This is a genomic window from Ureaplasma diversum, from assembly GCF_000941095.1.
Lineage (GTDB): Bacteria > Bacillota_I > Bacilli_A > Mycoplasmatales > Mycoplasmoidaceae > Ureaplasma > Ureaplasma diversum.
Window position 1 is genome coordinate 92,729 of the sequence record NZ_CP009770.1, and the last position, 57,671, is coordinate 150,399.

Below are 57,671 nucleotides of genomic sequence, written 5' to 3' on the forward strand. Positions count from 1 at the left end.
CTCTCTCTCTCTCTCTCTCTCTCTCTCTTATCTATAATTCCTTTTATTTAGTTTAATTTTAAATATTAAGATGATATCTAAAACCATTACTAATCCTTAAAAAGGTGTATAAATTAATTAAATAACTATCTAATGATTTAAATCTCATATAAGGAGCTTATTTAGTTATGGATAGATCAAAAAGAACTAAAAAGATCATATTTTGAACCCTTGGTTCTATATTAATAGCTATTGTTTTAGCTACATCAATTGTTGGCATTGCTTTTCTAGCTTCTTTGCATAGAACTACTATTTCAAGACAAGTTGTTTTAGCAGATAATCATAAAACAGAACTAAAACTAAATAAACAATATAAAAAGAATGCTGTTGATCGATATAAAGCTGATTCACTTCCTTATCAGTTTTATCTTAAACATAACCAAATAGATCAAGCTAATAAATTAGTTAATGATTTTGAAACAAAATGATTAAATCACTTTGATGATTTTGAAAGTACTTATTCTTCTAAATATATTGATTATATAACCAATTATTTAAATCAAGAATTAAGATTAGAATTTAGCTCTAATCAAGAATTCAATAAATTTTACAAACAATTATTAAAAGAAGAATTCATTAAGAAGTATCAATCTTATCAAGGATTTAGTGAACAAGAATTAGATAAGATTCTTAATCAAACAAGAGATGAGTTAATCAAACAAAAACTAAGAGTTTATGAATTAACGTTAATTCAACAAAATCCTAATAAAAAATAGGGGTTGTTAAAATGAAAAAGTGAACTAAAAAGAAAAAGATCATCTTAGGTGTTGGGCTTGGTTTATTAGGTGCTGGTTATATTTCATTAATGGCTGTTGTTGGTTATGAACTTAGTAATCTAAAAACTAAGCCTTCAAAACTACTTGTACATAATACTAATTTAATAAGTGAATATAGTAAACAATCACCTAAATATTCATCACTAGATAATGAAAAACAAAAAAACTATTTATTAGATAAGCTTTATAATAGTTGAAAAACAGCTCCTTAATATACTAACTTCTTAGATAATTATTTAAAAGAAGAAAAGAGTTTATTAATAAAAGATGTTTTTAGTAATAAAACACAAATTAAGAATTATGCTGAATCAATGCTTGAATATTGAACCAAAAAATTTAAAAAAGCCTATGGTTTAGAAGACTCATTAAATTCTTTAATATCAAGTTCAGTTGATCAATTTTTAACTCTATCTGATTATTCAAACTTATCTATTAATGAGTTTGATAAACAACTTAAAGATTATGCAACTAAAAACATAATAGAACCAACAAAAACAATAATCTTAAAAAAAGATCTTAATTTATCATTAAAACAAAAAGAGTTAATAAAAAGTGCTTTAACAATTGATGATTTAGTAATGATTAATGATTATATGAAAGGTTATTAATTAATCTTTGTAAAGTAAATAAGAACTAGAATTAAACTTTAAAAAGTGAGCGTTTATTCTAGTTTTTTATTATTTTAAAGGGTAAATAGTGTAGTATACAAACAACCCAAAATAAAATATTATCTAAGTAATAATTAAATATTTTTTAGATCTTTAATTAATATCCACCCTAAAGGGTGCTATTAAAAAGTATATAGATATGTTAAAATATTAAAATACAATATTTTTAATATTAAAGGACAAATATGCTTGAAGGATCCCATAGCTTGTGATTGGAAAGCTTTATTTATAATACACAAACAAATCAATCAAATACAGAAACAGTAGCTAATGATAGTCATTGATCAATAGGATTGATCATTGGATTAGCTTTTTTAACTCTCTTTTTAATTTTATTAGCTTCATTCTTTAGTTGTACTGAAACCGCTTTAACAAGTATTACAAAAGTAAAATGAAAGTCTGAAAGTGGAAACATAAAATCAAAGAAAATTGTTAACATAGTTTATAAAATGATTAACAATTATACAATGACCCTTGGTTCTAATTTAATTGGTAGTGCACTAGTTAACACAGCATCATCAACAGTTGCTGGATTACTATTCTCAGGAGTTGTTCGTTATGTTGGAGCTGGTTCACATGCTGAAGCAATTGGAACTGGTGTAGCTACTGGGGTTATGACTTTATTGATTCTAATATTTGGTGAATTCTTACCAAAGAACTTTGCTAAGAAGAATCCGATTAAATTACTAACCTGATTTGGTTATCCAATATACTTCTTTTATTTAGTTTTCTGACCATTTACTTGATTATTAAACAGAATCTTTAATAGAAAAGAAAAAACAACAAAGACAACAATTGAAGAACTTAAATCATTAGTTGATGTTATTAAATATGAAGGAACACTTGATTCACAAGAAGCTTTAATTATTAATAAAGCTATTTTGTTTGATGAGATTTTGATCAAACAAAAAATGGTAGGATGAGATAAAGTAGTAAAAGTTAATGAAAATGATCTAGTTAAAGATGTTATTCCTACTTTCTTAGAAACTGGATTTAGTCGGCTTGTTGTTATTAATGAAGATCAAGAAGTAGTAGGTATTGCTCATATTAAAGTAGTTATTAAAGCTTATTTAAATGATCAGAATACACCAATTGATTCAATTATGCACTCTCCTATGTTAATAACTAAGAATGATACTTTATATGATGGATTAAGAATGATGCAAATTCAGCAGATCCATTTAGCAATTGTAGTTGATAATTTAACAGAAAAGAATCCAGTAGGGATCATTACATTAGAAAATATTACTGAAGAGTTAACTGGAAATGTATTTGATGAAACAGATTTAAGTGATGCTAATGAGTGAGTCCAAGAAGTAAACGAATATACTTGAAAATTAGATGCAAAAGCAAATGCTAAGAAATTCTTAACTGAAAAAATTAATGCTTCTATTGAAGTAGCTGATGATTTATCTATGGGTAAATATGTATCAAAACTCAATAAAAACAGGAAGTTTATGAACCGGCAACTAATAGATACAGAGCATATGTATATTGAAGTTTTCAAGGATGTAAAATCAAACCGATTTATTTTCTTGATTGAAAAGAAAATTAAAGAAGATTCCGAACTTTAGGAACAAATAAAAGACTGCTATTATATGTAGCAGTTTTTTAATTTTAAGGGTTTTTACTTGATTATAATAATACTTACTTGTACATACAGAAAGCACTATTTAAAATGAATTTAAAACGAAAGAAAATTGCTCTGTTATTCTCAGGGATACTTACTGCAACAATTACTACATCCTTAGTTGTTGCTTGTACAGAAAACAATGAAAACAAAACTATAAATGAAACACAAAGTGTTTCATTACAAACTGCTAAATTAGAATCAATGGATTCTAAGAGTTTTAAACCAAACAATAAAAAAGAACACCATTTAGTGTTAATAGTAAAGAATGCAAACAAGAAATATATTCAAGTTGTATTAACATCAAAAATAGCTAATAATAAGTTTTTTTCTGTAACTTCTTCTAAAGCTTTAGTTGTTAATGATAAGGCTGATGTTGTTTTTAGAAACATTGATAAAACTAAAACTTTTAAATTAGAAAAAGTGATGGTTTTTGATGGATTAAATAGTGCTGAAAACAATGAAGTAAATATTCCTTCAACTCTTAAACAACAAGAACTAAAAGATCGTTCGGAATTAGAAAAACCAGCTGTTTTTGTTGAAATTAAAAAACAAGATAAAAAAGAAGAAAAAGTTGAAGATAAACTAAAAGAAAAAACTGATCAAATAAAGCCACAGGATCAAAAGGGTGATGAAGAGTTAAACAAACAAAAACAACCTAAAGAAGATGCTTCAAAACAAGAAAATAAGAAAGAAGAAATAACTCAACAAGATCCGCAAAATCAAGGTCCTAAAGTAGAAAAAACTGAACCAACTAAAAAAGATGCTGAAGAAAAAACACAAGCTCAAGCAATTGATAAAAAAGAAGAAGGCTCAAGTAGTGAAGAGAAGAAGATTGGTGAAATAAAACCTTCTGAACCTGAACCACAAGCTCAACCTGAAGAACAAAATACTCCAAAAAGCGAACCTTTAATAAAAGAACAAGAAGAACAAAAAAATGGACAAGGACAAGGACAAAAAGATGAATCGTCTAAAACACAAGAAGCGAATAATGGTGGGAATACTTCTGAACAGGAAAATGAAAAAACAAAAGAAAAAGACCCACTAGAAAATAAGGAATCAGATCCTGATCCAAATACACAAGAAATTACAAAACAAGAAGATCCTGAAACTAAAAAACCGACACTTTCATCAGATGTTCAATGAAGTAGTTTAAGAGTTGCTCATTGAAATGTACAACATCAAAGTGGTAAAGACCAAGATAAAAACGAAGCTTTAGCAAGAATAATTTTGAAACACAAATTTGATGTTGTTGGTTTAACAGAAATTATGCCAGTTAAAGATGGTATGACGTCAGAAGAAAAAGAACAAGCTGTTAAAAGAGTTGTAGATTTAATGAATGAGTTTAGCAACACAACAAACTATGAATACTTGATAAGCGACAATCTAGAGGGTAGAGAAAATAAAATAACTGAATCTACTTTCCATACAAGTACTGAAAGAATTGGCGTTATTTATAATAAAGAGAAAGTACATCCAATTCCATTTGCAAACGGAAATATTGGTCATATCTACTCAAATAAGCCTGGACATGGTATTTGAACACAAAAAGATGTTGACTATTCTCGACCACCATTTAGTGTTAAAATGCAATCTGTTGGAAAAGTTACAAACGATTTTACATTAATTTTTGCACATTTTGATAGTCCTGGTTATAGAAAAGGAAAGAAACAAGAAAAAAATTATTCAAAAAAAGCATTAAGAGATTTGGGTGTTGAAAGAATACTGAAAGATATAGAAAAACCTGGTAAATTTCTTGAAAACGACCAAGGCAGTCGTGAATTAGATGATGCAGAAAACATTGTTAAAGTTATAAAAGAAGTTAAGAAAATAGATGAAGATAAAGATGACGACTTTTTCTTCTTAGGTGACACAAATATTAAGCTTGGAAATGAACATTTTGCATTTAAATCACTAAGAAAAGAAGGTTTTGAAAACTTACTTAAGGATGATTATGAACACAAAACATCACTATCTACAATAACTAATAAGATGGCTAATCCATATGACAAAATTTTCAAGAATTCAAATTTAGAAACTAGAGATGCTAAATTATTTAATCTTTGAAAAGTGTTTGAAGAACAAATTTTAAATGATGAGTGATATCAAAAAGTTAAAAAAACAAAAGGTTCAAAATGACCTAAAACTGAACCTAAAGAAAAAGCTGCAAAAACTATCTCAGACCACTCACCAACTTGATTTGATTTAGTCTTAAACCCAGATGATAAAAAATAAACTAACAAGGAAATAACTATGAAATTAAGTAAGAAGAAAATGTTGTTATTGTTTGGAACGATCTTAGTAACTAGTTTAGGTGTAGCAGCTGCTGTTGCTTGTACTCCTAAAAATAATGAACCTAATAAATCACAAACCCAACTAGAACAACAACAGCAACAACAACAAAACCGGCAAGCACTAGAACAAGCTACTATTGTTAGTTTTTTATACAATTATCACTATGATGATTTATTTTTCAATTTAGATTTAACAGTAAATACTAAAAACCTTAATGGTAAATACATTGAAGTATATTTAAAATCAGAAGAAAGAGCTGATGATTTTGTTGTTAGTGTCTCAAGCAAAGCTAAAGTGGTTGATAATAAAGCTGTTGTTAGGTTTAATAAACTTAATAAATTAAATGAATATACTATTTATCAAATTTTGGTTTTTGGTAGTAAAGATAGTATAAATGCTTATAAAATAGAAGATTTAAAACATTTAGATACAAAAATAAACAAATCTAAAGGTAATATAGAAAATAAAGATAATTTAGGATCTAAAGATCAATTATCAAATGATCTTAATAAAAACAAAACTAATCCATTAACTTTAAATAATAGTTCATCTAATAAAGATAAATTAAAATCAGAGATTGCTTGAAGTAGTTTAAGAGTAGGGCATTGAAATGTACTTCATCAAGATGGTAAAGATGAAGATAAAAATGAAGCACTTGCTAAAGTAATCTTACATCATAAATATGATGTTATTGGTTTAACAGAGATTATGCCAATAACTAAAGATGCTAAACAAGAAGAAAAAGATCTAGCTGTTAAAAAGATTGTTGACTTAATGAATCAATTAAGTAAAACAAATGATTATAGTTATTTAATAAGTGAAAACTTAGCAGGTTCTGAAAATGATAAATTAGCTACACCAGAACATACAAGTACAGAACGAATTGGATTAATCTATAACAAAACAAAAGCAATGCCAGTTGCATTTGCTAATGGTAAAATCGGACATGTTTATTCAAACCCATTAGTTGATGGGAAATGAACAAAAGATAAAGTTGATTATTCTCGTCCTCCATTTAGTGTTAAATTACAAACTGTTGGTGAAATCAAAAACGACTTTACTTTAATCTTTGCTCACTTTGATAGTCCTGGGAAATATCCTAAACGAGAAGGACAAGAATATGAGAAAAAAGAACAAAATTACTCAAAAGAAAAGTTAAAAACAATGGGTGTTGAAAAAGTTCTTAAATATACTACAGGAAGACAAAAAGGAAAGTTTGTTCAAAATGAACAAGGTAGTCGAGAACTAGACGATGCTGAAAATATAACTAAAGTTATTGAAGAAGTTAGAAAAATTGATGATAATAAAGATGATGATTACTTCTTCTTAGGTGATACTAACATTAGATTAGGTAATGAACAATTTGCATTTAAATCTTTAAGAGAAGCAGGTTTTACAAACCTACTAAAAGATGATTGAGATTACAGAACTACTTTAGGAATTAATGTTAATAAAACATCAAACCCATATGATAAGATTTTTAAAAATTCTAATCTAGAAACAAAAAATGCTAATTTATTTGTATTATGAAATGTTTTCAAAGACAAAATCTTAGATGATGAGTGATATAAAAAAGTATCAACATCTAACCCTAAGGCTAAACAATGATTAGAAAATCCAACATCATTTGGTAAACCGATTAAAATTACTGATTCAAAAGAAGAAGTAGTACGACCAGTTATTTCTGACCACTCACCAACTTGATTTGATCTAGTTTTAAACCCACTAGATATTAAATAAAATTGATTAATTAAAATATAAACGATTGTTAAATGATCTAAGGTTTATAGTTATTAGTTAAATGTTATAATATAAGGATATATTAACTAATAAATAGTAGGACTTTAATGGCTTTAACAATCGTTTTAATTTTATTTGGAGTACTAGCAATGATTGTAGGATTGTTGCTATCTCGTACATCTCCAACTGGTGGTTTGTCTAGTTTAAATGGACAAGATTTAGAAATCTTTAAGAAAACAAAAGACCGAGGCTGAATCAAAGGGCTTCAGGTTTTTATGTTTTTATTAACAATTACTATCATTTTAATTATTATTTTTTATCGAGTAGGTTAGTATGGATAATCAGTCAATTCGAAAACTATTAATTGATTTAATGCAAAAAGAAGAACGACCTATTCCAATCAATATTCTTGTTCGTAAAGCAATTGAAAAAAATAAAAATGTTATCAAAACACAAGCTTATAAAGTAGTTGATCAATTAATTAAAGATAATACATTAAGACAACTACCTAATGAAAAACTAGTATTAGCTTATTTAGATTATGAATTTGAACATGAAATCAAAGAAGGAACTATTAAAGTTAATTCTAAAGGGGACGGGTTCATTTTAGAAACCGATACACAAACAGAATACTATGTTAATAAAAAATACCTTAATGGAGCACTTAAAAACGATTTAGTTAAATTTGTTAAACTTAAAAAAGATCCAAAAAATGATATCTATGATGCAGCTGTAGTTGAAGTAGTTGCACATGAGAAAGATTGTTATGTTGGTAAGTTTGTACAAACAGGAACTGGTTATTATGTTTCAATTGATGATCCGCTATTTTATTTAAATGTTATTTTAGATGATCCTAAAGGATTAGTTAATGGTCATAAAATCCTTATTAGAATTAATAGTAGTAATGATAAGGATGCGTATGGTTCAGTTGTATACATCGTAGGTCATGAAAATGATCCAGGTGCTGATATCTTATCAATTGTTTATGATAATGGTGTTGATCCTAAAATTGATCCAGAAGTTAATGAAGCAGCTAATCAAGCTGTTTTTGAAGTTGATGAACATCAATCTAAGATCCGTCGTTATTTAGTAGATCGAGAAATTATCTCTATTGACCCAGTTGGTTCAAAAGATATTGATGATGCTGTGTGTGTCCAAAAACTTCCTGATGGTAAATTCTTTTTAGGAGTAAGTATTGCAGATGTTAGTTATTATGTTCAACCAGACACTGTTTTAGATGCTGATGCATTTAAACGGGGAACATCTGTTTATTTAGTAGATCGAGTAATTCCAATGCTTCCACACAATCTATCAAACAACATTTGTTCATTAAATGCTAATGTAGAACGAATGTGTGTAACTTGTGATATGGTAATTAATACTAAAGGTGAGATCATCTGAAAAGATGTCTACCCTGCTATTATGAAATCTAAACGTCAGATGAGCTATAATGAAGTTAATGATTTTTATGAAAACAAAAATCATTTAGAAGATGTAAGTATTTCAATTCATAAAATGCTTAATGAAGCAAAAGAGTTACACCAATTATTAAGGGCTAAAAAACAAAGACAAGGTTTTGTTGATTTTGATATTAAAGAACCAAAGATCATTATTGATGAAAATGGTGTTCCTGTTGATGTTGTTATATATGAACGAAAAACAGCTCAATTAATGATTGAAGACTTTATGATTGCTGCTAATGAAGCAGTTGCAGAATATGTTCAAGACTATTTAGATCAAGATAAAAATCAACAAAACATTGATATGGAATTTATTTATCGAGTCCATGATAGCCCTAATATCGAAAACTTAGAAAAGTTTAGTATTGAAGCTAAAAAGTTAGCTTTTAATATTTCTAAAGATTTTAGTGATGTACAACCAAACACCATCTCTAATTGATTAAAACAAAACGAGAATCATCCTAACTTAGCATTAGTAAGTAAACTATTACTAAGAGCAATGGCTAAAGCTTCTTATGAAATTAAGAATTCAGGACACTTTGGATTAGCATCTGAATACTATACTCATTTTACTTCACCAATCCGTCGATACCCAGATTTAATTGTTCACCGTTTATTATGAATGTTCTTATTTGATCCTAAATCATACACTGATCAACAACGAACAAATTTAATTAACAATTTAAAAACAATTACATCTAACTCTAATAAAACTGAAATCATTGCAGTTAAAACTGAGCGTGATGTTAATGCAGCTAAATTTGCTGAGTTTATGTCAACAAAAATTGGTCAAGAGTTTAATGCAACAATTAGTACAGTTACAAGCTTTGGAGTATTTGTTGAACTAGAAAATACAATTGAAGGATTAGTAAGAATCAAAAACATTGGTAATGACTTCTTTGAATTTGTGCCTGAAAACTTCACTATGGTTGGTCAAAAAACCAATAAAGTAATCACTGTTGGTCAAAAGGTTAGAGTAAGAGTACTTGAAGCTAATAAGATTACAAGAAAGATTGATTTTGAAATCATTGCTTTTTAATAATTATGAACACGCAACTAATTAAAGAGTTTTATGAAACTTTAATTAATCAAGAAGATCAATTAATTAATGATAAAGCTTGTGGTATTTATGTGCTTTATATTAAAGATCATAATTACAACAACAATATTATCCCTATTTATATTGGTCAATCTAAAAATATTAAAGCTAGATATTTAAGCCATAAAAATGAACTTAAATATCTAATTAACCTTTATTTATCAGATCATAAACATCATGCTTTTTATGAACATTATGAATTAAATAAACAAGATGGTAAACATCTTTATTCAAAAATGTTTAGTTATTTAGTTAAAAATAACTTAAACATTGATCATTTAAAAATTAAAGTAATTGAATTATGTGATGAAGCTGATTTAGATCAGCTTGAATACTATTACATTAATCAATATCGATCTGATTTATTTGGTTTTAATCAACTCTTCTTTATTAGTCAATGTTATGTATTACATTTTAGTGAAGCTAAACTATTAGCTAAAACTAAAATTGAACTAAATAAATTATTAGATTATGGTTTAATGTTTTTAAACCAGTTTGATCAAAGTTGATTAGATTATGGTTATGCTGATTTTAATTTCTATCACTTTATTAAATTTGCTGATATCGAAATTAAAAAGTTTATTAATGCATTTAGTATTAGAAATGGACTATATTCTTATCAATTATTAGAAGAGTTTATTTATAAATTAGAAATCTTTAAAGAATATTATTTAGGATTAAATCGAAGCTTTAGTTTTGGGTTTGAAAAATAAGGGAGTTGATTAAAGTGATTGTTTCTAATAAGCATGCATATCGTAATTATTCAATTATTGAATCATTTGAGTGTGGAATAGAATTAAAAGGAACTGAAGTTAAATCAATTTCTCGTGCAAATTGTTCAATAAATGAAGCTTATGTGCAAATTAAGAATATGGAAGCTTTTATTATTAATATGCATGTTGCACCTTTTTTTGAAGGTAATCAGTTTAATCATGATCCATATCGAACAAGAAAATTATTATTACACAAAAACGAAATTATTAAGCTTCAACATCAAGCTCAAGCTTTAAGAATGACTATTGTTCCTATTAAAATTTATTGAAAAAACAATAAATTAAAACTAGTTATTGCTCTAGCTAAAGGAAAGAAGTTACACGATAAAAGAGAAGATTTAAAAATAAGAGATTTAAGCAGAGAAGCTAAAACATATTAATTTTAAAAAGGAAAAAAGAAGATGCGAGCGATTTGATCTGTTCTAACAACAAGATTAAGATTAATATTTTTAGTCATTATCTTATTGAATTTAGTTCAAATTACAATTACTTTAGTGCAACCATTAATTTTGGCTCAAATTAATCGGGGATCTGTTAATAATAGTGCAACGACCCATGATGCAATTGTTCAAGGTGTTGTATTAATTGTATTAGCAGTTGCATGGATTATTGTTTCATTACTTAATAACTGAGTTACTACTTATTTAGAAGTAATGACCGTTGGTTTATTAAGAGAGAGAATTTTTCATAAAACAATGAGTTTATCACATGCAGATAAGCAACGTTTTAGTCAATCAACATTATTAAACATTTGTGTTAATGATATTCAAAAAATAGCTAAGTGTATGGTTATTATTCTAAGACCAGGATTTATGGGAATTTCATATTTCATTGGTTCAATTATTGTTTTATTTGCTGTAGCACAGAACCACTGACAAATTCCTGTGCTTGTGATTTCAATTACAATAGCAACAGCTATTATTTATTCATTAATGGCAGCTATTAATGAAAAACGATGAAGAAAAGCAAAACCAGCTATCGATAGTCTTAATAATAAATTACTTGAAAACATTTATGGAATTAAAGTTATAAGATTATTTACACTTGAAAACCAATTCTTAGAAAGTTCTCACAAACAATGATCTGAAGTAATTAAACGATCTATGATTCCGATCCGGATCTCTGCTTTAGTTATTTCTTTTTTAATGTTAATGATTTTCTCTGTTTCTCCATTAATTATTATTGTTGGAGCAACAACAAAAACATTGGTGTCTGCAGAAATATTATCAATTATGCAAGCAGCTAATATGCTTGTATTAGGGATTAGTATTCTTGCTTTTAGTATTAATGAAATTATTCAAACTAAAGTTAGTTTTATGCGTGTTAATGAATTTTTCCACCACAAAGAATTAATTACATATCAAGGTAATAAAACAATAACTAATGGTTTGATTCAATTTGATAATGTAAGTTTTAGTTATGAAAATAATCCAAACCATTTAGTTCTAAAAAACATTAGTTTTACAATTCATCCAAATGAAATAGTAGGGATTGTAGGAACTACAGGTTCTGGTAAAAGTACTTTAATTAATTTATTAATGCACAGGTTTATCCCAAACAACGGGTCAATTAAAATCGATGATACTTTACTAAAAGATATTGATATCAAAAACTTAAGAGATTGATTTAGTGTTAATGAACAAACACCAGTTTTAATTAAAGGGACATTTTATGAAAATATCCTTTTTGGATTAAATAACATTAATGAACAAGAAATTAATGAAGCTGTTGAGCTTGCTCAAGCAACTAAATTCATTAATGATCCAGATAATGGAATTTATGGCATCGTTGAACAAAATGCTAAGAACTTATCTGGGGGACAAAAACAACGATTAGCTTTATCACGTTGTTTATTAAGAAAAAGTCCTGCTTTAGTATTAGATGATTGTACAAGTGCTCTTGATACAATAACTGAAGCTAAGGTGTTTGAAGGAATAAGAAAACAAACTTATTTCAAACAACAAATCATTGTTGGTCAACGAATTAGTAACATTTTAGATTGTGATAAGATCATTGTTATGGATAAAGGTGAGATTGTAAGCATTGGAACTAGTGAACAATTATTAAAAGATTGTGAAATTTTTAAAGCAATTTATAATGAACAGTTGGCGGTGGATCGATAATGATGGATTTACAAGATTTAAAAGTTCACAAAAATGCTTTAAAATGAAGTTTAATTCGTTTTTATTTTAAAGACTTCAAAAAGTATTTTTTAACAGTTTCATTTGTTATTATTGCTTTTCAATTATTACAAATTGCAAGCATCTTCTTATTACAATACACAATCCAAGCATTCTCTAATCAAACTAAACCACTAGAAACAATATTACATATTGCAGCAGGAATTATTGGTGTTTATTTTTTCCAATGTTTAATTAATGTTTTTACTAACTTATGTACTAATAAACTTGGTTATTTAATTGAAGCTAAGATGTCATTATTAGTAGTAAGTAAACTACGTTATTTAAGTATGAAATTCTTAGATCAAAATAGTGCTGGGGATATTTATGCACATATGAGTGATGATGCTTTAAGTATCCATTTAGGGGTTATGGGATTTTATGCCGAAGCTAATAAAATGGTTTTTGGATCAATTGGGTTTGGAATTGCTTTATTAGTTGTATCTCCATATCTAGCTTTAATTGGTTTAGCTGTTTATGGAACTTTAATGTGCTTAAACATTTTATTATATAAACGTTCAAGAACTTGAAACGAATACAAACGTGCTGATTTTGTTGTTATGAACAACTTTATTGAAGAAGCAATTTCAGCTCATGCTGCTATTGATAACTTTAGTCAACAAAAATACTTCACTGATAAATTTGATCGAATCAATAGTGGTGTTTATAAGAATGTAATGCGATCAACTGTTGTTGCTCAAATGATGTTCCCATGAAGTATTTTTGCAATGCGTTTATTAAATGCTGCATTAACTGTTTCATTCTTATTATTATCTATTGCTAAGATTCCTTTGCCAGGAATCACACCTAATATTGATCCAGTAACCGGGCAAGTTGCTTTTGGTATATTAGTTAGTTTATCTTTATTATCTAATACATTTGCTGAATTCTTTACTAATTTTAATAATACAATTCCTGGTTTTATAGCTGCACGAACTTCTTTATTAAAAATCAATGAGATCATGAAAGTAGATCATGAAGTTAATTGAAACAAAACACTTGATGTTTCTAAGTTTAAAGATGGAATTGATATCAAGTTTGATCAAGTATGTTTTAATTACTTACCAAACCAACCAACATTAATGAATATTTCATTTGAAGCTAAAGCACACCAAAAAGTAGCTATCATTGGACCAACAGGAGCTGGGAAAACTACAATCACCAACTTAATAACTAAGTTTTATGATTATCAAACTGGAGATATTACTTTTAATAACCAATCAATTAAAGAAATATCAAGAGAAAGTGTTCGATCACAAATCTCATCAGTTCTACAAGATTCATATTTATTTAATGAATCAGTATTAGATAATATTAAACGGGGCAAACCAGATGCTACTTATTTAGAAGTAGTACAAGCTGCTATGAAAGCACAAGCTCATGAATTAATTAAATCTTTACCAAATGGTTATCATACTATCATTGGAGACAAACAGAACTTATCACAAGGACAAAAACAATTAATTTGTATTGCTCGTGCAATTATTTCAGATGCAAAGATTATAATTTTAGATGAAGCAACAAGTTCAGTTGATACTTCAACAGAACTTAAGATTCAAAAAGCAATTGATCACTTAATGCATGAAAGAACAGCTATTGTAATTGCTCATAGATTATCAACAATCATTAATTCAGATTTAATCTTAATTATTCAAAGTGGTCAAATTGTTGCTTCAGGAACACATAATGAACTATTAAAGAATTCACAAATCTACCAAGATTTGTATTATGCAAATTATAAAAAACAAAACCTAAAGTTTTAAAGAAGGAAGTACTTATGGATCGTAAATTCAGTGACCAAGAATTGATTAGAAGAGCTAAACTAGAAAAACTTGTTGAACAACAACATGACCCTTTTGTCATTTCTCAAGTCAAACGGGACATAAGTTTAGCTGATTTTTATAATCAATTTAATCATTATACAAAACAAGAACTAATTGAACTAGACCAAAAAGAATTAGTCTTTGCTGGTCGTTTAGTTGGTGTTAGACAAACTTTTGGAGTAATTGCTGATTTTAGTACAAAGATGCAAATCTATGTAAATAAAAAAACAGTTGATCCATCTTTGTTTGAAGTTTTTAAATCATTTGATTTAGGAGATATCATTGAAATCAAAGGGATTGCAATGAAAACTAATAGTGATGAGTTAACTATTAATGTAACTGGTTTAAGATTAGTTGCTAAATGTTTAAAAGTGTTACCTGAAAAATATCATGGACTTGTTGATGAAGAACTTAAAGCTAGATATCGTCATGTTGATTTAATGGTTAATGAAGAAGCCAAACAGACTTTTATTTTAAGATCTAAAATTATTCGAGAAATAAGAAACTATTTAGATGATAATGGGTTTTTTGAAGTTGAAACACCAATGTTACAAGATACATTAGGCGGAGCTGCTGCTAGACCATTTATAACTCACCACAATGCACTAAATAAAGAATATTACTTAAGAATAGCAACTGAAATTGCTCTTAAGAAATGTATTGTTGGTGGATTTGAAAAAGTTTATGAAATTGGTCGAATCTTCAGAAACGAAGGAATGGATTCAACCCATAACCCAGAATTTACTTCAATTGAACTTTATGTAGCTTATGCTGATTATTTAGAAATCATGGATCTAACTGAAACATTAATCAAACATGTTGCTACTAAATTAAACTTAACCAATCCTACATTTAGAGGATTTAGTGTTGATTTAACTAAACCTTTTAAAAAAGCTCATATGGTTGATTTAATTAAAGAGTATACTGGTGTTGATTTCTTTAGTGTTAAATCAGATCAAGAAGCAGTAAGTATTGCTAAAAAACACAATATACAATTAGCTAATCACCAACAAACGTATGGACATGTTATTAATTTATTCTTTGAAAACTTTGTTGAAGAAAAATTAATTGAACCAACATTTGTTTATGGGCATCCAATTGAAGTTTCTCCTCTTTCTAAAAAGAATAAAGATGATAGTAGATTTACTGATCGGTTTGAACTGTTTATTTGTCAAAAAGAAATTGCAAATGCTTATAGTGAGCTAAATGATCCAATTGATCAACACCAACGATTTTTAAAACAACTTGAAGAAGCTAAGCTTGGGAATGATGAAGCTAATGAACTTGATATTGAGTTCATTGAAGCCCTTGAATATGGAATGCCACCAACAGGTGGACTTGGTATTGGTATTGATCGATTAATTATGTTATTAACAAGTAATGATAGTATACGAAATGTATTACTATTCCCTCACATGAAAGATCGTGCTAAATAATGAACAAGAATGAAAAAGAATTAAAATATACAGCAGTTATTTTAGCTGGTGGATTCTCTAAACGATTTGGTAGAGATAAGTTATTTGAAAAAATCAATGGTATTTCAGTTATCGATCATTCAGTTTATCATTTTAATAATGACCCATTATGTGAAAGAATCTTCTTATTAGTTAGAGCTACTAGTTTTGATCATTTCCGTAAACATTTTCGTTTTGATAATAAGATTGTTTGTGTGAAAGCAGAATCAACAAGAATTAAATCAGCTCAAGAAGCTGTTAAATTAGTAAAAAGTAAATATGTCTTTTTCCATGATGCTTCTCGACCATTCTTATCTAATGAATTATTAAACAATCTTAAAGATGAATTAGTATTCTTAGCAAATGGTGTAGTACCTGCAGTTAATGTTAACCAATCATTAATTAAAATTGTTAATAAAGTAAGACAATATGTTGATTCAGACAACTATTATTTCTCACAAACTCCAGAAGCTTATGTTACAGATAAAATCAAGGTTGCTTTTGAAAGCAATCCTAAAATAAAACTAAACACAGAGATTTATGAAATCTATGAACAAAAGTTTGATGATTTACAAATCATTAATGGAGATGTTTCAAACAAAACAATTATTTTTGAATCTGATTTATAGAATATGTTCTTTAAACCATTATTTAAAAACAAAAAACTTCTTTACTATTTAACTTCTAGTTTTTTATTATTAACTTTATCAACTAGTTTAGTTACTAGTTGTTTTTCTTCTGATGATGAAATTGATTGATTAGAAGTTAATAGCCAATGAGCTAAAAACCTTTATTTTAAAAATAGTAAACTTATTAACTATGAACTAGTTCAACAAATAGAACAACAACTTGATTTTAATCAACTTAAAAAAGTTCATAAACAACTAGCTAACTTCAGTAGTTTTAGTTCATATTATGAATATATGTATCAACTTTTTAAAAAGGATTTTAACTTTTTAAAAAGTAAATTATCTAATCAACTTAAAAATAAAACAACTCTTGTTTTAGAAAATCAAAAAGTAGTTTCAGATAATCATGAATACTATAACTACTTTCATATTCTTTTACCAACTTATAGTTCTTTTTTATATGATCAACAAAAAGATGGTTTAAGTTTTAATTTATCATTTCCTTATCCTAAATCTAAAAGATTAAGTCAAATTATTGATTATCATTCAACAATTGGACATATTAGTAACTATAGTAACTTTACACAAACTAATCAAATCATTGAACAATCTTTTAGTAATAGTGTTGATTATGTTTTTTATTTATATGATCCAGAATACAAACCTAAAGGTTTTGATTTAAATAGTTTACATGCTAAAGATGATTTTGTAGCTAATAAACTATTAAAAAACAAAAATCAAAAAGTGATTTTTGTTGATCGGCATTTATATCATTTAGCTTCTAATTCAATATTAGCTCAATTTGTATTAATAATGGAATTAGCTAAAGCTTTAGGAATTGATTTTAAAAAAGAAGAGTTGATGTTCTGGAATGCTCTTATTAAAGAACCAAAACGATCATCTGTAATCTTTAATAAGAAAATACTAACAGCTTCTAATGAAGGAATTGATGCTTTAGTTTTGTTTGGAATCTTACCAGATATCATTATTGATTATGATCAGATTGCTGATCTAAATCATAATGATAAAGGATTAGCTCCTTATTTAGATAAATTAATTAAAAAAGCACAATCAGTACAATTAAACAAATTAATTAATATTAGTAATGGATATGTTTTTCATCAAATTAATCCAGAATTAATGATTGTTGATAAATTTGAACAACACCAAGTTAGTCGAGTCATTAAAGGTCTTAATTTAGTAACCAAATTAATTACTTCTTCTAAAGGAACAGATCAAAAATATCATTTTTTTGCTAATTTATCATTTGTTAAATAAATTTATTTGTTAACATATTAACCATAATATTAAATTAAAAGATAGGTTAATAAAAATATGTTTAAAACTAAAAGAGCTAAACTAACAGTAGGTTTATTAACTGTTGTTGGTTTAATAACTACCCCACTTATTATATCTTCATGCTCTAAATCAAAATCTAATTTAGAACTTGAAGCAATTTATGAAAAGAAAGATCAAAATTTAAATGCATTAGTTTTACATTCTACTTATAATTTTGAACTAACTAATCCATTGGTTTATAATAATGAAACTAAAGCGTTTAATTTTGATAATAATACTGATTTAGTTGAACAAAAAGATCATATTGAATTAATTAACAGCAAAGCTGCTTTAGATCAATATTTAGAAAATAGAGTAGTACCTAATCTCAATCAAGCATCATTAAGTGATCTAATCAAAGATCATTTTAAAGACTTTGATTTTAGTCAACAAACTATTTTATTAGTTAAAAATATAAGAGATAGTTTAGATCTATCTAATTTAAAACTAGAGAGTGGATGAAATATATCATCATTTAGACAAAGTACAAATCGATTTAAGATTAATTTAGTATTTGATCAAAAAGATGAAACCCAATCAACTAATAAAGTAGTAAGCACTAAAACATTCTTTATAACTATTAATAAATTAAGCTCATTTAGATTTGCTCGTGTTGACTTAGTTGGATCAAAAACTACTAGCTCTACTAATTCTAAATAAGTTAATCATAGATTAATATTAACTAAATAAGGTTGATAAGAAATAGACCTTATTTTTTATTTATAAACAATCAATATTAGTAAAGATTAAAAAAATACAAGAAGAGCTAAAAACCTTTCTTGTATTTTAAATAACCTGATTGGCTATTATGCTATATTTAGCTAATAGTATTTGTTTCTATAGAGATTCGTTTTTCACGAGTCATAATGATACTTATTTTATAGTTACTTAAGTTTTCACTAGTTTCAATAGCATGTTGAATCTTGTGAGCTAGTAATTCAAGTTCACTATCATTAATTAATTCAGCATTAGCAATAACTCTTAATTGTCTTCCTGAACGAATAACAAATGCACTTTCAACACCATGAAATTGCATACAGATCTTTTCTAATTCTGATACTCTTCCAAAGTATTCATCATAATTAGCTATTCTTGCTCCAGGTCTAGCTGCTGAGATTGTATCTACTACTTTAACAAGTGCAGCATACACTGATGTAGCTATTACTTTACTATGGTGTGATTCTATTCCGTTGATAATATAATCACTTAATCGATATTGTTTAGCAAGCATGACTCCTGCTTCAACATGATCCATGTTTGATTCAAAATCAATAACTTTTCCAATATCATGAAAAAAAGCACACTTCTTAGCTTTAATTGGATCAACTCCAATTAAGTAAGCAAGGTTTTCAGCTAAATGGGCAACTTCTAAGCTATGAGATAAGATGTTTTGTCCATAAGATGTTCGATAGCGCATCTTACCAACATAAAGATAAAGTTCTTTAGGAATATCAAAGAAGTTAAGTTGATCTTCAATAACTTCTCGACCAATTTCATGAGCTTCTTGATCGAACTTCTCTTTTTCTTCTCTAAAAAGAAGTTCGATCCGGTTCATATCAATATTTCTTGATTCAATAAGTTTTTGCATTACACGCCGTGCAATTTCTCGACGCATTGGATTAGGAGATGAAATTGATAAAATAGTATCATTTCGTTCAACTATTAAATCAACCCCACCTGCTTTTTCAAATAAGGCTTTATTACGACCATCTCGACCAATAATCTTACCTTTTAGATTTTCATCACCAAAATTGATAGTAAATAATGATCGATTAATTACTAATGGTTCAGCACTTCTTTCCATTGCTTCAATTAATAAGTTTTGAGCATAAATCTCTAAACCATCACTAAACTCTTTTTTAAGTTTAACAAAGTTAATTGATAATTCTTTACGATATTTTTGTGTTAAGAAATCAAATAATTCATTTTTAGCATCAGATGCTGATAAATTATTAGCTCTTAATAAGAACTCTTCATTAACATTTGTTAAATGTTTAACTTCTTGTTCTTTTTTATCTAATTGAGTTTGAAGATCTTGAATTATTTCTTGTTGTTTTTCTTCAACTTCTTTTAATTCTTTATTTTCAATTATCAATAATTTATAAGCCTTTTTTTCTTTAGGTAAAAAGGCAATTTTCAGTTTTTTTACTTGAGCATAGATTACTATTGAAACTGGGACAATAATAACTGAGATTACAAATAGTATTAGTAATACAGCAAATGCAATAAAATAATTATTCATTTTGTTATATCACCTTTATATATTTTAGCAAACATCACTTTTATTTAAACATGCTATAAATTTAATTTATTAATAAGTTAATAAAAAAGCTAGGTTTTATTGATAATTTATCTAAACAGTTATTAATTCTTATTTGTTTTAAAAATAAATCAATATGTTTCATTGGTTTAGGTGTAAAATAGAAATGATTTTCACAAACACCCAATAGAAAATCAAACAAAAGATAAGCTATATATCTTTTAAAAATAAATTCTTTAAACTAATGTTAATTATTTTGATAATAAGTGAATTATCACTTAATAATTTTTAATCAAAATACTATTAAAAATGCGTTAGAATTGGGTTTATAAAATTATTTTTTAAGGGGTGATTAATTAAATGACAAAATATAATAAGTTTAAAAAAATCATTAAGCTCGGCTTAGTTGGTTCATTAGTTACTTCATTTTTAACATTTTCTGTTACAGCCAATGATATAAAAAATGTTAAACATCAAGAAGTAAATACTGAAAAGAAAATCGTTGAAATTAAAAATTCTATTAATCAAGATGATAAAGCTAAGAATGAATTAACAACTGTTATTGGAGCAAGAAGATATGAGTTAATGATTGATAATGATAAAGATATTGATTTAAATAATCTTCATGATCAAATTAAGAATCTTGTTTTCAAAAATAATGATTATTTATTGAAAAGCGATATTTTAAGTAATTTAAAAATAATCACTTTTGCTATTAGCAATCATGCCGATATCAATCTATTAAATGAAAAATTAGAATTACTTTTAAATAAGAATGAAGATATAAAAGATATTTATTTCTTCAATACGAAATACACTTATACTGACTTTGTTAATAAGAAGTTACCAGACGTAGAAACGGTATCAAATTCGTTTACACGAAAACGATATGATTATAATGACGCAACTACATATGATGCAGCCAATCAACATCATTACAAAATAGTGGGTCTTGATTATTTTAATCAAAAAACTCATTTTGAACACTTCTTCAACGAAAAGGTTATGATTGGTTTATTAGATGGAGATGGTGTAGTTAGACATAATAGTAAACCTTTTAGATGAAACAATGATAATGGTAATGGGGTACATTGAAGAGATGAACCGTTTTACACCGAAGTCTCAAGCGATCATTCAGATCAAATTGGTGAAATAATGGTTGGTCAAAAAGGCATCAACCAAACTGCTAAATTATGAAGTGTAATGGTTGATTTATATTGAAATGGTGTTACTGGAGAAGTGAATTTCTTATTATCAAGAGGCGTTAATATTATAGTTAATGTTTGAAATTTTAAAGATCATATTGATAAAGAATATGCGGGATATTCTAAATATTTTGATCAAGTAGTTGTCAATAATCCTGAAATAATTAATGTAATTGCTGGCGGAAATATTTCCAAACATAGTGATTATCAATCGCGATATTTAAATGGAATTGCGTTATCTAAGAACAGTATTATTGTTGGTGCAATCGATTCATATACAAAGAAAAAGGCATACTATAGTAAAATCGGAAGAGATGATCATTATTTAACAGTTGTTGCACCAAGCGGAGCATTTCATTTTAGTAATCCTGAATGACAAACTTGAGGTACTAGTAATTCAGCGGGCGTAATTGCTGGCTTATTATCAATTATTTATCAAAAGAACAAACCAATATTTAATCGTGGACATGATTCAATTATTGCTAAATCTGCACTTATTAGTGGTTCACTTATTCCGCCGTCTGAAGAAGATACATACACTCATCAGACAGGTTATGGAATTCCAAGACTTGATTTAGTAGACCAAGCAGTTAAAAATCTTCGATATTTTAAAAATATGAAAAATGATGATAAAAAAGTTGTATTAAGATTAAAGAAGGGAGATCGCGTTCGAGTTAATGCAACTTGAAATTATAAAAACTATTCTAACAATGATAAAGCAGATGTTGATTTAAGAGTTATAGGTAAAGAGAATTATAGTTCAACATCTTCTGACAGAAACACCGAAACAATTGATTTTGTTGTTAAGACATCAGGTAATTACATTATTAAACTTAATGTTTATAACAAATCTTCAAATATATCTCCAGTTGATGTTGCTATAACATATGTAATAGAGAAAGGTAATGTTTAATATGAAATTCTTTAAAAACAAAAATAGAAAATTGTTCGCTTTATTAGGTGCTGCTACTTTAAGTGGTTTCATCGGTTTAACAACGCTTGTTTCAGCAAACAAATATCAAGAAAACAAAGCAGATTCTAATAAAGCGATAAAGAAAAATGTATCTTATTCATTAAATTTTAATACTGAGATTAATTTAGAAAAAAATGTTTCATTAATTAAAACTTCACTATTAAAAAACGATTTAAACGAAACATCTATTAGTTTAAACACTTCAACAAAAAGTTTAACTCTTAAGTTTAATCAAATTTATGAACAAAAAGTTTTAGATTTAATTAATACACTAAGAAGTGAAATAAAAGAATCATTTTTCATTTTAAACAATATGCCTGAAAACATTAATGATAATCAAAAGCAATCAATATCAAGTAATAGCAGCTTCAAATCAGTTCTTGAAGATCCTGAAGACAATGAAAAACACTATGCAGCAGTAGGATTGAATAAAGAAACAAGAGATTTCTTAATAGAAAACTTTGGTGATGAAAAAGTGAAGGTTGGGATTATGGAAGTGGAAGGTTTTATTAGTGCAGATAACGAAAATATTTTCCCAAACAGAGAAGTTGGAGATATTAATTATCTAAAACGTAATGGACAAAATACAAACGTTAAATCTGATCATGCAAACTGGGTTGCAGAAGTTATAGGTGGAAATTTAGGAATTAACTCTAATGCTAAATTATATTCTATTTATTATGCTGAAAATACATCACCAAGTGATTACTTCAATTTATTAACTAATTCAAAAGTAAACATACTTAACAATAGTTGAGGTCCAAAATATGCGTATTTACAATCTAATTATTCACGATTACCTAAGGATATCGATGATTCCGTTTTTTCAAATCCAGAAATAATAAATATATTTGCTGCGGGTAATCAATATAACGGAAAAACTACCACTGGTGAAAATGGCAAGAAAATAGAGATTCCGCCATATAAATATTTAGCTGGTGGACCACTATCAATCAATAGTATTGTTGTAGGTGCATATGATTTAGAAACGAAAGAAAAAACATCATATAGCCAAATAGGCAATGATGTGAATTATATAACAGTTATAGCTCCAGGAAATAATTTTAGATATACCAATAAAAACGGTGGGGTAGCACAAGAACTAATTCACGGCACTAGTTTCGCAGCTCCGGTTGTTTCAGGTTTATTATCCTTTGTTTATCAATCAAATAAAGATATGTTTGATTTAGGAAGCGACTCAATTATAGCTAAGTCTGCACTTATTAGCGGTTCAGAAAGACTAAAATCATATCATAGTTTATATACTCCAGAAACAGGTTTTGGTGTTCCTAATTTTGATTTAGTGAATGAAGCTGTATCAAATTTATGATATTTCAAAAATTTCAAAAGAGGAAAGGAATTAGTCCAATTATATTTAAAAGAAGGACAAACACTACGAACCAATATTTCTTGATTGGTTAAAAATATAAATAATAAAGCAGACTTTACTTTAAAAGTAGAAGAACCAAGCACTCTAATAAACTATAGTGATACTAAGTGAAATATTGAAACAGTAGAAATGAAAGCAAATCAAGATGGTTGATATAACATTTTTATTGAAAGAAAAGATGATTCTGCTAGTGAAAACCCAGATGTTGCTTTAACTTATGTCATTAAATAGAAAAAAGAAATTAATCATTTCATCTCTTGGTTTTAGTTTTTTATCAGCCCCACTTTTAGTATTAACTTTATCAAGTTGTTATAAAGAGAAAAATGATAAGAAAAACAATTTATTATTTAGTATCAATTCAGATTCGCTATTCATTAATTCTAATTTAAAAGACACATCATATTTTTATGATCCCTTCTCATACATTTATGAAACTATAACTAATGATAATAAGGCAGTGGTAGTTTACAATAATTATGATAAGGTTCGTCACAGAACAGTGCGTGACAAAAATCACCCACTTGGATATATAAAAGTAGTTGGAACACCGCTAGCAAATCAACAAAAACCTTTATATTCATTAATCAATTCAGTTGAAGAACTCAACAAAACCATCAGCATATATAAAGATATTTTTAAAAAGAATCAAGACAGAATTTCATCATCGTTTTCAAACTTAGATTTCAATAAAAATTCAATTTTGATGATCATAGATCGTGATTGAGTAATAACCGATGATGAATCTTTTCATCCAGTCAATGGTTATCAAATTCTATCTGTAAATTTAAACGAAAAGAAGATGACAATAACTAAAAGCTGATCAAATCTTCCTATAAAAAGAAAGTTAAAAAACAATAAATGAAGAGGACCAATGAGTAATAACAAGATCTTCTTTGTTGTAATTGATAAACTAAACAGTTTAAACAATATAGAGATTGAACAAAAAATCGTCAAAAAAGCAATTGGTGAAGATCTTGAAAATTTCGGACCATTTAATGTTGATGCTTAAGAGTCTTTAACTTATGCCATTAAATAGAAAAAAGAAAAAAGAAATTAATCATTTCATCTCTTGGTTTTAGTTTTTTATCAGCCCCACTTTTAGTATTAACTTTATCAAGTTGTTATAGGTAAACAAATACTACAAAAAATAAGGTGCTAAAAATCATCAAAAAGGAATAGGGTAAGATATTAAGAATTTTAGATTTCTTATAAATATTTAAAACAAATAAAAAGCAAAGATCCCTCTTATTTGCCTATTTCTTATTTTTAAGTTCTTATGTTCATAATCTTAAATAAAAAGGAGGTTTACAATGTTTAAAAATAAGAAAAAACTAATTATTATTAGTTCAATATTTTTAGGTTCAATTACTACATTAACTATTGTTGGATGTAATAATACCAACAGAAGTGCTAATGAAAACAAACCAATTGATACATCTGAAAAACCATTTCTTAGAACCAATATTGAATTCATTAAAAACAACAATATCATAACTAGATGATATAAAAAAGAAAATAGTGATGTTTATTATGAAATGTTAACAAACCAAAAAACACCAGTTTTTGTTTATAACCAAAGACTTCGAATTGGTGTTAATAAGTACTATAGAAGACAACTAGAGATTGAAAAATCAACAATCACTAATCAACAATTAAATGAATATGCTACTTTAATCAATAGTTATTCTGATTATGTAAATAAATTTGTAAACTCTGATTTATATACAAAAACAGAAACTAGTTTAGCTGATCAACAACTAGCTAATTTAGAAGCTAGAATTAAAACAATTGATTTTAGTAAACAAACCTTATTAATGATTAAATTAAAAGTAGAACAATTTAATCCTGGTTTTAATTCTTATGAAAAAGAAGGTTTTAATATTGTTGATTTTGAATTCAAACCTAAATCAGCTAATAATAAAAAGAACATCTTTAATATTAAATATGAAAACACTGTAATTAAATATTTAAATACAGAAGAAAAAACGATCAACGGTAATCATTACAGAGCTAAAACCTTCTTTATTTTAATTGATAAATTAACATCTTTAAATGATACAGAAATCCATTTAAGTACAATATAAATAAGCTTAAAAATAGATTGGTTTTAATTTCCTTTTCTTATCCTATTTTAACATTATTTATTATGTTAAAATTTTAAAATATACTTACTTTAAGTAATGATGTTTTTAAAATAAAGGGTCTGAAGATGAGTCAACAAATTCTAGAGCAAATTAAAACCTTAATTCAACAATTAGACCAATGAAATTATGAATACTATGCTTTAAATAATCCATCTGTGCCTGATCATGTTTATGATCAAGCAATGTTAGAGTTAATTGAACTTGAAAAAGCATATCCCCAATATAAACAAGCTAACTCACCAACAGTGCGTGTTGGTGGTTTTGTTTCGTCAAAATTTGAAAAAGTTGTTCATAAATATCCAATGCTTTCATTAGCTAATGCTTTTGATTTAAATGATTTAAAAAAGTTTGATCAAGATAATAAAGCTTACAATCTTGATCTAAAAGGATATATTCTTGAACCTAAAATTGATGGTTTAAGTATTTCTTTAATTTATAAAAATAGTCGTTTATATAAAGCTATTACTCGGGGCGATGGTGTTCAAGGTGAAGATGTTACTTTAAATGTTAAAACGATTAAAGATATTCCATTATATATTGATGATAAATATAAGGATTATGAAATTGAAGTTCGTGGAGAAGTCTTCATGGCTTATGAAGACTTTAAAGAACTTAATGATAGTATTGATGAAACTAATAAGAAGTTTGCTAATCCACGGAATGCAGCTGCAGGTAGTTTAAGAACATTAGATAATAGTGTAGCAGCAAGCCGAAACCTTAAAGCCTTTTGTTATTATTTAGTAAATGCTAAAGAATTAAATATTAATACCCAACAAGAATCTTTAGAATTTTTAAAAGCTAATAAATTTAAAGTATCTGAGTTAATAAAACATTGTTGTAGCATTAAAGAAGTTTGAGAGCAAATAGAACAAACAACCCAAATCAGAGACTCTTTATCTTATATGATTGATGGAATGGTACTTAAAGTTAATAACTTATCAATTTATGATGAGATTGGTTTTACTTCTAAGTTTCCAAAATGAGCAATTGCTTACAAGTTCCCAGCTAATGTAGTATCTACACAATTATTAGATATTATTTGTGATGTTGGACGAACAGGTAGAATCTCGTATGTTGCTAAACTCAAACCAATTTTATTAGATGGAAGTATGGTTGAGTTTGCAACCCTTCATAATGCTGATTTTATTGCTTTAAAAGATATTAGAATTGGGGATTATGTTAACTTATATAAAGCAGGGGATGTGATCCCTTATGTTGATAGTGTTGATTTATCAAAAAGAAATGAAAATAGTAAAGTATATATTCCGATTACTAAATGTCCATCTTGTGGTAGTGAATTAGTTAAGTTTGATGATGAAGTAGATCAACGGTGTTTAAATGAACGTAATTGTAAAGGTATTGTTGTTAATAAAATAGTTTATTTTACTTCACGACCTTGCATGAACATCGAAGGTTTAAGTGAAGCTAATATTAATAAATTCTTTGAAACTAATATCATCAGTGATGCAGCTGATCTTTATACTTTAAATGAACAACGAGAAGTTGTGTTTGCTTATGATTTTAAAATAAGAAACAAGAGTTTTAATAATTTAATTAATGCTATTGAACAATCTAAACATAACTCAGTAGAACGATTAATAACCGCTCTTGGTATTAGGTTTGTTGGACCAAACCTAGCTCTTAAATTAACTAAACACTTTAAAAGCTTAGAAGCTTTAATGGAAGCTAGTTATGAGGAGTTAATAAGCATTGATGCTTGTGGAATTAAAGCAGCTAATTCGATTTTACAATTCTTTTCTAATAAATATAATCAAGAGTTGATTTCTAAATTAATTAGTGCTAATGTTAACACTAAATACATTGATCATTTTAATTATGATGATAAGATTGTTGTAGTTGAAGAATATAAAAATAAAACCTTTGTGATCACAGGAACATTTAGTATTAATCGAAACGAAATTAAAGCTATTTTAGAAAACTATTATGATGCTAAAGTAACTAATACAGTAAGTAAGAAAACAGATTATTTATTAGCTGGAGCTAATGGTGGATCTAAATTAGAAACAGCTAAAAGTTTAGGAGTTAAAATCATTGAAACTGAATTTTGAAACAGCTAAAAGAAAACTAAAACTAGCTTTTAGTAGAAATAAAAAATATGAACCAGTTGGGGTAATCATTAAACAATATACAACTAGTAGTTTAGTGTTAGGAATTAGTATATTAGTTTGCTATGGCTCTTCTTTTTTAAAGTTTAGTTTTTTAAGTTTAGATTTTTCATTAGCTTGTTTATCTGTTTTAGTTTTTAAAGTCCGTTATAAATATATACTATTAGCTACTATTCTTTTATGTATTTCAAACTTAATGCATAGTAGTAACTGGGTTGGATTATTAGTTGTTAGTTTAAACAACTTATTGTTTATGCATTTATTAATCTTGTTTTATCATCTTTATTATTTAAGAGTTAAAAAACAGATAATGATCCATTTAAGCATTATTTTCTTCATTAGTAGTGTAATTACTTTATTATTTAATGTAATAATGAATGGGATTTTATATACTCCGCTTTATTGGTATAGTTTTAATTTAATTAAAAATCCATCAATATTAGCTGCTAAAACATTTTATGAACAAAAGCCTAATCTTTATTTACTTTATATTCCTGATTACTGAGCTGGTATTTTTACTTTATATACCATCTTTAATTTAATTAAATATAGTGTTGTTGCTTTTGTAGCTACGATCTTAAGCTATATCTCATATAGAACTAATAAATCTTTTCATTACTAAAGGAGAAATTATGAAATTATTTGATTCTTATTCAAACCAATTAATTGATCTAAATGAAGAGTTGATATCAATTTATAATTGTGGACCAACAGTTTATAATCATATTCACATTGGTAATGCTCGTCCATTAATTACAATGGATGTTTTACATCGATTTTTAAAACATCAAAAAAAAGAGGTTAAGTACATTTTAAATATTACTGATATTGATGATAAAATCATCAACTATGCTTTAGCTAATAATCTAAAAGAATTAGAAGTAAGTGAATTTTATTTCCAAGCTTATTTAACAGTTAATCAACGATTAAATATCTTAGAAACAATTAAACCTAAAGTATCTGATCATATGGATCAAATCATTGATTATATTGATCGATTGATTAAGGTTGGTGCTGGTTATTTTATAGAAGATGATGTTTATTTTGATACAAGTAAAATTAAGAATTATGGACATTTATCAAAACGAGATTTAGATAAAGATATAGCAGGGTTAAGAATTCAACAAGTTGAAGCTAAAAAAAGTGATAATGATTTTGTTTTATGAAAGAAAACAAAACAAGGGATTACTTGAAACACACCATGAGGAGTTGGACGACCTGGTTGGCATTCAGAATGTTCATGTTTAATTAATCATTTTATTGGTGAACAAGTAACTATTCATGGGGGTGGAAATGATTTAAAATTCCCACACCATGAAAACGAAAATGCTCAAAATAATGCTTTATATAATAAAAATTTAGCTAAGGTTTGAATGCACTTTGGACTTGTTAATATTAATGATGAAAAGATGTCTAAATCTTTAAATAACTTTGTATTAGTTAAAGATATATTAAATCAATTTGATTATCAAACTTTACGTTGATTCTTCTATCAAACTAACTATCGTCAACCAATTAAATATTCAATTCCAATTATGGAACAAAATGAACAAGAGATTAAAAAAATAGCAACCGCTATTAAAAATGCTAAAAATGCTCTTGTCTTCGCTAACTTATTTGATCAAATCCAATTAGTTAGTTACACTCCTTTTAATGAAGCTTTAGCTGATGATTTAGACTTAGTAAAAGGGGTATTATACATTAATGAATTAATCAAAAAAATTAATACTTTAGCTAAACAAAAAGAAAAAGCTAATGAATTATTATTAGCTTTAAACCAATTACTTTATTGTTTAGATGTATATGGGATTGAATTCACTAATAACCATAGTGAAGAAAATATTAAATTATTAAAAGAATGAAAAGCTAAAGTTGATGCTAATGATTATAGTAGTGCAGATCAACTTCGATTAGAATTACAACAAAAAGGTGTACTATAGTGCAATATTTATTTGGTAAAAAAGCATTAGCTGATTTAATTAATAATCAACAAAAAATTGAAGTTGTTTACTTATCAGCTGATCAAATAAAAATCATTAATCAACTACAAGCTAATCAGATCAACTACAAGACTGTTTCTAAGTCTTGATTTGATCAATTTGTTCAAACTCTTAATCATCAATATATAGCTACTAAACCATTAATTCAAAAACAAGAAAAATTAACTTTAGATCAATGATTAAAACAAATTAAACACAAGGAAACTGGTTTAGTTTTAATATTAGATAGTATTGAAGATCCAAGAAACTTTGGAGCAATATTAAGAAGTGCAGATGCCTTTGGTGTTGATGCTGTTTTTTATAAGAAAAACAACCAAGCTAAGGTTAATGATTTAGTAATTAAAACTAGTATGGGGGCAATTAATTACCTAAATTTATTTGAAGTAGCTAATTTATCAATGATTATTCAAAAACTTAAAGATCATGGTTTTTGAATTTATGCAACAACACTAGAAAATAGTGTTAGTTATGAAACTGTTGATTATGCTAAGAAGAGTTGCTTTGTTGTTGGTAATGAAAACAAAGGAATTAGTCAATTAATTCAAAAGAATTCAGACATTAATATTAATATCCCAATGTATGGGAGTGTTCAATCATTAAATGTATCAGTTGCTAGTGGAATTATTTTAAGTAATTTTAGAAGAGTAATTAAGCCATAAGCAATTTATTAATTAATTTAATTAATGATTGTATTTTAATACTATTATTTATATAATATATATTAGTGTAATTTTTAGAATTTACAAGAAAAAGATATTTAAGATAAGGTGACACAAATGACTAAAGCTGAGTTAGTTAAAGAATTACGTAAACGTACACAAGCAGGAATGTCTGAATGTATTAAAGCGTTAGATAAATCTGATAATGATATTGAAAAAGCAATTGTTTGATTACGAGAAAATGGAGCAATTAAAGCTGCTAATAAACAAATGAATGCTGCAACTGATGGGGTAGTATTAACAAAACAAGTTGATAATAAAGCGGTTTTAATTGAAGTTAACTGCCAAACAGACTTTGTGGCTCGTAATGAACAATTCTTAGAATACTCAAACACAATTTTAGATCAAGCAATAGCTGATGTAACAACTGATGGATGTTTTGAAAAACTTGTGATTAATAATAAACCAATTGCTGAATCTGGTTTAGAATTAACTGCTTTTATTGGTGAAAAAATTGTTTTCCGTCGTGGTAAAGTATTAATTGCAAATGAAAACCAAACACTTGGTTCATATACTCACAACAACAAAAGAGTTGGAGCAATTGTTTTAGTAGATAGTAAGGTTGATCCAGAAGTAGTTAGAAAAGTAGCTATGCATGCAGCTGCAATGCGTCCTAAATACTTAAGTCGTGAACAAGTTGATCCTAACTGATTAAACTCTGAACGTGAAATTATTGCTAACCTTGTTGCTAAAGAATTTGAAGAACAAGGAAAAGATGTTAAGTTTGCTGATAAGACAATTGAAGGTCGTTTAAACAAGATTTTAAAAGAAAACTGTTTAGTAGATCAACCATTCTTTATGGATAGTTCAAAAACAATTGGACAATATTTAGCTGAAAACAAAACTCAACCAATTGCTTTCTTTTCTTTTGAAGTTGGAGAAGGAATTGAAAAAGCTCCTGAATTAAGCTTTGCTGAAGAAGTTGCTGCTCAAATGAAGAAATAAGAAAAATAGAAAGTGATAAAAACTTTCTATTTTTATCAATTAAGGAAGAAATTAAATGCAAAAACAACGAATTGTTATTAAAATTTCAGGTGCTTGTTTAAAAACAGGTAGTGATTCAGTAATTGATTTTAACCAGATCTTACAATTAGCTAATCAGATTAAAACAATTAGTCAAAAATATTTAGTCTCAATTATTCTTGGTGGGGGTAATATCTGACGAGGGTGTAATGCTAAAGAGTTAGATATTGATCGAAATTGAGCCGATAATATGGGAATGATGGCAACAATCATTAATGGTTTAGCATTCCAAAGTGCTCTTAGCTCTTTAAATGTAAATAGTGTTGTACTATCAGCTATTAAGTGCGATAAAGTTGCATTAGAAGCAACAACAGCTAACATTGAAAATGCAATTAATAATGATCAAGTAATGATCTTTGTTGCAGGAACTGGTTTTCCTTATTTTACAACTGATTCTTGTGCTGCTATTAAAGCTGCAGAAACAAAATCTAACATCATTTTAATGGGTAAAAATGGGGTTGATGGGATTTATAATAAAGATCCTAATTTACATAGTGATGCTAAGTTTTATGACAAGATTACTTTTAGTCAAGCACTTGCTGAAAATCTAAAAGTAATGGATAAAACAGCTCTTGCTTTATGTGAAGAAAACAACATTGATCTAATTGTATTTAACATAGATCAAAAGGATGCAATTGTTGATGTTTTAAATAAGAAAATTAAACATACAATTGTTACTAAATAAGCAAAACAAAGGAAGGTTTATTTATGGATTTCAAACCATATGAAAAAATGATTAATAGCGAAGTAGAACATGTTTATACTTGAATTCATAATGAATTTATTAAATTAAGAACAGGAAGAGCAAGTCCAGCTATTTTAGATGGTTTAGTAGTTGATTATTATGGTGAGAAAACACCAATTAACCAACTAGCTAATATCTCACTTCCTGAACCTAGAGTTTTATTAATTAAACCATATGATCGTTCAAGTATTAAAGATGTAGCTGCAGCTATTAATGAATCAAACTTAGGAATTAATCCACAAGTTGATGCTGATGTTATTCGTTTAACTTTCCAAGCACCAACTGAAGATATTCGTAAGGGTTTAGTTAAAAAAGCAAAAGCAATTGCTGAAGATGCAAAAATTAAAGTTCGTCGAATTCGTCAAGATGCTCAAGACAAATTCAAAAAAGAAGTTGGTCTTGTTGAAGATGATAAAAAATACTTTCAAACTGAACTTGATAATTTAACAAAAGAAATTAACAAACACATTGAAAGTTTATTAGCTAATAAAGAAAAAGATATTTTAACTATTTAATTACTGTGCAAATTCACAAATTAGATCAAAACCAAAAAAAGAATCTAAAACAAAGACTAAGATCTGTTTTATACATTGTTGGGTTTTTAGTAATTATTTTTGTACTAGCACTTTTTGCTGAAAAAAACTATAAATGATCCCCATCACAAGTTTTAGAGATTCCGATTTTTCAAACCATTTGTGCTTTTTTAATACTAGCATTTTTAATTCCAATAATCTGTATAGCTAGCTTTGAATTTTCTAAAGCTTTCTTTAAAAAATCCAAACGCTATATTTTCATTATTACAACGATCTTTTTAGTTACAACAATTTTACCAACCTTATCTTATTTAGTTTTTGTTTATGATCTGACTAAAACAGATTATGAATACAAACAAGTTTTATTGTTGTTTTATCTAACACTTGGAATTAGTTATGCTTTTGGTTTTTTAATCATTTTAATCTTAATGTTTATATTAAAAATCCAGCAAGTTAGAAAATACATCTTAGCTTTAATTATTTATACATTAGTAAGCTTTTTCTTTATTGGTTTTATGTACACGATTTATGTTCGTGGTTGAATTACTACTTTACTTTTAATGTTAGTAGTGTTTGCTTCAGATAGTTTTGCTTATCTTGGTGGTATTAAATTAGCTAAACATAAATTAGCTCCTAAAATTAGTCCTAAGAAAAGTGTTGAAGGGTTAATTGTTGGTTTAGTTGCATCAACCATCTTAATTTTAATTGTTCTTGCTATATTAACTACAATTCCAAACCAAAGCATTAATAAATATGAAAATGTGCTTTTTAATTGGTATGGTATTGATTTTAGTAAATCAATAATTACAATCCTAAATGCTAAAAACTTAGCTGGTTGATGAATAGTAAGTGCAATCATCTTATTGATTTTTAGTTTATTAAGTACAGCTGGTGATTTAATTTTCTCAGCTGCTAAAAGAGCTGTTAATATCAAAGACTTTAGTAATATATTACCAGGACATGGAGGTATATTAGATCGAATCGATTCATTATCATTAGTCTTTTTTGTTCACTTTACTATTACACTAATTATTAATGGATCAACTAATGAAGCAAATATATTTGTAATCAATAATTAACAACAAAATACAACTATAAAAAGTTGATTAAATCATAGATTAATGGTACTGAGTGCGTATAAATTAGCACTGGTACTATTTTTTCTTTACTATCTAGTTTTAAATCTAAAGCAATTAGTGATTTGTTCTTATTTTCATACACTAATTGATGTCTTATATAATAAGAGAAGTTATTGATTTTAACATGTAGTTTCTTAAACTTTTTGATCTTACTATAAGTTTTATTATCAAGTTCAAAAACACGATGTTTAGTTTCTAGAAAACTACTTGTGAATTTTTGGTTTTTAAAACCAAAAGCGATTCCAATTCCTAAAACAGTACAAGAGATTGTAGCTGTAAGTGCAATACTAATTCATCTATTAAGCATTTAAATTCACTACCTTTATAAAATGATCAGTTAATAAGTTATCGTGTGAAACATAAAGAACTAAATTATTTTCCTTAATAATAGGAAGTAAATGAACTAGTACAAAAGCTTTTGTAGCCCCGTCAACATGAGATAATGGTTCATCTAAAAGTAGTAGTTTGTTTTTGTATTTTAGTAAACTTAAAAATGAAACGATTTGTCGTTGTCCCATTGAAAGTCGTTCACTTAATTCTTGTGAAGTTGCTAATTCTCAGTTGATGTTAGTAAATTGTGATAATTTCTTAAAAACAATATCGATTTGACTATCTGGAATCTGGTTCATAAAATAAGCTAAATCAAAATCGACATTACTAATTGTTGATGGTTGATAAATAACTTTATCTACAATCTGTTTAAAGTCAAAATCAAAAGCACTTTGCTGATTAAAATAAACATTAAAGTGTGGTTCATAAAATTGAATAATAGCTTTTAGTAAACTTGTTTTACCAGATCCACTATGACCAATAATTAAGGTATGTTCATCAAATGAATAGTTTTTAGAAAAACAACTAACTTGAACCGAATCGATTTTAGTTAAACTTGATCCATCTCTGTTAATATTGTTCATAAATAATACTTTTTCAACAATCATTTTAGCTTGTTGATATGATGCTTGATTATTTAAATAATCAAAAATAGTATTAATTCCTGAACTTACGTTCTGGTGTAAAAACAATAAAAAGGTTAAATTACCAACATCAATTGGTTGGTTTTTACTAATTTTTAAATATACATAAACACTTGTGATTAATAATAAAGATAAAGCATTAAAGATATTATTAATCGTTTTAAAATGACTATTAACCAATGTACTTTTATTAGTATCATTCATTAGACTTGCTTGGACTTGATCATAATCATTTTTAGCTATAGTACTCTTATTAATAAAGAATGCTTCTTTAATTAGATTTAAGAATGTTTGGTATTTAATAAAGTTCTTTTGGGAATGGTTTAATAAAACTGATGCCATTTTCTTGTTATATAAATAACTAAATAAAGCAACAAACCCATTTAAGATTACAAACCCTAAACTAATACTTAACAATAACCAATCATTTAATCCTAAGATCACACTAATAACACAAGCATATAAAACATTAGTATAAAGCTTGGTTCTAACTACTAATAAGAAGTTAATAATACTTAATATATGAGATGGAATCTGACTTAATTCACCCATATTAGTCTTTGCATAAAAACTTTGTTGTTTATACATTAATTGGTTATTAATATAGTTCATGATTGTAATATAAATACGATTGGTTTGCTTTGTTATAAACAGATCAAACAATAGTTGTTTAAAACTATTGATTAAAAAGAAAAAGAAGAAAACTAGACTTAGTTGTAATAAGTTCTTTAAGATTTGATGAACAATCACGAAGTTAATTACATAATTTAAATATCGGCTTAAAATAATACTGAATGGAATCGATACTAATTCTAATAAGAAGATGATTATTAAATCAATCACTCTTATACTTTTAAGATAGCTTTGATCAAAACTAGTAACTTTAAGAACATCATTTTGTTTATTAAATTGAACCAATACTCCTAAAAAACACTTACTAAATTGATCTAGATCTCAATAATAAACTCCATCCTTCGGATCATAAACTTTCAGTTTTTGATCACTTATTACTTTAATTACATTAAAATGAGCTAAGTTATCTTTATTAACTAATACAACATAATAATCATCTTTAGCTAATTCAAAAACTTCTTCAGCTTTACATTCATATGAACTAGCATTTAAGCTATATTCATTAGCTAAACGTTCTAGTTCAAAAACACTAATTCCATTAACACTTAAATTAGCTTTTGCTAATAGTTCATTTTTAGTTATTTTGCTTTTTTTGTAATGATTAATGATCATTGCTAAAACACAAATCCCACACTCATTATTAATAATTTGATTAACTATTTTCATATCCCCTCCATTAGCTTAATTTGTACAAACCATTAAATAATTGATTTTTTGAGTTAATAAGGAGTTATTTTGTATAATTAAACTAGCGTTTCTTTAATTTATAGAAACACATCTATAACTAAAATTAAATATTTATTTAAAAGGAGCTATAATGGCAAAAATTAATTTTTTGGCATTAGGTGGACAAGATGAGCGGGATAAGTCATGCTTTGTTGTTGAAGTTAATGACGAAATTTTCGTATTTAATGCTGGTGTAAAGCTACCACCTAATGATATTTCAGGGATCAATGCAATTATTGCAGATTTTAGCTATTTAGAAGCTAATGCAAAAAAAATTAAAGGGATATTTGTTGGAACGCCAAGTTTTGCAAATGTTACTGGTTTACGTTTATTATTAAGTCAAATTAATCCCAAAACACCAATTTATACAAGTTCAATTGGAGCTGGTATTATTAAGCGTGTTTTTGATCAAAAATCTCACATCAAAAAAGTTGAACCAAACATTATTGAACTAGAACCAATTAAAGATAAAAAGGTTGGTTCAATTTTTGCAACTGCTTTTAAAATTACTAACTCATTACCACACTCATATGGGTATGTACTTAAAACAGAAGATGGAGCAATTGTTTATATTGATGAGTTTATTATTTCAAACGATAGAAACAAAACATTTGATTCACAAATTAACTTTTTAAACTCAATTACTAAAAACAACACTTTAGCTTTAATCATTGGAACTGGTCAATCTGGTTTAAATGCATATACAGCACCAAGTCATAAAAACAAATCATTTTATGAAGATATTTTAAATAAAGCTAATCAACGTTTAATTGTGGCTTGTGATAGTTCTGATGCTTATAGTATTTTTACTTTAGCAACAATTGCTAAACAACAAACTAAACCATTTATTATTTATTCAAACAACTTTATTAATGTCTTTAGTAGTGTTATTAAGCAAGGTTTATATAACAACAAGAATTTAATGTCTACTCCAATTGCTGAGATGAATAAATTAGAGAAGGCAATTATTGTAATTGCTGATAATCCTGATAATTTATTTAATCGCTTAAAGAAAATTATTGGTGGCGAAGATAAATTATTAACAATTAATCCAAATGATTATTTTGTACTAGGGTTTCCTGTAATTGCAGGGATTGAAATGTTAGTTGCTAATTTATGTGATGAATTAGGAAGAAAAGACATTGATTTTTCTTTATTACCAAAAGATTATTTAAGAATGGTTCAATCTGATGAAGATTGCAAACACGTTGTTAATTTATTACAACCAAGATATGTAATTCCAATTAATGGACTTTATAAACAAGAAGTGAAGTTTACACAAGCTGTTACTTCATCTTGAATCAAAAATGAACAAGTAATCTCACTTGATAATGGTGAACAAGTCTTTGTTGAAGACAAAAACTTACTTCCAAAAAGAAACAGAGTTCCAATTGAAGAAAAATTCTTATCAATGTATAATGCTCTTGATGTGGGAAGTGGTGTTATTTATGAACGTTTACAAATGAGTGAGAACGGGGTTGTAAGTATTAGTTTTATCTTTGATAAACAATGTCAAAAACTACTTAATAGTGTTCAATTTAAATACTATGGGGTAGTTAACAATGGACCTTTTTCACTTTCAAAAGTAGAAGAAATTGAAGCTACTTTTAAAGAACGAATGGGTGAATGTTTATTCTATGATAAAAACAAAAAGTTAGATATCAAAGAAACAAAAGCAGCTCTAAAACGATTATTAGCACGTTTGTTTGAAAAGAAATTCAACAAACGTCCATTAGTTTTATCAAACTTCATTGATTACACTACAATTAAATAATAATGTTTTATGTTTATAGAGGGATGTTGTATGGAAACTAGAAAAAATAAACCACAAAAAACAATTTCATATTACACCAACCAACAAACCAATAATGAACAAGATACTAATAAAACAGTAAACAAAAAACCAAAAGCAGAAAAAAAGCTGATTAACAAAAAGTTGTTAATTACTATTTTTTATGCCATCGGTTTTTTTCTTTTACTAATTACAATAACTAAAGTACCTTATACTGGTGCAATCTTAGATTATGTTATTGAATACTTCTTTGGTTGAGCTAAGTTTTTTGTTTATGCTGTTTTATTAGTTTTCTTTATTGTTTTTTATATACCAAAAGCAAGAAAGAAGATATTTTCTGAATCGTTGATAATAGCTTATGTTTTTATAGCTATTATCATCCCTATTTTATTAGGTTCATTAGGTAATGGGTTATTTTTACTTAATAAACAAGATATAACTAAACCTGAGAATGCTTCATTTGCTCTTAGTTTAACTCAATCTGATGCTAGTTTTAGTTTTAGTTCAGTATGAGCTAAAAACTTTAATAAAGCAATTGGACATGAACAATACTACTATACATTACCAATGAGCTTTGGGGGAGTGATTGGTTTTGTTCATGTTGATTTATATAAACACTCAGGATGAATTTATAGTGTTGTATTAACTGGTTTATTAATAATTCTTATTTTAGCTATTGTGATTAGTTTAAACATTAAAACAAAAACAACATTTAATCTTAAATTAAAGATTATTAATTACTTTATTAAAAGCATTAACAAAAATCATAATCGTAATCTAGAACTTGTTGATCTTGATGATCAAGAAGATCAACAAGTAAATAAAGAAGAAAATAAAGAAGAAAATAAAGAAGAAAATAAAGAAGTTGATGATTTAGTAGATGAACTAAAACAAACCAAAGAAGAGCAAGAAATTAAACAAAATAGAGATGTTACTATTACTAATCCAGTTCAAAACGAAGTGGTTTATGAACAACAGGAACAATTTAATCAACCAGTTCAACAACAACAAACTAATAATCTAGTAACTGAACCAGCTTTGTTTACTAGTAACATTAATTCAAACCAATCTACAAACCAACAACAATTAAATCTAAACAACATTTCACAAACATACTCACACCAAACTAGTTTTGATCAACAAGAACAAACAAAAACACCAACAACTACTAAATCATCATTTCAACCAAAACCAGCTTTAGTTACAAATAACTTTGATTTTGCTGATGAAGTTGTTGAAAATAAAGTTAATGAAGAAATCGAAACCGATAACTACAAATATTATCCAAAAACAAGTATTATCAATGAACTTAATAAAGATTTTTATCATGAACTTAAATTATTAGCAGCTGATGTTGACAAAGATGCTCAACGTTTCTTTAGTGAACAAAACATTACATTTGATCAAGCTACTATTAATGTTTTATTTAGTAGTTTTGAAATTGGATATGAAATTAAAGAAAATCAAGTATCTGCGATCTTAGCTAGATATAGTGAATCCTTAAAAGAACATTTAAACTACTACACTCTTAACCAACATCAAGATGCTAAATTAAATGTCTTTGGTTTAGGTTCTAAATTATATGTTCAAGTTGCTTTTAAGAGTTTAAGTTCAAGTGTTAGTTTAAAAGAATTATTAGATAAAATTGATTATAATAACCAACTATATATTGGGCTTGGTAAAAAGAGTAATCGAGAACTAATATATTTAAATAATGACTATAACATTATTATGGCTCAAGGTAATAATGGATCTGGACGTTCTAAATTATTATCTGTTGCTATTATTAGTGCTCTTTATAAAAAATCACCTAAGGAATTAGATTTATATTTAGTAAGCAATAACACTAAATCACTTAGTGTGATTGAACAACTACCGCATATTAAAGCTGTTGCTAAAGCTGATGAGTTTGAAGGAACAATTAGTTTATTAAGATCATTAAATGAAAAAACAACTGATGTGATTAAACGTAAACTAGAACCGAATAATTGCAATGATATTTATCAATATAATGAGAAATTTCCACATGATCAAATTCCACAAACTTTAATTGTGATCAGTGAATATAATGATATTTTAGAAAGTTCATATGCTCAAACCTTTAAAACCTTAATTTATCGATTAAGAAATAATGCTCAAATAATGGGCTTTAAGGTTTTATTATTTAGTGCTTTTAGTAATGAAAACACAACAGAATTTAAACAGATTGCAGATTGTTTAATTGGTTTAAAAAACAATAATGTCAATGAAAGTTATCTTTTCTTAAATTCAACTTTATGTACTAATTTAGTTGGTAATGGGGATATGGTAATAGTAGTTGATCGCGACTTTAAAAATCCGATACGAGCACAAGTTCCACAAATTGAAAATGAAACATACACAAACATCATTAATGAAATAATGCACTGTGATTATAATTTAGATGTGCTTAGAAATGGTGAGAAAAAAAGTATCAAAACCAAGAAGTTTTTTAGCAATCTCATCAATTAAGTGTTAATTTATATTAACAACCACTAAAATTAATAAATTATTTATTTTTTTAAATAGGTTTTTAATATAATAAAAAGACAAGGATTGCAAGAAAGAAGATAATCATGACACTAAACGAAAAAAAAGAATTTATTTATGAATTAAAGGCTGTTAGTAAAGATCATAAAATCAAAGGGTTTGAAGAAGAAGTAACTGAACACAAAATTTTTGGTGAAGTTTATCAAAAAGAACATTACTTAGTGTTAACTGAAACATTTGATAGTAATGAATTATGACGTTCAGTGCTTGGTTTTTTAGAAAAAGCAGCTAAACCAGTGAGTGTTGATTTAAACTCATTTTTAGCATTAGTTCCAGAAGAACGTCATGAATCAGTTATTAATATTTTAGTAGCTGCTTTAATGTATGCTGAAGCAACTCCATATACTGCTAAAACAAAACCAACTCCAAAAAACATTCACAACTTAGTATTTGACAAAAAATATGAAGAATTAGTAAGCAAATACACAACAGTTGCTGAAGCTCAAACATTTGCAAGAACATTACAAGATACACCTTCAAACTTAATGACTCCAGGTGATTTTGAAGAACAAATTAAAGCTTATTTCACAGGCGTTAAGAATGTGAAAATTAATGTTCTTTATCGTGATGATTTATTACAAAAAGGAATGAACTTACACTACGGAGTAGGAAAAGCTGCAGTTAGTGAAAAGTTCCAACCTCGTCTTGTTGTAATCGAATACTTAAACAACTCATCAACAAAAGAAAAATATGCATTTGTTGGTAAAGGTGTATGTTTTGACACTGGTGGATATAATGTTAAAACTGGTTCACACATGCGTTGAATGAAATTCGATATGTCAGGAGCAGCAATTGTTGCTTCAACAGTACGTGCTTTAGCAGTTAATGAAGAAAAAGTTAATGTTGTTGCTGTTTGTCCATTAGTGTTTAACTTACTTGGAGCTGAAGCTCAAAAACCAGATGATTTAGTAGTTGCATACAACGGAAAAACTGTTGAATTAGATAACACAGATGCTGAAGGACGTTTAATTTTAGCTGACGCATTAACATATGCTGCTAAAGACTTAAAAGCATCTAAATTATTTGATATTGCCACATTAACAGGAGCAATGATTTATGCTCTTGGTGATACATACTCAGGAGTTTGAACAACTTCAAACTGCTTATGAAATGAAGTAAGTAAATCAGCTGAATTCACTGGTGAATTAGTATGAAGACTTCCATTCCACAACGACTTCTTAAAAATGTTAAAATCAGATGTTGCTGATATTGCTAACTCAGTATCTGATCCGCGTGGTGGTTCTTCACGTGCTGCAAGTTTCTTAAAAGAGTTCACTGAAAACTTACCTTATGCACACTTCGATGTTGCGATTACAGCTGATGTTGGTCATAAGGGAACTGGGGTAATGTTAAGAACATTCTACAACATTGCAGTTAACCAAAAATTCTAATTAATAACATTAAACAAAAGTAGGGTTGCTCCTACTTTTTTGTTTGTTTATTAATATCTTTTATTTAACTATTAATAAATGATAAATTTAAATAAAAATTGCTATTTTTTAATGGTGTTGGGTTTATAATTAAATAATATTTGGGATGAGGTATATGTGATGTTTAGTAGACAAATTAAACAAGAAAAAACTTCACTTGCTAACATTATTACCAAATTTTACGAACACAAAGATATCAATGGTGTTAAAAAAGCTTTAAAAAACAAACGGATTGACTATGTTGTTGAAGCACTTGAAAGCATTGAAGATGCAGATGTTATTTTATTTGTTTTATTAGCTAATAAAGATAGTATTTGTGGTGAGGTTTTTAAATATTTAAACATTAAAACCCAAGCAGCTATTATAGAAACTGCAAGTATTCATCAACTAAGAATCATCTTATTTGAACTATATAATGATGATGTTATTAATTTAACTTATGATCTACCTGAACACTTAAAGAAAATTATCATTGCTCTTGATAGTCAACAACGTGCAGCAATTAAACAACAAAGTGAGTTTGATCAAGATCATGTTGGAGCAATTGTTAACTCTGAATTCTTTACATTAAACATTAATCTAACCATAACAGAAGCAATTATTGAAATTAAAAGAATGCATGAGGATTTTGAACAAAGTAACTTAATTTATGTAGTTGATGATGAAAATAAATTAAAAGGTTTTGTTACCATCCATAACTTATTGTTTGCTGATTCATTTGATCAAAAAGTAAGTAGTGTTTATAAAGAAGATGTATTCTATGTACGTTCTGATGAAGAAATTGAAGATGTAGTTGAAATCTTTAGAAAATATCAAATTGAACAAATTGCTGTTATTAATAAAGATGATGAATTAATTGGATATATCACTGACAACGACATTCAACCAATTTTAGATGAAGAAGCAACAACTGATATTTATAAAATGTACGGGATTGCTGAACTTGACTTTCCTTATATTAAATCAAACGTGTTTGTGATTTTTAAATCACGACTTCTTTGATTAGCAATTTTAATGCTTTCAGCTACTTTAACAGCTTTTTTAATTGATAAATTCCAGGATTTAGGGCAAACCTTAACAGCAGGACTTTCAACTTTAGTAATAGTTCCAATTATCCCTGCTATGACTGGGACTTCAGGGAATGCAGGTAGTCAGTCTGCAGCTTCTGTGATTCGTGCTCTTTCGATTGGTGAGATCACCATTAAAGAATATAATAAGGTAATGGGCAAAGAGTTTTTAGTTGGGGTATTAATGGGACTTGTTTTAGGGGTCATTAATTTTGCTCGATTAGCTGTTTATTTTGCAATTGTCCCACCTGATCTTAAAAGTAATGGACTTTTAGTTACTACCATTAATAATCCAATGGTAGTTGGTACAATTGTATCAGCAGCTACTTCGCTTGCTTTATTCTTATCAATTATTATTTCTAAACTATTAGGTGGTACATTACCATTATTAGCTACTAAACTAAAAATTGATCCAACAATTATGTCTACTCCAATCCTATCTACTTTATTAGATATGGTGACAACTATTATCTTATTTGGAATGGGAATTGCTTTCTTATTATTAATTGTTGATCCTAATATTGTAGTTCAAGCAAATATAATTGAACATCCAACAACAACAACAACAACAACAACAACAACAACAACAACAAGTTTTAATCAAATCTTACTACCTAACATTAATATGATCTAAGTACCTTATTTAAACCAAAGGTACTTTTTTATTGTTTATTTATCAACCTTAATTAATATTAATTATGTAATCTTAAAAAATATTTAATAATTTATATCTTTTTATTAATGAATTAGGTTATAATAATTACGATATAGAAATCATTAATAACATAGGTTTATTATGGTTGCAGAAGAATTTATCAACACCTTTTGTCAATTGGTTGCTGATGATGTTAAAACTTTTGAAAAACAACTATATAAATATCCGCATAAAAATAAAATTCTAATCACCTTTATTATTCGTATTTTCCAACAACAAGAAATGAAGTTTGTTAGTTGGTCAACAACGAATCGTTATTTAATATGAGTTTGTGCTTTTATTTGCTTCTTGTATGGTTATAAGGAGTTGCACAACTTTGTCTATGAGCATATTACTAACCGGAATGCTTATTGAACTTATCATTATAATGACATTAAGAAAACGATTTTAGTTAATAATTTAGTGATTTATTTTATTCAGATTAAAGTTTTATTTCAAAATACAGCACTCTATACAGCAACTAAAGCCAAATTCAAACAAGCGTTAGAATTAAACAACATTACTCTAACAAAAGCCAATCAGCAAACTTATAAAGCTATTGCATCTTTTATTGGATCAATTGTTGATACGATTAATGATGATGAATTTGAAACCTGTTTTAAGATTAGTGTTCTAAAATTGCAACATAAAGAATTTAGTGATCTTAGTATTTATCATTTCACTAAAATCAAACAAACCAACTTTTTTCAACGCTGGCTTGTTTTTAATATTATGTTTCAATGTAGTCAATTCAAATCTTTGGTGTGTCCATTACATTTATTAACTTATAAAGTAATGTCAATTTCTTCTAGTGGCAACGAGATTACTAATTTAAATCGAGAAATTATGAATCTAGCAATTGCTAAAAACCGTAATAAAAAAAGAAATGCGAAAAAAATAAAAAAAGTATTGACAAACATTTCTAATTAATGATATACTTATAAGGTTGTGTCTTATAGCACAAGAATGATCTTTGAAAACTAAATAGAATCCGTCAATTTTTAAGAGTTTGATCCTGGCTCAGGATTAACGCTGGCGGCATGCCTAATACATGCAAATCGAACGAAGCCTTTTTGGCTTAGTGGTGAACGGGTGAGTAACACGTATCCAATCTACCCTTAAGTTTGGGATAACTAGTCGAAAGATTAGCTAATACCGGATAATAACATTTACTTGCATGAGTGAATGTAGAAAGTTGCGTTTGCAACGCTTTTGGATGAGGGTGCGACGTATCAGATAGTTGGTGAGGTAACGGCTCACCAAGTCATTGACGCGTAGCTGTACTGAGAGGTAGAACAGCCACAATGGGACTGAGACACGGCCCATACTCCTACGGGAGGCAGCAGTAGGGAATTTTTCACAATGGGCGAAAGCCTTATGAAGCAATGCCGCGTGAACGATGAAGGTCTATAAGATTGTAAAGTTCTTTTATTTGGGAAGAACCACTAAAATAGGAAATGATTTTAGTTTGACTGTACCATTTGAATAAGTATCGGCTAACTATGTGCCAGCAGCCGCGGTAATACATAGGATGCAAGCGTTATCCGGATTTACTGGGCGTAAAACGAGCGCAGGCGGATTTGTAAGTTTGGTATGAAATCTAGATGCTTAACGTCTAGCTGTATCAAAAACTACGAATCTAGAGTGTAGCAGAGAGTTGGGGAACTCCATGTGGAGCGGTAAAATGCGTAGATATATGGAAGAACACCGGTGGCGAAGGCGCCAACTTGGACTATTACTGACGCTTAGGCTCGAAAGTGTGGGGAGCAAATAGGATTAGATACCCTAGTAGTCCACACCGTAAACGATCATCATTAAATGTCGGCTCGATTATGAGTCGGTGTTGTAGCTAACGCATTAAATGATGTGCCTGGGTAGTACATTCGCAAGAATGAAACTCAAACGGAATTGACGGGGACCCGCACAAGTGGTGGAGCATGTTGCTTAATTTGACAATACACGTAGAACCTTACCTAGGTTTGACATCTATTGCAATGCTATAGAAATATAGCGGAGGTTAACAATATGACAGGTGGTGCATGGTTGTCGTCAGCTCGTGTCGTGAGATGTTGGGTTAAGTCCCGCAACGAGCGCAACCCCTTTCGCTAGTTAATTTATCTATCGATACTGCTACCGCAAGGTAGAGGAAGGTGGGGATGACGTCAAATCATCATGCCCCTTATATCTAGGGCTGCAAACGTGCTACAATGGCTAATACAAACAGCTGCAATTCCGCAAGGTTGAGCGAATCTGATAAAGTTAGTCTCAGTTCGGATAGAGGGCTGCAATTCGCCCTCTTGAAGTTGGAATCACTAGTAATCGCGAATCAGACATGTCGCGGTGAATACGTTCTCGGGTCTTGTACACACCGCCCGTCAAACTATGGGAGCCGGTAATATCTGAAACCGTACTGTTAACCTTTTTGGAGGCATACGTCTAGGGTAGGATTGGTGACTGGAGTTAAGTCGTAACAAGGTATCCCTACGAGAACGTGGGGATGGATCACCTCCTTTCTTCGGAGTAAATTTTAAATTTACGTACTAAGTGTACATTTATACAAAATCCATTATATATAGCCACAATTATTTTTTTATTACATTCATATAATGGTCGGATTCTATTTAGTTTTGAGAGATTCATTCTCTCCCATATTAGTTTTTAATATGGTGATTGATCTTTGAAAACTGAATAATATCAACAAATCTTTCTAATCAATGACGATTAAATTTGTCATTGAACAGATACTATATTTTTAATATAGTTAACAATCATATAACAAAACTTAAAGGATTTATAATAAGTTACTAAGAGCTTATGGTGAATGCCTTGGGACAAACAGGCGATGAAGGACGTGCAAATCTGCGATAAGCAACGGGTAGTTGATAAGAAACGCCAATCCGTTGATCTCCGAATGAGGAAACTCAGTATAGTAACTCCATTACTATACTATTATTAAGTGAATACATAGCTTAATAATGCAATACTTGGTGAAGTGAAACATCTCAGTAGCCAAAGGAAAAGAAAACGAATGTGATTCCCTCAGTAGCGGCGAGCGAAAGGGGAGCAGGCCAAACCAAGATTTATCTTGGGGTTGTAGGACTACAATGTGGACTAAATAATGATAGTAGAATTGGTTGGGAAGCCAAATCATAGAGGGTGATAATCCCGTATACGAAATCATTATTTTACCTAGTAGTATCCTGAGTAGGGCGGGACACGTGGAATCCTGTCTGAATCTGCCCAGACCATTGGGTAAGCCTAAATACTAGTTTGTCACCGATAGCGCATAGTACCGTGAGGGAACGGTGAAAAGAACCCAGAGATGGGAGTGAAATAGAACCTGAAACCATAAGCTTACAAGGTGTTAGAGCACATCAATGTGTGATAGCGTGCCTTTTGAAGTATGAGCCAGCGAGTTATTGTAGCATGCGAGGTTAAGTTGTAGAAACGGAGCCGTAGGGAAACCGAGTCTGAACAGGGCGCTTTAGTATGTTGCAATAGACGCGAAACGGAGTGATCTATCCATGGGCAGGTTGAAGGTGAAGTAACATTTACTGGAGGACCGAACCCACTTTCGTTGAAACGACAGGGGATGACCTGTGGATAGCGGTGAAATTCCAATCGAACTCCGTGATAGCTCGTTCTCGTCGAAATATTTTTAGGAATAGCGTTGGATTATTGATTATGTGGGGGTAAAGCGCTGAATCTATGATGGCGCCACCTCGGTGTACTGAATAGAATTAAACTCTGAATACCATATAATCTACTCCAGCAGTCAGACAGTGGGGGATAAGCTTCATTGTCGCGAGGGAAACAGCCCAGATCATTAACTAAGGTCCCTAATATATGCTAAGTGGAAAACGATGTTGAGTTTCTTAAACAGCAAGGATGTTGGCTTAGAAGCAGCCACCGTTTAAAGAGTGCGTAACAGCTCACTTGTCGAGAGACTCTGCGCGGAAGATGTAACGGGGCTAAGCATATAACCGAAGTTATGGGTAGCATTTGCTACGGTAGACGAGTGTTGTATATGGGATGAAGGTAGACTGTGAAGGCTATTGGACTTTATACAAGCAAGAATGCTGGCGTGAGTAACGAATGAGAGTGAGAATCTCTTAAACCGATTGACTAAGGGTTCCTGGGCCAGGGTCGTCCTCCCAGGGTAAGTCGAATCCTAAGGCGAGGCTGAAAAGCGTAGTCGATGGAAAACAGGTTAATATTCCTGTACCTATGTATTGTGTGATGGAGTGACGGAGAAGGTTATTATGTGCCAGTAATCGGATTCTGGTTTAAATAACAAGGTTGACAAATAGGCAAATCCGTTTGTCATAAGACTAAGTTATGAGTACGATCGACCCCTTCGGGCAGTAGAGAAGACATATATATCATGCTTCCAAGAAAAGCTTCTAGCGTTAAACAATATGTAGTTCGTACCGAGAACGAACACACGTAGTCAAGGAGAATATCCTAAGGTTAGCGAGTTAACTACAGTTAAGGAACTCTGCAAATTGATCCCGTACGTTAGCAATAAGGGATGCTCACTTAACGGTGAGCCGCAGTGAATAGCGAGGGGGGACTGTTTAACAAAAACACAGCTCTATGCTAAGTCGTAAGACGATGTATATGGGGTGACACCTGCCCAATGCTGTAAGGTTAAAGAAGAATGTTAGCGCAAGCGAAGCTTTTGACTGAAGCCCCAGTGAATGGCGGCCGTAACTATAACGGTCCTAAGGTAGCGAAATTCCTTGTCGGGTAAATTCCGTCCCGCTTGAATGGTGTAACCATCTCTTGACTGTCTCAACTGTAGACTCGGTGAAATCCTGGTGAGGGTGAAGACGCCCTCTTGGCGTGATTGGACGGAAAGACCCCATGAAGCTTTACTGTAGCTTAATATTGGGAATTTTTATTGCTTGTAGAGCATAGGTAGGAGACTTTGAAGTATACTCGCTAGGGTATATGGAGTCACCGTTGGAATACTACCCTTGCAATAAGAATTCTCTAACCTGCAACCATGAATCTGGTTGGGGGACAGTGTTAGGTGGGCAGTTTGACTGGGGCGGTCGCCTCCCAAAAGGTAACGGAGGCGCGCAACGGTACCCTCAGCACGGTTGGAAATCGTGTATAGAGTGTAATGGTATAAGGGTGCTTGACTGTGAGACTTACAAGTCGAACAGGTAGGAAACTAGGTCATAGTGATCCGGTGACTCCGTATGGAAGGGTCATCGCTCAACGGATAAAAGCTACTCTGGGGATAACAGGCTGATAGTGCCCAAGAGTTCATATCGACGGCACTGTTTGGCACCTCGATGTCGACTCATCTCATCCTGGAGCTGAAGCAGGTTCCAAGGGTTCGGCTGTTCGCCGATTAAAGAGATACGTGAGTTGGGTTCAAACCGTCGTGAGACAGGTTGGTTCCTATCTGTCATGCCCGTAGGAAGATTGAGAAGAGCTGTTCCTAGTACGAGAGGACCGGAATGGACACACCTCTTGTGATCCTGTTGTCGCGCCAGCGGCACTGCAGGGTAGCAACGTGTGGAATAGAGAAACGCTGAAAGCATCTAAGTGTGAAACTAACTTCAAGATTAATCTTCCCTTCCTTAAATGGAGTAAGAATCGTTATAGACCATAACGTTGATAGGTCAGATGTGTACGCACGGTGACGTGTTAAGCTAACTGATACTAATAATTCGAGGACTTATGTAAATCCTGTCATTGATTAAAAAGTGTTGATAATATTTAGTTTTCAAATATCGATCAAATAGTGTGGTGAAGATATCAGAGTGGAAATACCTGTTCCCATCCCGAACACAGAAGTCAAGCACTCTAGAGCCGACGATAGTTTAAAATAAAATAGGTCATCGCCACGCAAATAATTAAGCACCATTTGGTGCTTTTTAAGGAATAAAATTCCAAATTTATCTAAATAGTTTAGAATTTTCTCTTTTGCTACTTTAGCTGGTACTTTAGATAAAAGAGCTAATGAGTGTAAATAATCAAAAGTAGTTAACTCAGACGGGAATAGAGCATTTTCAGGCACATACCCTAGTTTATCTTTTGATTCTGGTGTTTTATTATCAAACCCATCGATTAAGATCGTCCCTTGATAAGAAGAGTAAGCATTAATAATACTTTTGATCGTTGTTGTTTTACCAGATCCATTTTCACCTAAAAAAGCGTGAATTTCACCTTTTTTAATTTTAAAAGTTAAATTACGAACGCCTTGAGTTGAACCTTTGTAAACTTTAGTTAAGTCATTAACTTCTAAAATGTAATTCTGATCGTGCTGAATTTGATCTGCCATAACTCTTTTACTCCTTATCAATTAATATTATCTAGTTGATTTTATTTTAAGTGATAATTAAGTATATTAATACAACTATAATACTATGTATTTTAGTAATCTTTAAATTTTAGGAATGAATAAACATCCTTAGGTTTAAAGAATTGTATATTTTATATTTGTCTATTATATAATTATATTTATTGTTAATTGTTAACATATTATATACTAAGCAATTAATTGTTTTAATTGTTCACTAATCTTTGTTTAGAGGTATTTATGAAAAAAGCAATATTAATTACTGCATCAATTTTAGGTGCAGCAGCTGGAGTAGTTGCAACTGCTACTTTTTTAGCTCTAAATACAAAACAAAAAACATATGCTAAAAATTTAAATACTAGTGAATTAAATCAAGCATTATCTTATAATAATCTAAATAACTCAAAGGTTAGTTTAAAAGAATTGATTCTAGGAACTAGTAAAGTAAATGATGGTAATTATGTGCTTTATTTTGGTTCACAATCAAATATCCAACATAACAACTTTATGTTTAATAATGAACTAAATCACATCTCTAAAATTGAAGATTTAAAGAATAATTACAACCTTAAATTCAATGGTGATCTAGCTAAGGTTATTAATAACACTAAGCTTTATAAAGACTCTTATAAAACAGTTCCCCAATTCTTTGGTTTTGTTGATTTCTTAAATGATGATGTATTCTTAGCTGAACAAGCATATATGCAAAAATTAGCAACAGCTAAAGCTAGTACAATTGAAGCTGATAAAAGATGAGCAGCATCAGCACCACAAACTTATTCATATGATGTTAGTAAACAATATCGAGATAAAGATGATAAACTAGTTTACTTTAGAACTGATAAACAAGCTGAAGAATTTAGAGAAGTTGTTAAGTATTTAAACAATTACTTAAAAAAAGAGAAGTTAGTTGATTTATATCAAGCTGATAATCCAGGAATTATTTTATTTTACACTAAAGAAAATATTAATAAAGGACCAACAGTTTATTTTGGTTCAATTAAAAAACAAGCACCTAATCCACAAAACCCAAGAGCTCAACAAAACCAGCGATACCCAGCAGGTAATCAACCATATAATGCAGATAGTGCACAATTCGGTGGTCAATTCAATGCAGCAATCTTTAGTTTCTATGGAAACAAGATAAGATAATAAGATCAAAATACTAACATTCATTGTTGGTATTTTTTATTGTTTATCTTTTTATTTTATTTTATTTTATTTTTATAAAAACAAGAAAGATTAAAACAAAGTCTCTCTTTTAAAAATCTAATTATCTAAAGTTTAGCAATAACTCATTAATTTTATAATAAGCTACAACAATTATCCTAACAATAAATTTAGTTTAATTTTAAAACAATAATTAATTAGCTATATTATTAGATGTTCCCTTTAATTTAATAAATTAATAAATAATATAACTACAGCATTAATCCTCTTATTTTTTAGTTAGCAAATCATCTAAAATATAGCTAACTCTTTATAAGAGGTCTTTTTAATATATGTTAATCAAACCATCATTAAAACAAGCCTATTCTTATTCACGCTTTTTAGCTCGGATTATATTTAAAAAACCAAGCACTTATGTGCTTGGTGTTATTGCTTTAATAATTAGCATTATTTTAGGTATCGTAGCTAATACAGTAGCTAAGGATGCTTCTACTTTTTTAATTATTAGTTATGTTAATCTAGTCATTAATTTAGTTTTAGCTTTAATTTATGGATGTTTAAAAGGATTAAATCTATTTAAGGATTTAGCTAAAGAAGGAATCGATATTTTAGTTTTTTCTAAAAGTATAACTAGAAGAAATATTTTTAGTACTAAATTAGTGTTCTTTAGTTTGTTGGGTGTGTTTCATACTTTAATTAGTTATGTTGGATTAATGATCTTTTATTTAAGTAATCTTAAATATAATAATGATGTAAATCTTTGGTTTATTTCTTCATTCTTTTCAGTATTAGTAACTTATTTAATATTTGGACTAGTAGCTATATTAATTGCTTCTAAAGCTAATTCAAAAGTTAGTTTAATTATTCCTATTCTAACTTTTGTTCCACTTGTAATCGGGGGATCTGTTGCTAGTTTATATTCAACATCAAGAGCTGAAACTTTTGCTCAGATCTTTAATCAGAAACTACCAGCTGGAAATAATGATTCACAAACAATTCTAAATGCTGAAAAGTTTTATTTAGCTAATAAACAAGATGAATATTTTATTATTCCTAAAACAGTTAATAAAACAAAGTTTGATGAAGCACAAATCGCTTTTATTAACCAAGCTATTGAAGATTCAAAACAAGCTGCTAAATTAACCCAATCACTATCTTATTTACTAGTACCATTCCAATTAATTGATGTGTTTTCAGTTAATGATAAAGATCCAATTAGTGTAATTACAAACAAAAAAGATAAAGCCCTTAGTACTTATTTAAACTACAATGATCAAGATTCAAAACTAAGTAATTACCAACTAAATCCAAATCCTAATTTAATTAAATTAAATATAGCAAGTAATGATCAACAAAATCTACAATATATTGTCCCTAATGCTTTAAAGAACTTTAGTTTAATTAATAATCCTTCTATTAACTCTAAACAAATTGCTAATAAACTTGTTGATAAAGAAATTATTTATGCTCGTAAGAATGCTGATAATTTTGATATTAGTTTTAAAGAAGATGATAAATTATTACCAGTTCAACAAGATGTTGTTGGTGAATTAATTTGACCACTACTTCATCAAATTCTATCTTCAAAAGTATTTATTGAATTTGCTAATAAATGATTTAAACAACTAGATCCTAGTATTTCAAAAGCTAATTTATTAGCTGCTATTAGTAATAGTGTTGATGATCGATTAGAAGATAAATTACACTTATTAGTTGATGATAATACAATTGTGATGAATTCAATAAGACAACCACAAATTAAATCAATTATTGAAAAGAAATTATATTTAACAACAGCATTAATTTATTACATCTACTTCTATCATCAAAATTCACCAATCTTATTAACTTTACTTAGAAATAGTGTTGTTAGCAAGAATTATGCACCAGGTAGTTATCAAGTTAATATTGATGGAGAAGTATATATCATTGGTGGGTATTCAGGATATGAGACTCAACAAAGAGAAAATAAACAAAATAAAGTAATTTATCGATATAAATTAATTCCTTCAAATAATTATTTATTTGGAGCAGTTGATCAAGTTTATTCAATTAAAAGAGCTAATCAAGTTGTTATTAAACCACTTTATAGTTTAATCTGAGTTGCTTTATTAACAGCTTTATATATTGGTGTTTATTTTAGATATACAAGAAGAGATTATAAGTAAGAAAATATTGTTTACTTATTAGATTGATTACAAGAGTTTTAATTAGTTTAATGATTATTAATAATTAATAAGAAGTTAACTATAATTAAAGTTCTTGTTTTTTTCCTGTTTTGCAATATATTATAAATTAGTTTATACTATTATATATTTTGTGATTTCAAGCTTTTGACATAAAAGGGATTTTCATACATTTTAAAAACACAAGGATTTATTAAAAGTATGAAAAAATTAAAAAACAAAAAATCACTAATTCTAGCTGTTAGTGCACTTGCAATAGGTGCGGGTGTTATCGGGGTTGCTGCAGCTTGTGCACCAACCAAGAATAAAAAACCTATTAATCCAACACCAACAACTCCATCTAAACAGGGATCAGGTGAAGAAGTTATAACTCAAGCTACACCAACTGTTAGTTTGGATGAAAATGCTAAGTTAACTAAAAACGGAAATAAATATGATTTGGTTTTAAATGTTACAAATGCAAATGATAAATACTTAAAAGTTGAATTATCTAAAAAAGTAGCAGAAGGACAAGAAGCTGTTAAGAAAACAGCTCAAGCTAAGGTAGAAAATAATAAAGCAACTTTAAGTTTTGAAGGATTAGAACCTGGAGCAAGTTATACAATAGTTTCACTTACTGTTTTTGCAAATGAAAACGCTAATGAATCAACACAAGTTGCTTTAAGTGAAACATTAAAAGCTAAAGAATTTGTTGTAGAAAAAGAAGCAGCAGGTAGTGATGCACAAACTCCACCAACAGAAAACGGTGGTAAAGAAAGCCAAGCAGGTGGTGAAGCTGCAGGAAACCAATCTTCAAACGGTTCAAATAACCAAAATGAAAATGCTTCTGGTGGTTCATCAGGATCAGGAACTAGCAGCTCAGGTAATGGAACAGCTGGAAGTGAATCTTCAAATGCTGGTGGTGACTCAAACAACAGTTCATCAGGCAGTGGTTCAGATTCAACAGCTGGTCAAGGTAATAGTGGTTCATCAACTGATTCAGCAAGTTCAGAAGCTAGTTCAAACACTGGTGGTTCATCAACTGGTAATACAGGAAATAACCAAAGTGAAGGTACATCAAGCGATGCATCAGGAACTGTAGCTGGTCAAGGCGATGGTTCTTCAGCAAGTGAATCGTCAGGCAAAAATGATGGTACAACACAAGGAGACAATTCTAATAATGCTTCTATAGGAACATCAAATAATGTTGACAGCTCTTCAAGTTCACAAGGTGCGCCAACAGGTGATACAAACTCAACTACTAGTAATTCTGACCAAAGTGCTGCTGGAACATCTGAAAGTGAAAGCACATCAACAGAAGGTGCTGCAACAACATCTAATCCTAAAAATGGAGAAACTACAGGCGGAGCCGATTCATCAACAAGCGGCGAACCTTCTGGACAACCTGCAACACCAGCTGACCCATCTCAATCAGCTTAATCCCTAAATTTAAAAATAATTTAAATTATTATTAACAACTCAATTAAATAGAGAAAAAGTAATGATTAAAGAAGAAGTTTAATGCTTCTTCTTTTTTATTACTAATCTATTAATATTTATAATTTAGTTTTCTAATTTAATTTGTATAGAACAAAAAAACACCTGCATTTGCAAGTGTTTTAGAGTATGTAATAAAATGATTAATTACATTAAACGGTTGTATCATTCAACAACGTATGCTTCATTTACATCTGCTGGTAATTCTTCACGTTCTGGTAAACGGTCATATTTAACAGCTTTAGTATCTTTATCAACTAATTTCATAAATGGAGCTGGTGTGTTCATTGTGTTTTTAATTAATGGAATATTTAAAGCATTTGCTTTAACACTAATTACAGAACCAACTTCAATTAAAGCAGATGGAATATCAACTTTTTTACCATCAACTAAAATGTGTGAGTGGTTAACTAATTGACGAGCAGCACGACGAGTTGGTGCAATTCCTGCACGGTAAACTAATGAATCTAAACGAGATTCTAAAACTTGTAATAAGTTAATAGTTAAAACTCCAGCACGTCCTAAAGCTACACGATAAAGACGACGGAATTGACGATCATTTAAACCATATAAGTACATTAGTTTTTGTTTTTCAACTAATTGTTGACCATAGTTTGATAACTTAGTACGCTTGTTACCATGTTGACCAGGTCCGTATGAACGTTTCTTTCCTTTAGTAAATTCTTTGTTATTTTCAAGTAATGAAAATCCAAGACGACGAGATTTTTTAAATATACTTCCTGTATATCGACTCATGATTGACTCCTTTAATAGTTTTCATTTTATTGGCGTACAATCAACAATGTTTATTGTTCTAGTGCTTTTATTACTCTTTAATAATTTCAGTGACACAGCCTAACTTACTATTAAACATAAGAAATAACCAACCTAGAGTTGGTTATTTATGACAGTAATAGACAACGACTATACAATAACGCTGATTATCGCTTTGTATATTATACTTGATTTTAATTTTTAATGCAAATGATATAGTTAATCATTTTATAATATAAATATAAATATAAATCAACAGGAGTTGTTTATGTACTATTACTTTTTGATTTTACTTTTATTACCCTTAGGGTTTAGTGCTATTTATCTATGAGCTTTTTATATTATAAATAAACATAAAAAGCAATATGAACAACTCCGGATCATTTGCTTAAAAGCATTAATCATCACTAGAAGTGATTTTAATCATTACTACTATAATACATCTAATTTGTTTGTTTCAAATCCTAGCTATAGTAACTTAATTAACAGTTATTTAGAACAAATTAGTAATAATCTTAATAGTTTCTTAGCTAATCTAAGAAACTATCGATTAAGTATTGTTCGTTTTAATTTTAAAAAAATAAAAACGTACCATAAACTTTTAGTTGAACAAAACAATGATTTATATCAACAAATTAATGTATTAAATGATGCAATTGTGCTATTTTGAAAAGATACATTAGCTAATGATCAAAATGAACAACAATTAATTGATCAAATCGATCAACTTAATAATCATTATACTAAGTTATGTAATAAATATAATATTGATTGTTTAAGATTTTATTCAGTTAATGATGCTTTTAATCAACAATTAATTGATTTAAGAAATCAAAAAAATGAACAACTTTGGTTTAAGTATTCTAAAACCTATGTTCAATTATTATATAAAATTAGTAATTTACATTGGATCTTAAACAACTTATTAAATGTGATTAAACAAGTCCAATTAATTGATAATTACAACAATGCTTCAGCTTTAAATGTTGAAAAAAAGAATTTTTTAACATTAAGTCAAATCCAACAAATTAAAGATGCAATAGCTGATTTTGCTTTATTTAAGAATAATAAATTCTTAACAATGATCAATCAGAGTCAATTTAATGATCTGAATAATGAATTAAAACAATACTTAGCTAAAATCATTGATTTATATAAATTAAGTTCACAAAATGCAATTGGAGCACAATTGTTTGAACAATATAAAAATGTCTTTAAAAAAGATTATGGAACACTAAATTACCAACTCAATAAAACTAAAGAATTTTTATTAAAACTAAACAGTGAACTAAACAACTTTAAGTTTGATCAACTTTTAGTAAAGTGTGAACAAATTCAAGCTATTTTAGATCAACTTAGTTCGCAAATCATCAATCAAAGTGAAATTGTTGAATCAATTGATTTTATTTTTAAAACACACCAGTTTTATTTAGATTTAAGTTATTTTGTAAATGAACTTAATCAACTCCACTACAATCTAGCTGAATGATTAATGATCTACAATGATCTAGTTGATAAAATAGTTGAACTTAAAAATAAAAAATACCAAATAGAAGCATATTGCAATTCTAATCAAAGAGAGATGATTAACTGTCGCATTGATCAAAACTGATTAGTCGAAGACTTTGATTTTATTGAACACTTAGATCAATTAATTCACTTTAAGAAAAGAATTGATTTTAATGAAATTTTAGATACTAAGTT

The 57,671-nt window shown here is 28.5% G+C and carries 41 protein-coding genes, 3 rRNA genes and 1 pseudogene (1 of these 45 cut by a window edge); 40 read left to right on the forward strand and 5 right to left on the reverse strand.

Features of this window, described 5'->3' with window-relative positions:
- The first annotated feature begins 167 nt into the window (after positions 1-167).
- The 16 genes from JM47_RS00415 (at position 168) to JM47_RS00490 (ending at position 18,564) form a co-directional block, all read left to right on the forward strand.
- The gene (locus JM47_RS00415; RefSeq protein WP_038102764.1) at positions 168-755 is read left to right on the forward strand and encodes a hypothetical protein; all 588 of its coding nucleotides are present in this window, start codon (positions 168-170) and stop codon (positions 753-755) included.
- A gap of 11 nt (positions 756-766) precedes the next feature.
- The gene (locus JM47_RS00420; protein WP_208895062.1) at positions 767-1,027 is read left to right on the forward strand and encodes a hypothetical protein; all 261 of its coding nucleotides are present in this window, start codon (positions 767-769) and stop codon (positions 1,025-1,027) included.
- Between the two features lie 99 nt (positions 1,028-1,126).
- Positions 1,127-1,423, forward strand: a complete 297-nt coding sequence (locus JM47_RS00425) for a hypothetical protein (RefSeq protein ID WP_208895063.1) — start codon at positions 1,127-1,129, stop codon at positions 1,421-1,423.
- A 245-nt stretch (positions 1,424-1,668) separates the two neighbouring features.
- The gene (locus tag JM47_RS00430) at positions 1,669-3,057 is read left to right on the forward strand and encodes a hemolysin family protein (protein WP_051749509.1); all 1,389 of its coding nucleotides are present in this window, start codon (positions 1,669-1,671) and stop codon (positions 3,055-3,057) included.
- Between the two features lie 104 nt (positions 3,058-3,161).
- On the forward strand, positions 3,162-5,348 hold the full coding sequence (locus JM47_RS00435) for an endonuclease/exonuclease/phosphatase family protein (protein ID WP_208895064.1): 2,187 nt from the start codon (positions 3,162-3,164) through the stop codon (positions 5,346-5,348).
- A gap of 18 nt (positions 5,349-5,366) precedes the next feature.
- Positions 5,367-7,148 (forward strand): endonuclease/exonuclease/phosphatase family protein, encoded by a 1,782-nt coding sequence (locus tag JM47_RS00440; RefSeq protein ID WP_208895065.1) that lies wholly within the window; start codon positions 5,367-5,369, stop codon positions 7,146-7,148.
- Positions 7,149-7,255: 107 nt separating this feature from the next.
- Positions 7,256-7,480, forward strand: a complete 225-nt coding sequence (secG, locus tag JM47_RS00445) for a preprotein translocase subunit SecG (RefSeq protein WP_038103237.1) — start codon at positions 7,256-7,258, stop codon at positions 7,478-7,480.
- 1 nt (position 7,481) lies between these two features.
- Entirely contained in the window at positions 7,482-9,647 is a 2,166-nt protein-coding gene (rnr, locus tag JM47_RS00450) for a ribonuclease R (protein ID WP_208895066.1), read from the forward strand.
- 5 nt (positions 9,648-9,652) lie between these two features.
- Positions 9,653-10,420: a GIY-YIG nuclease family protein gene (locus JM47_RS00455; RefSeq protein WP_208895067.1), complete on the forward strand. Its 768-nt coding sequence runs from the start codon at positions 9,653-9,655 to the stop codon at positions 10,418-10,420.
- A gap of 14 nt (positions 10,421-10,434) precedes the next feature.
- On the forward strand, positions 10,435-10,860 hold the full coding sequence (smpB, locus tag JM47_RS00460) for an SsrA-binding protein SmpB (protein WP_081847834.1): 426 nt from the start codon (positions 10,435-10,437) through the stop codon (positions 10,858-10,860).
- Between the two features lie 21 nt (positions 10,861-10,881).
- Entirely contained in the window at positions 10,882-12,603 is a 1,722-nt protein-coding gene (locus JM47_RS00465) for an ABC transporter ATP-binding protein (protein ID WP_208895068.1), read from the forward strand.
- Positions 12,604-12,605: 2 nt separating this feature from the next.
- Complete coding sequence (locus JM47_RS00470) at positions 12,606-14,423, forward strand: ABC transporter ATP-binding protein (RefSeq protein WP_208895069.1); 1,818 nt, start codon at positions 12,606-12,608, stop codon at positions 14,421-14,423.
- Positions 14,424-14,437: 14 nt separating this feature from the next.
- The gene (gene lysS, locus JM47_RS00475; protein ID WP_208895070.1) at positions 14,438-15,919 is read left to right on the forward strand and encodes a lysine--tRNA ligase; all 1,482 of its coding nucleotides are present in this window, start codon (positions 14,438-14,440) and stop codon (positions 15,917-15,919) included.
- Positions 15,919-16,566, forward strand: coding sequence for a 2-C-methyl-D-erythritol 4-phosphate cytidylyltransferase (locus JM47_RS00480; RefSeq protein ID WP_208895071.1), 648 nt, complete (start codon positions 15,919-15,921; stop codon positions 16,564-16,566). The genes lysS and JM47_RS00480 overlap by 1 nt, the downstream gene beginning before the upstream one ends.
- 3 nt (positions 16,567-16,569) lie before the next feature.
- The gene (locus JM47_RS00485) at positions 16,570-17,844 is read left to right on the forward strand and encodes a hypothetical protein (RefSeq protein WP_208895072.1); all 1,275 of its coding nucleotides are present in this window, start codon (positions 16,570-16,572) and stop codon (positions 17,842-17,844) included.
- 57 nt (positions 17,845-17,901) lie between these two features.
- Positions 17,902-18,564 carry a hypothetical protein gene (locus JM47_RS00490; RefSeq protein WP_208895073.1) on the forward strand — a complete coding sequence of 221 codons (663 nt, stop codon included), beginning with the start codon at positions 17,902-17,904 and terminating at the stop codon, positions 18,562-18,564.
- 157 nt (positions 18,565-18,721) lie between these two features.
- Here the strand turns inward: JM47_RS00490 and JM47_RS00495 are convergent, their stop codons facing one another.
- On the reverse strand, positions 18,722-20,146 hold the full coding sequence (locus JM47_RS00495) for an HDIG domain-containing metalloprotein (RefSeq protein ID WP_038103292.1): 1,425 nt from the start codon (positions 20,144-20,146) through the stop codon (positions 18,722-18,724).
- Positions 20,147-20,524: 378 nt separating this feature from the next.
- Here JM47_RS00495 and JM47_RS00500 point away from each other — a divergent pair, with 378 nt between their 5' ends.
- The 12 genes from JM47_RS00500 (at position 20,525) to JM47_RS03850 (ending at position 34,101) form a co-directional block, all read left to right on the forward strand.
- Entirely contained in the window at positions 20,525-22,282 is a 1,758-nt protein-coding gene (locus JM47_RS00500; RefSeq protein ID WP_208895074.1) for a S8 family serine peptidase, read from the forward strand.
- Between the two features lies 1 nt (position 22,283).
- Positions 22,284-23,963 (forward strand): S8 family serine peptidase, encoded by a 1,680-nt coding sequence (locus JM47_RS00505; protein WP_208895075.1) that lies wholly within the window; start codon positions 22,284-22,286, stop codon positions 23,961-23,963.
- On the forward strand, positions 23,950-24,741 hold the full coding sequence (locus JM47_RS00510) for a hypothetical protein (RefSeq protein ID WP_208895076.1): 792 nt from the start codon (positions 23,950-23,952) through the stop codon (positions 24,739-24,741). The genes JM47_RS00505 and JM47_RS00510 overlap by 14 nt, the downstream gene beginning before the upstream one ends.
- A gap of 301 nt (positions 24,742-25,042) precedes the next feature.
- Positions 25,043-25,816 carry a hypothetical protein gene (locus tag JM47_RS00515; RefSeq protein WP_208895077.1) on the forward strand — a complete coding sequence of 258 codons (774 nt, stop codon included), beginning with the start codon at positions 25,043-25,045 and terminating at the stop codon, positions 25,814-25,816.
- A gap of 125 nt (positions 25,817-25,941) precedes the next feature.
- The gene (gene ligA / locus JM47_RS00520; RefSeq protein WP_208895078.1) at positions 25,942-27,954 is read left to right on the forward strand and encodes an NAD-dependent DNA ligase LigA; all 2,013 of its coding nucleotides are present in this window, start codon (positions 25,942-25,944) and stop codon (positions 27,952-27,954) included.
- Positions 27,929-28,624, forward strand: a complete 696-nt coding sequence (locus JM47_RS00525) for an MPN527 family putative ECF transporter permease subunit (RefSeq protein WP_208895079.1) — start codon at positions 27,929-27,931, stop codon at positions 28,622-28,624. The genes ligA and JM47_RS00525 overlap by 26 nt, the downstream gene beginning before the upstream one ends.
- A 10-nt stretch (positions 28,625-28,634) precedes the next feature.
- Positions 28,635-29,942, forward strand: a complete 1,308-nt coding sequence (gene cysS, locus JM47_RS00530) for a cysteine--tRNA ligase (protein ID WP_208895080.1) — start codon at positions 28,635-28,637, stop codon at positions 29,940-29,942.
- Entirely contained in the window at positions 29,942-30,661 is a 720-nt protein-coding gene (gene rlmB / locus JM47_RS00535; RefSeq protein ID WP_208895081.1) for a 23S rRNA (guanosine(2251)-2'-O)-methyltransferase RlmB, read from the forward strand. The genes cysS and rlmB overlap by 1 nt, the downstream gene beginning before the upstream one ends.
- A 117-nt stretch (positions 30,662-30,778) precedes the next feature.
- Positions 30,779-31,666 (forward strand): translation elongation factor Ts, encoded by an 888-nt coding sequence (gene tsf / locus JM47_RS00540; RefSeq protein WP_208895082.1) that lies wholly within the window; start codon positions 30,779-30,781, stop codon positions 31,664-31,666.
- Between the two features lie 55 nt (positions 31,667-31,721).
- A complete protein-coding gene (gene pyrH, locus JM47_RS00545) occupies positions 31,722-32,429 on the forward strand; it encodes a UMP kinase (protein WP_208895083.1) in 708 nt (235 codons plus the stop codon).
- Positions 32,430-32,452: 23 nt separating this feature from the next.
- Positions 32,453-33,004, forward strand: a complete 552-nt coding sequence (frr, locus tag JM47_RS00550; protein WP_208895084.1) for a ribosome recycling factor — start codon at positions 32,453-32,455, stop codon at positions 33,002-33,004.
- 5 nt (positions 33,005-33,009) lie between these two features.
- Positions 33,010-34,101: a phosphatidate cytidylyltransferase gene (locus tag JM47_RS03850; protein WP_222702328.1), complete on the forward strand. Its 1,092-nt coding sequence runs from the start codon at positions 33,010-33,012 to the stop codon at positions 34,099-34,101.
- A gap of 13 nt (positions 34,102-34,114) precedes the next feature.
- On the opposite strand, the gene JM47_RS00560 is transcribed toward JM47_RS03850, so the two are convergent.
- Both JM47_RS00560 and JM47_RS00565 read right to left on the reverse strand, forming a co-directional pair.
- Positions 34,115-34,468 (reverse strand): hypothetical protein, encoded by a 354-nt coding sequence (locus JM47_RS00560; RefSeq protein WP_208895085.1) that lies wholly within the window; start codon positions 34,466-34,468, stop codon positions 34,115-34,117.
- Positions 34,461-36,434 carry a cysteine peptidase family C39 domain-containing protein gene (locus JM47_RS00565; RefSeq protein ID WP_208895086.1) on the reverse strand — a complete coding sequence of 658 codons (1,974 nt, stop codon included), beginning with the start codon at positions 36,432-36,434 and terminating at the stop codon, positions 34,461-34,463. The genes JM47_RS00560 and JM47_RS00565 overlap by 8 nt, the downstream gene beginning before the upstream one ends.
- Before the next feature lie 151 nt (positions 36,435-36,585).
- Between JM47_RS00565 and JM47_RS00570 the strand changes: the two genes are divergently transcribed.
- The 8 genes from JM47_RS00570 (at position 36,586) to rrf (ending at position 49,909) form a co-directional block, all read left to right on the forward strand.
- Positions 36,586-38,268 (forward strand): ribonuclease J, encoded by a 1,683-nt coding sequence (locus JM47_RS00570; protein WP_208895087.1) that lies wholly within the window; start codon positions 36,586-36,588, stop codon positions 38,266-38,268.
- A gap of 30 nt (positions 38,269-38,298) precedes the next feature.
- Positions 38,299-40,776 carry an FtsK/SpoIIIE domain-containing protein gene (locus JM47_RS00575; protein WP_208895088.1) on the forward strand — a complete coding sequence of 826 codons (2,478 nt, stop codon included), beginning with the start codon at positions 38,299-38,301 and terminating at the stop codon, positions 40,774-40,776.
- 104 nt (positions 40,777-40,880) lie between these two features.
- On the forward strand, positions 40,881-42,245 hold the full coding sequence (locus JM47_RS00580) for a leucyl aminopeptidase (protein WP_038102501.1): 1,365 nt from the start codon (positions 40,881-40,883) through the stop codon (positions 42,243-42,245).
- Positions 42,246-42,404: 159 nt separating this feature from the next.
- Positions 42,405-43,985, forward strand: a complete 1,581-nt coding sequence (gene mgtE / locus JM47_RS00585) for a magnesium transporter (protein ID WP_208895089.1) — start codon at positions 42,405-42,407, stop codon at positions 43,983-43,985.
- Between the two features lie 162 nt (positions 43,986-44,147).
- Positions 44,148-44,975: a hypothetical protein gene (locus tag JM47_RS00590; RefSeq protein ID WP_038101720.1), complete on the forward strand. Its 828-nt coding sequence runs from the start codon at positions 44,148-44,150 to the stop codon at positions 44,973-44,975.
- 67 nt (positions 44,976-45,042) lie between these two features.
- Positions 45,043-46,558: ribosomal RNA gene (locus JM47_RS00595) — 16S ribosomal RNA — on the forward strand.
- Between the two features lie 281 nt (positions 46,559-46,839).
- Positions 46,840-49,745: ribosomal RNA gene (locus JM47_RS00600) — 23S ribosomal RNA — on the forward strand.
- Positions 49,746-49,804: 59 nt separating this feature from the next.
- Positions 49,805-49,909 (forward strand): 5S ribosomal RNA (gene rrf, locus JM47_RS00605).
- Together the 16S, 23S and 5S rRNA genes form the textbook arrangement of a ribosomal RNA operon.
- A 26-nt stretch (positions 49,910-49,935) precedes the next feature.
- Here the strand turns inward: rrf and JM47_RS04015 are convergent.
- Positions 49,936-50,343, reverse strand: a pseudogene (locus JM47_RS04015) (ATP-binding cassette domain-containing protein); the annotation flags it as partial.
- Positions 50,344-50,601: 258 nt separating this feature from the next.
- On the opposite strand from JM47_RS04015, the gene JM47_RS00615 reads away from it, so the two are divergent.
- The 3 genes from JM47_RS00615 to JM47_RS00625 all read left to right on the forward strand — a co-directional run bounded on the left by JM47_RS00615 (position 50,602) and on the right by JM47_RS00625 (position 55,136).
- Complete coding sequence (locus JM47_RS00615) at positions 50,602-51,513, forward strand: DUF6856 family protein (RefSeq protein WP_038101955.1); 912 nt, start codon at positions 50,602-50,604, stop codon at positions 51,511-51,513.
- A 350-nt stretch (positions 51,514-51,863) separates the two neighbouring features.
- The gene (locus JM47_RS00620; protein ID WP_208895090.1) at positions 51,864-53,699 is read left to right on the forward strand and encodes a Bax inhibitor 1 family protein; all 1,836 of its coding nucleotides are present in this window, start codon (positions 51,864-51,866) and stop codon (positions 53,697-53,699) included.
- Between the two features lie 219 nt (positions 53,700-53,918).
- Positions 53,919-55,136: a hypothetical protein gene (locus tag JM47_RS00625; protein WP_208895091.1), complete on the forward strand. Its 1,218-nt coding sequence runs from the start codon at positions 53,919-53,921 to the stop codon at positions 55,134-55,136.
- A 204-nt stretch (positions 55,137-55,340) separates the two neighbouring features.
- On the opposite strand, the gene rpsD is transcribed toward JM47_RS00625, so the two are convergent.
- Positions 55,341-55,949, reverse strand: coding sequence for a 30S ribosomal protein S4 (gene rpsD, locus JM47_RS00630; protein ID WP_038101949.1), 609 nt, complete (start codon positions 55,947-55,949; stop codon positions 55,341-55,343).
- A 286-nt stretch (positions 55,950-56,235) separates the two neighbouring features.
- Here rpsD and JM47_RS00635 point away from each other — a divergent pair, with 286 nt between their 5' ends.
- Positions 56,236-57,671, forward strand: partial view of a hypothetical protein gene (locus tag JM47_RS00635; RefSeq protein ID WP_208895092.1) — the 5' portion only. The gene runs 274 nt beyond the window's last position; only the first 1,436 of its 1,710 coding nucleotides appear in the window; the start codon lies at positions 56,236-56,238; its stop codon lies beyond the right edge, outside the window.